Genomic DNA, 45,649 nt, shown 5'->3' with positions numbered 1-45,649 from the left:
GCGCGCGGCGCCGCTGCCATCGCGGGAGCGGGGGTGTTCTGGGCGCTGAGGCCCGCGGGGTTGGCGAGGCTCAGCTGCATCGGGGTGAGGGCGAGCCTGAGGGCGGGACGGTAGTCAGTGCCGTCGGCGTGAATGGTCGGGACGACCGCGACCGTGACTGGGGATGACTGGGTCCCGCTGGCCTGGGCCGCCGCTTGGGCCCGGGCGTCAAGTGCCTGGAGGTCCAACTGAACGGTCCCGCTGTAGACGTTCCCCGCGAAGGCGGTCGCGGGAGTCAGGGGGATGGTGGTGTGCCAGCCCCCGGCGTTGGAGAGCTCGGCGTCCACGGCGACGGTTCCGGCCGGCCCGTGGTACGTGAAGGCGACCGCGACGTTCCCCGCCAGGACGCGGCGGAAGACCGGGTCCGGGGAGGAGGCCGTGGTCCCGTCATAGGCCGGACTCTCACGCACCGGGGCGCTGTAGGAGAAGGCCATGCTCTCTCCTTGGGCCGCTGCGGCAGGGGCGCTCGGGGCCGCGGGGCCGGTCCAGGCCCAGACGCCCACGGCCGCGGAGAGTGCGGCGGCGCCAGCCGCGGCGGCCGTCCAAGGACGGAACGGCTGGCGGAGCAGCCCGGCGAGGGCGCTCGGACGGGGGGTCTTGGCGGGTTCGAGGTGCCTGGACATGGCGGTCTTCCTTCGTGCGCGGCGCCGCTGGCGGCGGGTCAGCGCTGTGGTGCCCCCGCCGAGAAGCGCAAAGGCGCCCACGGCGAGGACGGGCGGGCTGGTGAGGGCCTTCAGCGCGGTCCCTGCCTGGGGGATGTGCAGGAGGGCCTTGCCGATGATCTGGGCGGCGGCAGGATGGTCGATGTCGGTGGACTGGTTGTTGTCGCCCTTGACGGTGAACCCAGCTGCGCTGGCGCCGATGATGCGGTGCAGGGCGATCACCGGGCCGCCGTGGACGTGGTAAGCGACGATGTCCCCGACCGCGTAAGTCTGGGAGCGGGCGACGACGACGAGGTCGCCCTGGTAGTAGACCGGGTTCATGCTCACCCCGTGCGTCACGACGACGCGCGCCTGCCCCGCAGCCAGCAGCAGGCACAGCGCGGTGCCGGCAACGGCGGCGATGGCCATGCACACGACCAGCAGGCGACGCAGCAGGTTCTTCACCCCGGCGCCTCCTCTCCTGAACGGCATGGGAATACGGGTGAGGGGGTCGGTTCGGCCCGCCCGGCTCAGGCGCGGGCCGAACCCGAGGGGCCCGGATTAGCTGACGGTGACCGCGATGCTGCTCAGCCCGGTCTGGTAAGTCCCGCTCGTGCTGGGCGAGCACGTCGACGTGAAGTTGGTGCCGTCGATCGCGGTGCACGTGAAGGCGGTGCCAGAGCCGTTGTTCAGCGAGATCGTGGGTGTCTTCCCGCCGGTGGCATCGCCGAAGGTCAGGGTGACCGAGTTGACCTCGGTGTTCGCGGGGGCATCGGCGAACCCGTAGGAAACGTTCGACAGGGTCGCGCCAGTGACGGACTGGGAGACGGTTCCGCCGAGGAACTGGGTGGCACCGGCGTTGTCGGTCACACCCGTGCCAGTGAAGGCCGTGCCGCCAGCGAGGGCGGCGGCGCCGAGGCCGACAGCGAGCATGATCTTGGAGGACTTGCGCATGGATTCTCTTTCGTTGGCCGGGCGCGGACGTGCCCGGGTGATGTCCAGGGGCTGCCTGGTCTTCAGGGGGTGTCGGACTACGCTCAGCGGCGGCTGGAGGAAAGAAGGATGAGGTTCCCCGAACCGGGGCCGCCGAATTCCGGACTGGCCCCTCTGCTGGAGCGCGAGGCTCCCGAAGAGAGGGATCGTGCCGACAGCTCCACGTTAGGCCCGGTCCCGGTCCGTTCCGCCCGATCTTGGGGGTTCTTGCGGCAACCCTCGGGCCACCTTCCGTCTTGGGTCCTCCTTGAGGGGAACCGGCGCTCCGCAGGCGCGAAGGCGGGGTGGCCCAAACGTCTGGAGACGCCGGCGGGGAAGGACCTGGCACCCAGAGGGTTGACAGAACGGTCTGTCTGCCCCCATTTTGAGAGTTGTGGTCTCGGTAAGAATCGGTCTGGCCGTCGGGCGCTACCCGGGCGGGGTCTCCCTGGGAGGCCGTAGGAGTGCGGGCGGCGGCGAGACGGCCGCCGCCCAGATCAGGCGTCGCCGGTCGCCGTTCGGGGCGGCCGCCGTGCTGCAGGCTGTGGCAGACCCAGCTCGGAGGGCCGGCGCGGCCGTTGCCGGCCGGGCCGCCACCGGCGCCTGGGGTGTCCAGCACCGCCTCTGCTGAGGAGCGCAGGTCCGAGGGTGAGGTCCCGGAGGCGCCCGGTCGTGGGCGTTTCGGACGTCAGAGGGCGGGGCACGATCACCACAGGGAGCTGGAAGAGCAGAGGAGGGTCCGGGATGGCCTTGTGCGACTCGGTCGGGGAGGGCGGCCACGGCCGCACCGAGTATCAGGCCGATTGCCCGGTCGAGCCAGAACAGCTGTGGCTTGAGGTCAGACGTCGTGGAACCACCAACGCCGGCAGCCGCTGGAGGGCCATGGTCGGGCGCCCCGAGGATGCTGCGCTCTTCGCGGGGCGCACCGAAGGAGCAGCGGCCTTGGACTTCGACGATCCGGGGGAACTGTCCCAGTGGCTCGAAGCGGCAGGGGTCAGCCCCGCGGCCGCAGTGCCGTCCGACTGGCATCCAGTCGTCGTCTTCGGATGCCGGCTGGCGCACCCGTCGTGAGCCCAGCAGTGATATGGGCGGCTGCTGCTGTCGGGGCTCCGGCCGTCTACTCGCCGGTGCGCGGCTTGAGCCAGAGCGTGTCGCCTTCGACCCGGTCCAGCTCGTCCGCGGCGACGTATTCGTCGCCCGCGAACAGGCCAGCCTTGTCGACCTTCACATAGCCCACCCGCAGAAGCCTTTCGGCGGTGTGCCGAGGCAGCTTGGAGGTTGCGGCAAAGCCGTCGACGAGAGTGCCGACGAGCCCCCCGGTTTTGGGATCGGTCTGCCCGTCGGCGGTCACAGCTTCGGGGTCGCCCATCTTCAGGTCGTCGACCTTGCCGATCTTCTTCCCGTCCGGCCCGACGACGTGCATTCCTTCGCGTACCTGCTCGATGACGATCATGGCTGATGCCCTTTCCGCCGGTTCCCGCTTTGGATGCCCAAATTCTAGGACCGGCGTCATAGCCACGAGAAGGCGCCGAGAAGCAGCGTCGGCACGGCCACGCGTATATTTGCTCGGCACAGCCACTGCCCTCGCCTCCCGCCCACGGCCCTGCCGTTAGTGGGACTCGCGCGTGACCACGGATCCGCTCGAGCCGACGAGGAAGTCGAGATCGGCGCCCGTCTCCGCTCCTTGCACATGGTCGATGTAGAGCTTCTGCCAGCCGCGCTCCGCGCGTGCGAAAGCCTCGGCCGCGCGCGGTGCGGTCTGCCGAATTGCGAGCTCGGCGTCGTCTACGAGCAAGTCGAGACGACGGTTGGGCACGTCGAGGGAAATGAGGTCACCGTCCCTCACCAGGGCGAGCGGGCCTCCCGCCGCGGCCTCCGGTGCGACATGGAGTACGACGGTTCCATAGGCCGTGCCCGACATGCGTCCGTCGCAGATGCGGACCACATCGCGCACCCCTTGCTTCAACAGCTTCGGCGGCAGGGGCATATTGGCTACCTCTGGCATGCCCGGGTAGCCCTTCGGGCCACATCCGCGGAGAACGAGTACCGAATCGGGGTCGACGTCGAGGTCCGGATCGTCGAGACGCGCGTGTGCGTCCTCGATGGAGTCGAAGACGACCGCTCGCCCGGTGTGAACGAGCAGCTCCGGTGTCGCGGCGGCGGGTTTGATGATGGCCCCCCGCGGTGCGAGATTGCCTCGGAGGACGGCGATGCCGGCGTCGTCCTGCAGGGGGTCGGAACGCAGGGAGATCACGTCGCGGTCCCACACCTCGTGGCCGCCGAGATAGTCGGTGAGGGGTCGGCCCGTGACCGTCTGCGCCGCCGGTTCCAGCAGGTCGACGAGTTGGTCGAGCACCGCGAGAAACCCTCCGGCTCGGAAGAGGTCCTCCATCAGGTAGCGGCCTGCGGGCTGGAGGTTCACGAGCAGGGGCACTTTGCCGCCGATGCGGTCGAAGTCCTCGAGGGTGAGATCGATTCCAAGGCGGCCAGCGATCGCGAGCAGGTGGACGACGGCATTGGTCGAGCCGCCGATGCCGGCGAGGGCGACGATGGCGTTGTAAAACGACTCCTTCGTGATCACCTGGGAGATGCGCCGGTCCTCGAGCGCGAGTTCCACCGCGAGTCGACCTGAAGCGTGCGCAGCCTCGAGCAGCCGGCTGTCGGCTGCGGGCGTTCCGGCCACGCCGGGAATGGTCATTCCGAGCGCTTCCGCAAGAAGCCCCATCGTGGAGGCCGTTCCCATCGTGTTGCAGTGCCCCTTGCTGCGGATCATCTTCTTGTCGCTGGCCTCGAACTCCTCCGGAGCCAGCGTGCCCGCGCGCACCTCTTCCGACAACTGCCACACCCCGGTCCCGCAGCCCATCCGCTCGCCGCGGAAGTAGCCATTGAGCATCGGCCCTCCGGGCAGGACGACGGCGGGCAGGTCAACTGAGGCGGCGCCCATGAGCAGAGCAGGAATGGTCTTGTCGCAGCCGCCGAGCAGGACGACGGCGTCGATTGGGTTGGCGCGCAGCATCTCCTCTACGGCCATCGCAGCCATGTTCCGCCACAGCATCGCCGTCGGCTTCACGAGGGTTTCGCCCAACGAGACGACCGGCAGATTCACCGGCACCCCTCCTGCTTCCCACACTCCCTGCTTGACGTACTCGGCAACCTCGTTGAAGTGCAGGTTGCAGGGCGTGAGATCGCTCGCGGTATTCGCAATGGCGATCTGTGGACGCCCGTCGAACGCATGGTCAGGCGCGCCGCGCCGCATCCACGCACGGTGGATGAAGGGATCGCGACCCTCGCCGCCGTACCAGCCCTGTGAGCGGACCATCTGCTTCTTCCTCCTTCACGTTGGACCGGCCCTAGGGCACGAGGATGCCGCGCCCGACGGCGCCGGCGGTGAGTCGTGCGTAGGCTTCCCCGAACTCCGCGAGCGGCAGCCGGTCGCCTACCAGCTTGTCGAGCGGCAGCTTTCCGGCGAGATAGAGCCCGAAGATGCGGGGCAGGTCGAGCGGTGGATTGCTCGAACCGTAGAGCGAACCGACAACCCGTTTCTGCCGCTGTACGAGCTGGTTCAGCGGAACGGGGAATTCAGCGTCGGATGCCCCGAGGCCGACGGCGACGAGCGTTCCACCCGGCGCCACGCAGGTCAGGGCTTGTTCGAGCGTCTGGGCCCGGCCGATCGCCTCGATCGCCCAGGGCACGCCGGAGCCTCGCGTGATCGCCGCGACGCGCCCGACGACGTCGTCCTCGCGGGCGTTGACCGTATGGGTCGCGCCGAGCTGCTTGGCGAGTTCGAGCTTGGCCTCGTCGACGTCGACGACGATGAGCGGGTGCGCACCGACGAGCGCAGCCCCCATGACGCTCGAGAGCCCGACGCCGCCAGCGCCCAGGACGAGCAGTGGCCGCCCGGCGGCTTCCCGCACCTCGTGGAACACGGCGCCGACGCCGGTGATGACCGCGCACGCCGAGATCGCCGCGACCTCGGGCGGGACGCCGTCAGGAACAACCACGGCCGCGTTCTCATTGACGACGGCCCGTTCCGCGAAGCACGAGACGCCCATCAGATGGTGCAGCTCACCGCCGTCGGCCGTTGAAAGCCTCGAGGTGCCGTCCGGCAGTCCGCCCGCCGCGGCCTGGACCCCGCCCAGCTCGCACAGCACCGGATTGCCGGAGAGGCACGCGGCGCACTGCCCGCAGCGGGGCCGCCAGAGAAGGGCCACCCTGTCCCCCGCCCGGATGCGACCGGACGAGCCCGGCCCGACCTCCTCGACGACCCCCGCGCCCTCGTGCCCGAGCACGAGGGGCAGCGGAGCGCTCAAGTCGCCGACCATGTAGTGGTAGTCGCTGTGGCAGACGCCCGCGGCCTCGATGCGGACGAGCAGCTCGCCGGGGCGAGGCGCAGACAGCTCGACGTCTTCAAGCTGGGGCGGCTCACCCGGGGAGCGAAGGACGACGGCGCGCACAGCCTATGCCTGCCCGGAGGGCGTCGCGGGGATCGGCTTCGGGTCTTGGCCGGACACCAGCTGCTCGCGCAGGCTCTCGCGCACCACGCACTGCTCGAAGGAAAACGAGTCCGCGAGCGCGTCGAGTTGATCGTCGGTGAGCCCGCGGAACCGCTCGGCGTAGTCCTCCGCGAGCGGCTGGGCGAAGAGGAGGTTGTTGAGGACCGTCGAGACGGTATCGAAACGGCCCCATGGGTACGGCGTCCATGCCGGAAACTCGCGGGCCATCAGATCCTGCACCGCTTGGCTGACCTCCCGAACGCCCTCCCCGCCGAGCCGGTCGCTACCCCATTGGTCCGCGGCGAGCCGATTCTTCTTCGCCACGAAGTCATCGAAGCGCTTCCGGTACGGCGAATGCTCCGCTACGTTCACGAGCCCCTGGCGCCCGAGGTCCTTGTACATCCAGCTCGTCCAGCTGACGTCGAACTCGCGGTACAGCTCGAGCTGGTCGGCGAGGATCTGCCGGCGCATGGCGTCTACTCGTTCGTCGCCGGTATAGATGGGTGCGAATTCGCCGACCATGATCGGCGTGCCGGTGCGGCGCGCGTACTCGGAGCGCTGGAGGAACTTCTTCCTCGCATACTCTCTGTCGATGTAGGTTCCGTCGGTATAGCCGGGATAGTCGCCTCCCCGGCCGAGGCCCGACGCGACGTAGTCGTGCAGGGTGTAGACGGTGTTCGGCCAGGGTTCGGCGTCGAACATGTCGAACTCGGTCGAGTAGGTGTTGCCGTCGAGGAAGACCGTGTGGTCCGGATCTATGGCGCGCACCGTCTCGAACAGCCGGCGGTAGAGTGGGCCCACGACGGCGCGGGACTCGTCCGCTGGCTCGTTCATGAGGTTGTACCCCGCGACCCAGGTGTTGTCCTTGTAGTGCTCGGCGATCGCCTTCCAGATGTTCTCCACCCGGTCTTGGAAGTGCGGGTGCCGCCAGAGATGCGGCTCGTGGGTCGAATTGTCGGAGTGCCAGTGGTGGTTCTGGCTCCCGGGCAGGGCGTGCAGGTCGATGATCGAATAGATTCCGTGCCGGCCTGATGCTTCGATGGCGCGGTCGAGGTGGTCGAAGGCGTCCGGCAGGATCGTGAACGGGTCATCGTCCGACTCGAAGTGGTGGTAATTGACGGGGATGCGGATGATCGTCATCCCGAGCGATCCGAGGAAAGCCGCGTCTGCTTCGCTGTAGAAGGACTTCAGAAGCCGTTCGAAGAAGCGCTCGGCGCGATCAGCACCGATGACGCCGGCGACCTTCTCCCGCATCAGGGTCTCGTTGGCCGCATAGCCGGTGATGAAATTCTCCATGTTGAGCCATCCGCCGATGCATACGCCGGTGAAGCGGATGGGCTGGCCCCATCCGTCGAGGAACCGGGATCCCTCGGTGCGGACGAACCCGGGCGGGCGCTCCTCAGTCATGTGCCTACCTCCATATGCGAAAAGTTTCTTTCTATTTACGATCATTTTCGTTGTTGCTCAGGCTAGAGAACGCCCTCCGAGGTGTCAACCACTTCTGTCGGGACCAGCGAAGGGTTCTGCGGGCTAGGCAACGGGCGGATGTGCGCTTCGTGCCTCACCCGGCATAGTCGTGCAGGGCAGCTCCGCGGACACCCGGCTGCAGGACGAACACGGAGCCGGCCGCTGGCTCTGCGCCGACGGGGAGGTGTTGCCGCGAGGACGTGATGTACAGCGTGTCGAGCGCCGGACCGCCGAACGCCGCGGCGCTGGTATGGCTCACCCCCGGGACCTCCACGACTTCCGTGAGGCGGCCGTCGGGATCGTAGCGGTGCACGGCACCGCCACCCCAGAGAGCCACCCATGGGCCGCCCTCGGCGTCAATTGCCATTCCGTCGGGAAGGCCCGCGACGTCGTCGTCCATTTCTGCAAAAGGACGCCTGCCGTGGAACGAGCCGTCCGAGCTGTCGAAGTCGAACACGTCGATTCGCCGCGTGGGAGTGTCGACGTAATACGCGAGAGAGCCGTCACCGCTCCACTGCAGCCCGTTGGAGATGGTGACTCCGCCGAAGGCGACAGAGGCTGAACCGTCTGCCTCGAGCCTGCACACCGATCCCGCGCCCGGAGTCGCGTCGTACGCCATCGAACCGCAGTAGAAGCGCCCCTGGGGGTCGCATCCGCCCTCGTTGAGCCTGACGCCGGCGTCGGCCAGCACGTCGGGCAGCTGGCGTTCGAGGGAAAAAGCCTCGTCGAAAAGGGAGAAGCCGTGCTCGGTTGCCACGATGAAGCCTCCTCCCGCTCGCCGCCGGATCACCGCAGCCACGCGGCTGCCGACGTCGTAGCGCGCGGTGCGCTCAAGCGAGGCGAGGTCGACGACGGCCCCCGCGAGCATGTCGACGACCAGCATGCGCTGCCCGACGCGATCCCAGAACGGCCCTTCGCCGTGCCACGTGACCGGCGCCGTCAGCCGTTCCGCCTTCACTGCCAACCACCGTCCACGACCCAGGTCTGCGCCGTCGCGAGGCGCGAATCGTCTGCGGCGAGCCAGAGCATCAGGCGGGCAACGTCAGCCGGATACAGCAGCTCGGGCAGGCACTGCGCCGCGAGGATCTTCTCGCGCTCCGCCTCGCCGACCCAGTTGTCGAGCTGCCGGGGAGTCATGATCCAGCCCGGGATGATGCAGTTGACCCGGATGCGGTCCGGGCCCAGCTCTCGGGCAAGAGTGCGGGTCAGCCCCTCGATGCCCGCCTTGGCCGTGATGTAGACGGGCAGGTCGACCAGATCGATGTGGGCGCTGATCGAACCGAGGTTGATGACCGAACCTCCACCCGCCGCCTTCATCAGGGGCCAGACGGCCTGCGTGGCGAAGAAGTGGTGGCGGACGTTCACGGCGATGCCGTCGTCCCATGCAGCGGGGTCGATCCCCTTGACCCCGCGACGGGTGTCATTCGCTGCATTGTTGACCAGCACCGTAATGGGGCCGAGGTGATCGGAGGCCCTGAGGATCGACCCCTGCAGCGCCGTGATGTCCCGAACGTCGACGGTTTGGAAGAACGGCTCGGGATCGCCTCGCCCTGCTATTCCTGCCGCCAGCTCCGCTCCGGCCGCCTCGTCGAGATCCACGAAGGCCACCCGGACCCCCTGCGCGGCAAGCTGCGAGACGAACTCGGCCCCGAGCCCTGTCGCGCCGCCGCTGACGAAAGCCGTGCGTCCGGCGAGAGAGGGATAGCGGCCGAACTCGGAAGATGATTCGAGATCTTGCTCTCGGTCGGTCATGGCCCTGATATCCTCTTCTTAGCAAGTTTTCCTAGTTAAAGAGAAAATTATCTGAGAGTCAGGCTATGAGCTCGCCAGCACGTCGTCAACCGCCCGGGCAGACAGGGCGGCCACGGGGTTCGAGCCCCGATACCATGAGGCCCATGGTGAACGACGCGACGGGCGAGACGCAGGCTGCGCGCGCCACCCTCTCGGAGGTCGCCGCCCTGGCGAAGGTCTCCGTCGCAACCGTCTCCAAGGTCCTGAACGGCCGCACCGGCGTCTCGGACGAGACCCGCAGCCGCATCGAGTCCCTCCTCGAGGAACGCAACTACAACCGGCGCCTCAGCGCCCAGAGCACTGCCCCGCTCATCGACGTCCTGTGCTACGAACTGGACAGCCCCTTCGCCGGCGCGGCCATCTCTGGGATCGAGCGGGCCGCCCGGGAACAGGGCGTCGGGATGGTCGTCGCGAGCGCCGAGGACACCCACCTGCCGGCGCCGGACTGGATTGACGGGGTGCTGCGCCGCCAGCCCCTCGGCATCATCCTGGTCGCCGCCCTGCTGCCCGAGAAGGACTTGGCGCGGCTGCGCAGCCGCGCCATCCCGATCGTCATGATGGATCCGTACGGCGCCCCCACGACCGATGCCCCCTCCATCGGTTCCGCCGACTGGAACGGCGGCTTCCTCGCCACTCAGCACCTGATCGCACTGGGCCACGAGCGCATCGCGATCATCACGGGGCCTGAGAGCATGATGGCTTCCACCGCGCGGCTCTCGGGCTACCGGGCGGCGCTCGACTCCGCCGGGATCCCGGTTCGGCGTGATTACATCCGCCCGGGGGGCTTCCACCGCGACGACGGCGTCACCGAGGGGCGCGATCTGCTTTCGGGAGCCGAGCCCCCGACGGCGATCTTCGCCTCGAGCGACCTACAGGCTCTCGGCGTCTACGAGGCGGCCCGCTCACTTGGACTGCGCATCCCGGACGATCTCTCGGTGGTCGGCTACGACGATCTCCCGATCGCCCAGTGGGTCGGGCCGCCGCTCACCACTGTCCGGGTGCCCCTCGCCGAGATGGCAGAGCAGGCCATGCACCTTCTCACGCGATTGCGCGACGAGCCGGAGCTCGCATTCAGCCGGGTCGACATGGCCACCTCCCTCGTCGTGAGGGAGAGCAGCGCCCGCCCACGCGGCTAGGTCTCCCCAGCTGCCACCGCAGTGCTCCGCCAGACTTCCGCATGTCGTCCCAACGAAAAGTTTCGAGTCTTCTTGTAAACCTTGACGGAAATTTTCGTGCTCGTTAGATTCGTCTCATTGGTCCCGAGTGACAAAGGCGAGTCCTACGGACTCGCGAGCAGGACGACGAGGCCTCACCGAGCCTGACGGCCTCACGTAGCCCGGTCCCCCGGCTTGGGCGCTCACCCGGACACAGTGCTGTATCCGCGACAAGAGGACTGACATGCGAATCCATTTCAGATCGAAGACCACGCTCCGGTCGCTCGCTGCCCTGGCGGCAGCAGGCCTGGCAGGCCTGGGCCTCGTCGCCTGCTCAGGCGGCAGCAGCCAGGGCTCAGCCGGCTCAGCGACGAGCGGCACCATCAACTGGTGGGGGTGGACTCCGACCAACACCAACGAGGCGAACGATTTCATCGCCGCGTTCAACAAGGAGTACCCGGACATCAAGGTCAACTACAAGCTCGTCGGCATCTCGGACTACCAGGCCACCATGCGCCCTGCCCTTGCCTCCAACAACGGGCCAGACGTATACGACCTGCAGCCCGGCGCCTACGTGCAGCAGTTCGGGAGCTATGCCGAGGATCTCAGCTCCACGGCACAGGGGGCGCTCGGCAGCGACTGGAAGTCGAAGATCTCCAGCATCGCCGTCGACGGCCTCACCTCGAACGGCAAGCTGACCGCAATGCCCATCGGCTCCTCCTACGCTGGTTCGCTCTGGTACAACGCGGACCTCTTCAAGAAGTACGGGCTCCAGCCGCCGAAGACCCTCGACCAGTGGAAGCAGGTCTGCCAGACCTTCCAGAGCCATGGGGTCGGCTGCTTCGCCCAGGGCGCAGCGCAGGAAGGCTTCGATCAGGACACCCTGCAGGCCATCTCGAACTCGGTCGAGCCCGGCTACTGGACCAAGGCATCCAAGGGCGACGCGAAATGGGATTCGCCCCAAATCGTCCAGACGCTCTCCATCTGGAAGGACCTCTTCGGCAGCGGCATCATGCAGAGCGGCGCTCTCGGTGCACAGCAGTACCCCGACGTCAACAACGCGTTCCTCACCGGCAAGTACGCGATGGTGATGATGGGCAGCTGGTACACCCAGTACGCAACCCAAGCGGCGATGACCCAGTCGATCTCGGCCGCGGGGGTCGCCGGCGCCAAGCCGTTCCCGATTCTGCCGATGCAGTTCCCAGATGTGGCGGCCAAGGGCAACACGAGCGAGATGTTCGGCGACGCTGACTACGGGCTGGCGGTCGCGAGCAAGTCGCAGAACAGAGCAGCCGCCGAGACGTTCGTGAAGTGGATGGCGACCAGCACCAAGGGCCAGCAGGTCGTCGCCGACCGACTCGACACCACCCCGGTGCTGAGCGGCGTGGCCCCGGACTTCAACACCATCAAGTTCGTGGACCCTGCCCAGCAGAGCGCCCCGGTCAACCAGTACCTGAAGAACCTGGCCTCGGTGAACGAGCCGCGCTTCGCCCTGCTCAATTCAGACATCGAGAACGCGTTCCTTGCCGCGGCGCAGTCGGTCGCGAGCGGCAGCGCAACGCCGCAGGCAGCGGCGACGACTCTGCAGCAAGCGGCAGATGCGGCGAAGGCGCAGAACAAGTGATGAAGGCGCAGAAGCAATGACCGTCTCCACCCCAGAGCGGGTGATCCGCGCGGCTGGCTCCCCGAGCCGGCCGCGCGGCCCCCGTCTCCAAGCGTCGGGCCTGCCCTGGATCCTTCCCGCCCTCGTGCTCGGAGTGGGACTGATCTACTACTGCATCGGGTACACGGTGTACATCTCGACCCTCAACTGGGACGGCGCAAGCCCCGAGCCGCTTTCCGTGGGCCTACGCAACTACGCCAACATCTTCAACGATCCGGTGTTCTGGAAGGCCATCGAGCACACGGCGGCCTTCTTCGTGACCACCTTCGTCCTGCAGACCGCGCTCGGGGTGGTCTTCGCGGTCATCATGCACTCGCGCATCAAGCTCGCCACGCTCTACAAGGTCATCATCTTCGTGCCGGTTGTGCTGGCCCCGGCCATCATGGCCCCCGTGTTCCGCCAGATCTTCGCCGCCAACGGCCAGTTCAACGCGGTGCTCGGCCACCTCGGCCTCGGGTTCCTCGCGCAACCGTGGATCGGCCAGACCTCCACCTCGCTGCCGGTGATCATGGCCATCACGATCTGGCAGTGGACGGGCCTCACGTTCGTGCTCTACTACGCGGCGATGAGCCAGATCGACCAGTCCCTCATCGAGGCAGCCCGGATCGACGGAGCGGGCAACATCCGCGTCCTCTGGAGCATCATCTGGCCGAACCTTCGGGGGACCACGGTTTCGCTCGGGATCCTCAGCGCGATCGGCGCCCTGAAGACCTTCGACGTCCCGTGGCTCGTCACCATCGCCGGGCCGAACAACTCGACGCAGTTCCTCGGCACCTACATCTACCAGATGACGATCCAGCTCGCCCACGTCGGCTACGGGGCGGCTCTGTCGATCATCCTGTTGGTCGTCGCCCTCATCATGGCGATCATCCTGCAGGTGGCGGCGCGCGAGAGGACGGGGAGACGCTGATGTTCGAGGTGCGCAAATGGTGGAGCAAGGGGCTCCTTCAGCTGATCGCCACGTTGCTCGTCCTGCCGTACCTGTTCCCTCTCATCGCGATGGTGCAGGGCTCGCTCGCCGGCGACGGCTGGGCCAACTACCGCGACGTCCTCCAAGTGCCGGGCTTCTTCCGGTTCTTCGTGAACAGCGCCCTGATCGCTGGCGGCGTGATCGTGCTCGTCTACGCGGTGACGATGCTCGCGGCCTACGGGTTCGCAAAGCTGCGGATCCGCTTCCGCGAGGTCTACTTCTGGATGCTCTTGGCCTGCCTCACCCTGCCAGAGGTCGTTCTGCTGACCCCGCTCTTCACCACGACCCAGGCCGTCGGCCTGTTCAACACCTATTGGGCCGTCATTCTGCCTCTGGCCGCGCTGCAGGTGCCGTTTGCGGTTCTGCTGACGCGCAACTTCATCCACGGCCTGCCCGACGAGATGTTCGAGGCGGCCCGCGTGGACGGCGCGAATTCATTTCGGGGCTTCATCCACCTTGTCATCCCGCTCACCAGGCCTATCGCCGCGGCCGTGCTGATCTTCACCCTGATCGGAGCGTGGAACGACTACCTGATGCCCCTCGTGTTCCTGCAGTCGCAGGACATGCAGACCATCACCCTCGTCCCCCAGTTCTTCGTCGGCGAGTTCAGCAACGACCAGACGAAGATCCTCGCTTCCGCAGTGCTGACCGCGATCCCTGAGGTGGTCGCCTACCTGTGCCTGCAGGGCCTGTTCGAGCGCGGCCTCTCGGCCGGCGCTATCAAATGATCCGATTCCAAGGAGTTTGAATGCCACTCATTCAGGTCGACCTCGACCGGGGGCTCTACGACAGCTCGTCCGAGGCCATCGGCAGCGCAATCCACGACGCCCAGATCGAGGCGCTGGGCATCCCCGCCGACGACCGTTTCCAGGTCTTCCGACCCCATGACAGTGGTGAGCTGAAGTTCGATGCCGGGTACAACGGCGTCGACCGCCGCACTCTCCTGCTCATCCAGGTGACGGCCGTGCACATGTACCCGGTCGCGGTGAAGCGAAAGTTCTTCGAAACCCTCGTCGCCAAGCTTGCCCCGCTCGGCATCCGCAGCGAGGACGTGCTCATCTCCCTCGTTGAGAACGGCTTCGAAGACTGGTACGCAGGCAAGTGAAGGAAGACGGCAGGCCAGTGAAGGGAGAAGTCTTGTTGCACAAGTACGATGCGGCGCCTCTGAGGGTGCTGTTCATAGGTGGAACGGGCACCATCAGTGCCTCGTGCGTGCGGCTCGCCGCCGCCCACGGCATGGCCGTGACCGTTCTGAATCGGGGAGCCAACCGGGCCGGTCGGTCCCTGCCTCCGGAGGTGGAGCAGCTGACCGGCGATGTCACCGGCGACGGCACCCTCCGCGCTGCCCTCGGGGACCGCGAGTTCGACGCCGTGGTGAACTTCCTCTCGTACGACGAGGACGACGTCGCGCGCTGGGTCGCGCTGTTCGCGGGCCGCACGCGCCAGTACGTGCACATCAGCTCCGGCTCCATCTATGCCAAGCCCGTTCTGCTGACCCCCATCACGGAATCCACCCCCGTGGGCCCCAACCCGCCCCTTCCCTATGCCACGGCCAAATGGCGGGCAGAGCAAGCGCTCGCCCGCGCCTACCGCGAGCAGGGCTTCCCGGTCACCGTGGTCCGCCCATCGCACACGTATGACGACGCCAATCCGCCCTTGCCGGGCGGGTGGACCGTCGTCGACCGCATTGCCCGGGGCGCCGAGATCCCCGTCCACGGCGATGGGACGTCGCTGTGGACGCTCACCCACGCGGAGGACTTCGCCCAAGGCCTGGTCGGGCTGCTCGGCAGCGACCGCGCCATCGGCGAGACGTTCCACATCACGGGCGACGACGTCCTCACCTGGAACCAGATCTACACCCTCTTCGCCGCGGCGTTGGGGGTTCAGCCGCGCCTCGTGCACGTTGCGAGCGAGCTCTACCCCGTGGTGGCCCCCGAGTGGTTCTGGTCCGGAGAGTTCGTCGGCGACCTCGGGCACTCGGCCGTGTTCGACAACTCCAAGATCCGCCGTTTCGTCCCCGGCTTCGCACCCCGGCTCACGTTCGAGCGGGCCGTGAGGCGGATGCTCGACTGGCGTGAATCCCACCCCGAGACTGCCCGCGGCGACGCTGCCACCGAGGAGATCCTCGACCGCATCGTCGATGCCTACCACGCAGCCCACCAGGCATTCGCCGACCGCGCCCCAGTACTGGAGGACGCCTCGTGACTCTCACCACTCGTCCGTTGGGCTCAACCGGGCTCAAGGTCACGGAACTGTGCGTCGGTACGAGCCCGCTGGCGAGCATGGCCAGGCTCTACGGCTACGACGTGAGCGACGAGCGGGCTGTCAGCACCATCGCCGCCGTGCTCGATAGCCCCCTTCGCTTCATCGACACCTCCAACGGGTACGGGGAGCACGGTGAAGCAGAGAAGCGGATCGGCGTGGCCCTCGCGGCCCACGGGGGCCTGCCGGCCGACGTCGTGCTCGCGACGAAGGTCGACCCCGATCCCCTAACGGGCGATTTCTCCGGCGAGCGCGTACTGGCCTCGTACGAGGAAAGCCTCGAGCGCCTCGGCGTCGACCGGGTTCCCCTGCTCTACCTGCACGACCCCGAGCGGATCTCGTTCGAGGAGGGCGTCGCGGCGGGCGGTCCCGTCGAAGCGCTCGTGCGGCTGCGCGAGGACGGCCGCGTCGACCACATCGGCGTCGCGGGGGGACCGGTGGATCTGCTGGCCCGCTACCTGGACACAGGGCAGTTCGACGTCCTGCTCAGCCACAACCGGTACACGCTGCTCGATCGCTCGGCGGAGAAGTTGTTCAGGTCGGCGCACGAGCGGGGCATCGGCGTCGTGAACGCCGCCCCCTACGGCGGTGGCATGCTCGCCAAAGGGCCCGACGTGCAGACCAAGTACGGCTACGGGGAACGCGATGATCGCGTGGCCGAGGCGGCCGGCGCCATGGCCGCGGCCTGCGAGCGATACGGAGTGCCCCTCCCTGCGGCCGCCCTCCAGTTCTCGCTTCGCGCCGAGTTCGTCGACGCAACGGTCGTCGGCATTTCGTCGCCGGAGCGCGTGGCCCAGACCCTCGGGTACGCCGAACTCGAGATTCCCGATGCCCTGTGGACCGAGCTCGAAGCGTTCGTCCCGCCTTCGGAATACTGGTTGGCCTGATGGGGGCGGCAACACTTCGCGTCGGCCTGCTCGGCGCAGCCGGGATCGCCCCCAAGGCCCTGATTGCTCCGGCGCGTCGGCGGGACGACGTCGAGCTTGTCGCTGTCGCTTCACGTCGCGACGGCGCCGACTTCGCGGCTCGTCATCGGATCCCGACGGCCTACTCGCGCTACGAGGACCTCCTCTCCGACGAGTCGGTGGATCTGGTCTACGTAGCGCTGCCTCCTTCAGAGCATGCCAAGTGGACCATCGCCGCCCTCGAGGCGGGGAAGCATGTTCTGTGCGAGAAGCCGATGACGATGAACTCGTCGGAGGCGAAGGCAATTCTGGCTGCGGCCAACCAGACCGGCCGCCGGGCGTTCGAGGCGTTCCACGACTACTACCACCCCCTTCAAGCCTGGATCAGGGATTTCATCCGATCCGAACAGCTCGGCCCGGTCGGCTCTGTGACGGCCGTATTCAACGGCGCAAACCCCTTCAACCCCGCGTCAATCCGGCACGTCCCGGAACTCGGTGGGGGCGCTCTCATGGACCTGGGCTGCTACCCGGTTCACTGGGTCAGGACGCTGTTCGGCGAGCCGACCGTGACCCGGGCGAGTGCCGAGAGGAATCCTCTCGGCGCGGACCTGAGCATCGAGGCGGCTCTCGAGTTCGAGGGTGGCGTGCAGGGGCTGATCAGGGCGAGCATGGAGCCGACGGTCACCCTCGAGTCGAGTCTCACGGTCATCGGCGAGGCGGGAAGGCTCCGGGTCGAGAACATGGTCTTCCCCGCCCGGGGGCACTCGATTCAGATCGAGCGTGGTGGCCTCACCCATGTTTCGACGGTGGCGGGCCTCGACACGTACGACCATCAGCTCGCCGCAGTGGTCGACGGCCTCCGCCTGGAGAGGCCGCTGGCGACGGAAGGCCCGGACTACGTCGACAACATGGCCACGATCGATGCCATCTATGCCGTAGCGGGAATCCGATGACCGCCGATCAGTCGTTCGCGGGGAAGACCGCGGTAGTCACCGGGGCTGCGAGTGGAATCGGCCTCACGGTCGCCCGTCACTTCGCAGAGCGTGGAGCACGGATCGTGGGGGTCGACCTTGCCGAGCAGGTCACGGATATCGTGGCCGGCCTCCCCGGCTCCGGGCACCATGGAATCACCAAGGACCTGACGGCCCCGACCGCAGCCCATGAGGTCTTCGAGTTCGTCCTGGCCGAAGCGGGCACGCCGCACATCCTCGTCAACTCCGCTGGCATTGCCCTGCTTGACCCCGCGACTGAGGTCTCGGCCGAACGATGGCAGGCCACCATCGACGTCAACCTCAGCGCGAGCTTCTACATGGCTCAGGCCGCGGGGCGCCTCATGCTCGACGCCGGATACGGGCGCATCATCAACCTCGCCTCACAGGCTGCCGTCGTCGGACTCGACCAGCATGCGGCCTACTGCGCGAGCAAGGCGGCGATTGTCGGGCTGACGCGGGTTCTCTCCCTCGAGTGGGCACGCCGGGGGATCACGGTCAACGCAGTCTCTCCCACCGTCGTCGAGACGCCTCTTGGCAAGCAGGCGTGGGCCGGAGAGAAAGGGGAGAAGGCCAAGGCCCAGATCCCCGTGGGCCGCTTCGCACAGCCCGAGGAAGTCGCCGCGCTCATCGCGTTCCTCGCGAGCGACGCGGCCGCGATGATCACGGGCGAGAACGTGCTGATCGACGGAGGGTTCACGTCCGTCTGAGGCCGGTCCCACCCCACTTGAGGTGGAAGTACGGGAAGCCGGCGGCGGCACTGGTCCACCGCCGGCTTCCCCGACCGAATGGAAGTTGACCCCGTCGAAATAGCTGACGGTTTCATGGACGACGCGGGGCTGATCACCGATGGCTTACGCCGGGGCCTCGCTGAGGGCTCGTATCCGGAAGGTAAACGTGCTGCCCGCGCCGAGTTCGCTCGTGCAGTCAAGGCTTCCGCCGTGCTGGACGGCGACCTCGTGCGCCAAGGCGAGCCCCAAGCCCGTGCCGGGGGTGCCCGAGCGCTTCGCCTCGGCACTGCGATGGAAGCGGGTGAACGCCCTCTTGACGTCCTCCGGGGACATTCCCATGCCCTGGTCCTCGACGGTCACCACCGCCCATTCCCCGTCCCTTGCGGCAGCCATGGAGACTTCGGTGCCGCCCGAGGAGTACTTGAGGGCGTTGGAGACGAGGTTGTCCAGGACCCGGGTCAGACCCGTCCGATCGCCCAGGACGGGCAGGGGCTCGTCGGCCTTCACGGAAATCCGGAGCCCTGCCTGATCTGCTTCGGGGGCAGCGCTGGCGGCGGCGTCGCGCACCAGCTCCGCCACATCAAGTCTGGTCCAGGCAACGGCTGTCGCAGCGCCCGTGGTAGCAGCTGCCAGAATGTCCTCGACCATCTTCTTCAGGTGGGCTGCGTTGCGCGCGATCACATGCAGGTCTGCCCGGCCGTCCGGCGTCAGGGCCGCTTCGCCTTGGAGCAGTTCTGTGTAGCCGATGATGCTGGTCAGCGGCGTGCGGAACTCGTGCGACATCGCGCCCAGAAAGCTGTCCCGCGCCCGCACCGCCGCAAGGACGTCCGTGATGTCGGCGAAGGCAAGGACGGTCCCGGCGCGCCGTCCGGCGCCGTCACGGAAGGTGCCGGCGGAGACCGAGACGGATCGCGCTCGCGCACCCCGGCCCAGCCGGTAGACCTCGTGGGCGAAGTCCTCCCCTGCCAGCGCCCGCGCCACGGGGCGGTCCCGGGGCTCGGCGGGGACTTCGGCGCCGTCCCGGTAGACCAGGAGCTGTGCCTCCGGCGCGTCGTCGACTCCCGCCGGAAGGGCGGCCTGGTGCAGTGAGCGCTGGCGCGCGTTCATCAGCAGGTCGTGGCCGTCGGCATCGATGACGACCACCCCGACGTCCACTGTCTCCAGCACGGTCTCCAGGAGTCTGTAGCGAGTCTCGCTCCTCTCCAGGAGCTCCGCGGACCTGGCCTTCTCTGCGTCGTTGCTGGCCGTCAGGACGGAGGTGGCAACGCCGATGGCCAGCATCATGAACGGGTACACGAGCTGCGCGGCGAGGGTGCGGAGGGTGGCGCTGCCGGAGGCCAGGATGGGCACCCAGACGATCAGCAACGGCGCGAGGGCGCCCACAGGGACGACAGCCTTCGGCCGGTATCCGGACCCGGCCAGCCACATGATGGGGAAGACGGCGAGCAGCCCCAGCCCCGCGAGCACGTCGGAGGACGACGCCCTCACCAGCCCTACGGGGACGAAGTCCAGCAGGGGAACCGCGAGGAAGGACGGGTAGGGCAGCCGCCCCCACGGCACGGCGGCGGACAGGGCCAGCAGCGCCAGTGCGGTGCCCTGACCCAGGAGGAACAGCGGGTCGGCGAGTGCGCTGGGCGCGGATGCGGCGAGGACCGCTGCGGAGAGGAGCATGGTGAGGTTCAACGGCAGCTGGCTCAGCACGACCCGCCCGCGCAGGCTCAGTTCGTGGAATCTGTAGCGCCCGAGCAATAGGACATCGAGCAGGCGCTCCATGGATCCCCTTCTGTCGAGGGCCGGGCTTCTTGCCGCAGCCTGTGACAAATACTGTAAAGGGAATGCCGCGCAGAAACGTGGGCGTCCCCCGCGATTCCACCTGCTCGGCGAACGCAAGGATCAGCCTTTGGCGGGCGCCCCCGCGCCCGCCAAAAGCCGATCCTTGTGCGGGGGCTAGTTCTGCTCGAACCGCTCCGGCCGGAATGCCGCCAGCATGGGGTGCGGGCGCCCGCTGAGCACCTCGTCCGCGAGGAGCTCGCCCGCGATGAGCGCGAGCGTCGCGCCGGAATGGGTGAACGCCACAAAGCACCCGGGGACCTTCTGGAGCTCGCCGAATACCGGCTCGCCGTCGCCGGGGATCGGCTTGAGGCCGATCTTCCAGGACGCGGCCTTGAGCTCGGGAGCCCCATCGATGAGCCGGCTGGCCTCGGCGAGGAGCTCGCCGACGACGGGCTCCGGAATGGAGTATCCCCCCGCCTCGTCGCGGACGATGTGCTCCTCGTACCAGTCGTGGTCGATGGCGATCGTGTGCCCCGGGTTCGGTCGGATGGCCGCCCGGGGCGTGTTGAGGACCGCCTTGACGTCGTGGTCGAGCGGCTCGGTCACCACGAGCATCGAAACCGGAGAGCCGTTGTCGATCCGCACTCCAAGGGGCGCGACGACGTCAGGCGTGTGGGCACCGCAGGCGACGACGACGGCGTCGGCCTCGAGGGTGCCGAAGGCAGGGGTGACGACGGCGGTGGCCCGCCCGGCGTCGTCGACCTCCACGCGGGCTGGCCCCGCGTTCGTCTTGAGGGCCCCGCCGCGGCGCGTGAACTCCTGTATGAGGTGCTCGATGAGGTCCGGGAGGCTGACCCACCCCTCCCCAGGGTTGTAGACGGACGTGGGCGCGAGCGCGCTCGCATTCAGGCCCGGGGTGAAGGCGGCGACGGTGTCGGGACCGACGAGGTGGGAGTCGTAGCCATGGGACCGCTCGTACGCGTGCCGGGCTGCGGCGGAGCGGTCGTCGTTGTCCCAGTAGACCCCCCCGCCGAACTGAAGCCAGTCCCGCGAAGGATCCGCGGCGAACAGCGTCCGGTACCTGTCGATGCCCGCCATGCGCAGGGCGTGGTACTCGCGGCTCCGGATTCCGGCCGAGTTGAGCCAGGACAGCGACCGCCCTGAGGCGCCGGAAGCGAGTTCGCCCTCCGTGAGGAGCGTGACGTCGGCGCCGGAACGGAGCAGGTGGACGGCGGTGGAGACGCCGATGACGCCCCCGCCGACGACGGCGACGCGACGGCGGTTGGAGGGATAGCGCGGGTTCTCGTGCTCAGACATTCGTGATTCTTCCTCTGGTGTCTTCTTCTCAGGTGTAGGCGAGGGCCCGGATCGGCGTGGTCTCGTGGAGACCGCAGATGATCCTCAGGGTTGCGAGCGCGTCCGCGGGATCGACCGGGAGCGCCCCGTTGCGGTGGATGGCGTCCGCGAGCAGGCGGTAGAAGGCTGGATAGTCCCCCTGGATGAGGCCGACGTCGAGGGTGGAGCTGCCGTCCGCGAGCCGAGCTGGCTCGCGCGACGGGACTGCTCCGTAGCCGGGCTTCGCAGGATCGGCGCCCGCGGCCAAAGCTGGCTCTTGCCCATCGAGGCCCCACGAGGTGAATCCCGCCTGACTGCCGAGCACGTGGAACCGCGGCCCGAGGGCGGGCGCGAGTCCGTTCATCCAGAGCCGGCTCGTGACGCCGGAGGCGTGCCTCAGCTCGGCGAAGCTGTCCTCGTCCCCACCCTGCCCAGGGCTGTACCTCCGGAGGTCGGCCCGCGCCTCCTCGACGGGGCCGAAGAGCTGCACGGCTTGGTCGATCAGATGGCTGCCGAGGTCGATCAGGAGGCCTCCGCCTTGGTCTACGGCCGTGCGGTCGCGCCAGTTCCCGAAGCCTTCGGGACGCCACCACTCGAAGCGGGATTCAAAGGTGCGCACCTCGCCGAGCCGCGCGGAGCGGACGAGCTCGGCGACCGTCAGGAAGTCTCCGTCCCAGCGGCGGTTCTGGAAGACCGTGAGCAGCGTCCCCGCCTGCTGGGCGGCGTCGATCATCGCCTGCGCATCCTCGACCGAGGCCGCGAAGGGCTTGTCGACGACGACGTGCAGGCCGCGGGCGACGGCGGCCAGCGCCTGCTCGCGGTGGAGCGCAGGTGGCGTGCCGAGGATGACGAGCTCGAGCTCGAGCGTTCCGTCGTCGACGAGCGCGAGGAGCGCCGAGTAGTCGGGCACGATCAGGGCGCCGGGGAAGCGGAGGCGGGCCGCTGCGGCGCGCGCCGGGTTGCCTGTCACGACGGCAGCGACCGCATACGACGGGTTCGCTCCGACCAGGGGACCGTGGAAGACGCTTCCCGAGACCCCGAAGCCGACGATGGCCGTGGAGATCGGCAGCCGGGCCATCATCACAGCACCTCCGAGAGGAACCGCTGGAGTCGCGCCGACTGCGGCCGGTCGAAGATGTCCTCGGGAGTGCCTGCCTCGACGACCTGCCCCTCGTCCATGAACACGACCTGATTCGCTGCCCTCCTCGCGAAGCCCATCTCGTGGGTGACGACGAGCATGGTCATGCCGCGGCCGCTGAGGCTGGCCATGAGGTTGAGGACCCCGTTCACGAGCTCCGGGTCGAGGGCGGACGTCGCCTCGTCGAAGAGCATGACCTGGGGTTCCATCGCGAGGGCGCGGGCAATGGCAACGCGCTGCTGCTGGCCGCCGGAGAGGTCCCGGGGCTTGTGGTCCGCACGTTCCCGGAGGCCGACTTCGTCGAGCCGGGCAGAGGCGAGCTCGAAGGCCGCCTTCTTGGAGAGCCCGTTGACCTTCCACGGGGAGAGTGCCACGTTCTCGAGAGCGGTGTGGTCGGGGAAGAGGTTGAAGTGCTGGAAGACCATCCCGATCTTGCGGCGGAGCTGGTCCGGGTGCTGGCCCAGCGTGGAGGTTCCGTCGAGGAGCACGTCTCCGGACTTCGGCTCGTGGAGTCGGTTGATGCCGCGGAGCAGGGTGGACTTGCCCGAGCCGGACGGCCCGATGATGCAGGTGGTGGTTCCGGGCTGCACGCGGAGGCTGATGTTCCGGACCACGTCGATCTCGCCGTAGGCCAGAGTCAGGTCCTTGAGTTCGATGCCGGCGCCGGAGTAGGCGTGCGTGGGGTCTGTCATGGTGCGCCTGCGGGTTTCCGTTGAGAGGGTCATGGTCATCTGCTTTCTGCTGCTCCGGCGGCCTCGAGTTCGACGACCTCGCGAAGACCTGAAACCGGCGGCGCCGGCCTGCGACGCCCGGTGCGGAACCGCTGGTCGATGAAGTTGACCAGATGGGTGAGCGGGACCGTGATGACGAGGTAGAACAGGCCCGCGAGGACGAGCGGCGAGAGATTGCCGCTGACGACGGCGGCATCCTGGCCAACGCGGAAGAGCTCACGCTCCGAGACCAGGAGGCCGAGGAAGTAGACGAGGCTCGAGTCCTTGATGATGGCGATGAACTGGTTGACGAGCGCGGGAAGCACCCGACGAATCCCCTGCGGGACGACGACGAGACGCATCGCGCGCCCGTATCCCATGCCGAGGGCACGGCAGGCCTCGAGCTGGCCCCTGTCCACCGCTTGGATCCCGGCCCTGAAGATCTCCCCGATATAGGCACTCGAGATGAGGCTCAGGGCGATGATGCCGAGCGGGTAGGGGCTCGGGCCGAAGATCTGCTGGCTCAGGCGGGCGAACCCTTGGCCGATTAGGAGGATCGTGAGGATGGCCGGAAGTCCGCGGAACAAGTCGGTGTACACCCGGGCCGGCCATCGCAGCCAGGCGGAGGGAGAGATGCCCATGAGGGCCACGATCATGCCGAGGACGCAGCCGATCACCGTGGCGGAGACCGAGATGACGAGCGTGTTCTTGAGGCCTACCTGCAGCAGTTGGGGCAGGACGTCGGCCATCGCCTGGAAGTCGAAGAAGGTCTTGAGGAGGTTGCTGAGCGGGTCCATGGTGGTGCTTTCCGTCGAGGCGGGCGGAGGCGTCGGGGTGGACGCCTCCGCCCGCTCACTTACTGGTCGGAGGCCGGCAGGTACTGCTTCGGCATGGGTGAGCCCGGGAACCACTTCTGGTAGAGGCGCTTCCACGTTCCGTCGGCCATCGCGGCCTTGAGCGCCTTGTTCAGCGCATCCTTGAGGGCCGGCTTGTTCTTGGCAATCGCGAAGCCAGCCGGCGCATCGAACGACGGGATGTCAACGGCGTCCTTGAGGCCGAACTTGGAGACGTAGTCCTTTGCTGCCTCGTAGTCGAGGAAGTGGGCGTCGATGGTGCCGGAGTTGAGTGCGGCGACGGCGGAATTGTTGTCGGGGAACCGGACGAGGTTGGCGCCTGGGAAGTTCTTCATGGCGTAGGTCTCCTGCAGGGTTCCCTGCACCACGCCCAGACGCTTGCCCGTGAGGCTGTCGGTGTTCGTGACCGATGAGGACTTTGCCGTGAGGACCGTCAGGTACCCGGCGAGGTAGCCGTCGGAGAAGTCGACGGTCTGTTCGCGCTGCGGCGTGATGCCGATCGCGGCCGCACCGACGTCGAACTGCCCATTGGCAACCGCGGGCAGGATGGCGGAGAAGTCCTGGCCGGTGAAGACCACGTTGTTGATGCCCATGCGGTGGGCTACGTCGGTGAAGAGTTCGACGTCGAACCCTGTGAACTTTCCGGAGGAGTCGGTGAAGGTGTAGGGCTTCGAGTCGCCGACGCTGGCGACACGGAATTGGCCGGGCGTGATGAGTCCGTATGGATTGTCGGTGGTGGACGCGGTGCTTGAGCCGCCGCAGGCGGACAGCGAGAGGGCCAGGGCGGCCGCCGCGGCGAGCGCCGCTGCTTTGATGCTTTTCATAGGTCCGTCTTTCGCTTCGGTGAGACCGGTCTCAGTCGGTCAGTTTGAGACCGGTCTCAACTTCGGGGATGATGTGACTGTACTTACATTGCCGAGTGGCGTCAATCTCTTTTTTCAGATGGGATGCAAAGATGACGAAGCGAGAGCAGCCAGTGAAGGAGGCCACGGTCGCCGACGTCGCCCGCGCTGCCGGAGTCTCGAAGGCCCAGGCGGCGAGGGCCCTCGGGGGCTACGGAGCTGTGAGCGAGCAAGTGCTCTCCCTCGTCCTGGCGGCCAGCGAGCAGCTCGGCTACCGTCCCAACCAAGTCGCCAAGAGCATGACCACGGGGCACTCGAACTCGATCGGCGTCGTCGTCGGCGACATCGAGAACGCACACTTCGGCCTCGCACTGCGGGGCATCTCCGACGAGGCGCGGACGGCGGGATACACGGTCGTGCTCATCAACACCGACGAGGATCTGGATGCCGAGGTGGGGGCGGTTCAAGAGCTGCTGCAGCAGCGCGTGGCCGGCCTCGTCGTCGCACCCTGCTCGAGCAACGAGACGGCCCATCTCGAGTCGGCGCAGGCCCGGGGGCGCGCCGTCGTCCTCTTCGACCGCGGAATCCACGGCCTCGGCCTCGACACGGTGCGCGTCGACTTCTCCGACTCCGCCCTCCAGGTCGGGCGCCTCCTCCTCGACGCCGGCCACCGCCGGATCGGCTATGTCTCGAGCCTCCGGGTCGAAGGGCCCTACGAGCCCGGGGCGGACCTCGGGCTGTCCCCTGTGGCCGATCGCGTCCGCGGGATCGAGCGCGCTTTCGCCGAGGCCGGGGACGTATGGGACCCGACGCTCGTGCGGCTCAACGCCTTCTCCGAGGACGCCCTCGCGGCAGCCTGCACCGACTTGCTAGACGGCCCGAGTTCGGCCACCGCCATCGTCTGCTCGGACAGCCTCATCGCCCTCGGAGTCCTCGGGCACATCAAGCGGCGCGGACTCCGAATCCCGGAGGACGTCTCCGTCGTCGCCTACGACGACTTCCCATGGACCGAACTCGTGGATCCGCCGCTGACGGTCGTGTCCCAGCCCGTGTACGACATGGGCCGCGAGGCCGCCCGGGCCCTCCTGCGGCGGCTCGGGCACCGGGTGCCCGCGGAACGCCTTCCGCTCAAGGCCCACCTCGTCGAACGGGCGTCGGTGGGCGCGCCGCCCGCCGGGCGCTAGGCGGCGCGGGATCACGAGCCTATGGCTGGCTGACCCTCCCGGGTTCGTACGAGCCGAAGCTCCACTCCCTGCCCCATGGGTCGACGACGCGGCTCCGGCGCGATCCCCAAGCGGTCTGCTCCGGCTCGATGACGGGGCGCGCCCCGGCTGCCACGGCCCTTCGGAACATCCCGTCGACCTCCTCGGTGACGAGATAGACACCGACCCCCGTCGACTGCCCCAGGAGCCCCGGTATCTCATAGTCCGCGTCGTCGCTGGCGACCATGATCACCGCATCTCCCAGCCGCATCTCGCAGTGCACTACCCTGCCGTGATCCGCGTCCTGCCTCAGCGAGACGCCGAACCCGAGCTCCTGCAGCCAGGCGATAGCGCTCGGCGCATCCGGGTAGCTGAGGTAGGGCACCGCACGTGACACCCCTTCAGGATAGGCACCTGCCGATCGGTCCGGCCACGGACCGGAACGGTCAGTGCGCGGCAGGGTCGATCTGGTCGACGGCCTCGGACATCTTCGCGAGGAAGGCGACGACGGTTTCCGTTTCCTGAGGGGAGAGGCCTGCGGCCACTTCGATCATCCGCTGATGCATCTTTCCGAGCGTCGTCCGGACCTCTTCGTCCGAGCCGGGAGTGGGGCGGAGGATCAGTGCCCGACGGTCGGTGGGGTGGGGTTCCCTCGTCACGTGCCCTCCGCGGACGAGCCGGTCCACGAGCGTCGTCATCGAGGCCGAGGTGATCCCAAGCTTCGCCGCCAGGTCCTTGGGGCTCAGGTCCCGCCCCTGCGCCTGGGCCTCCAACAGGTAGCGCAAGGCGAGCAGGTCGGTCTCCCCCATCGACATGGCGCTCCGGGTGCGCCTGCGCATCGCGCCCTCGGAGGCCCTGTAGTCGCGCAGGGCGTTGAGCACTCGGACAGCCCGTTCCTTCGCGGTGCTGTCCTGCTCGTACCAGTACCCGGCTTTGGCCGGCGGGACCTTCATCTCTCCTCCACCATTCGCTAGATCGCCTAGCAAACGATACTCGGCCCACCCCCGGGAACCTCGCTGGACACCTGAATGTGACCGGGATATAACTAGCTCGTCTAGCTTGTAACTTCGCCATCTAGCAAAAGGGGCCGCAGTGCTGCTCGCATCCGATGAAACCCCCAGCCCGGCACCGTTGGCTTCCGCGGAGGACGAGGCAGAGGCGGGGGAGCCCGTTCCCCGCACTGCTGAGGAGATGGCGACCCGATACCTCGGGGTCGCGGACGCCCTCGCCAACCGGCACCGCTACCCAGGTCACGATCCCGAGGACCTGCGCCAAGTCGCCCGGCTGGGCTTGATGGTGGCCATTCAGCGGTATCGGGAAGGCGCGGGCCATGGCTTCGTCCCCTACGCAGTTCCCACGATCACGGGCATGATCAAGCGCTATGTCCGCGACCAGTCCTGGACCGTGCGCCCGCCCCGCTCCATCCAGGAGCTCCGGCTCGAGGTCAACGCCGCCCGGCGCCAGTTGGCCCAGAAGCTCGGCCGAGAACCGAACAGCGCCGAACTCGCGAGCGAAACAGGGCTCCCGGAGGAGAAGATCCTCGAGGCACAGGTCGCGGCGGCCGCCATGGTCGGCGTCCCCCTTGAGCCGGCGGACGCATCAGACTCCCGGCCCGCCGCGTCCGTCCGTGCGCTCTCGCTCATCGAAGGAGGCTTCGAACAGGTCGAGGACCAGCAGATCCTCACGGCAGCCCTCGATGGGCTCACGGAGGAGGAGCGACGCCTGTTGCAGCTGCGCTTCGTCAAGGAGATGAGCCAGAGCGAGATCGCCCAGGTCCTCGGTGTCAGCCAGATGCAGGTCTCGCGCCTCCTCAAGCGCCTCCTGGACCGCATGCGCCGCAAGGTCGCAGAACCCGCCCAGAGCCTTCCCGCCTAGGGACGCAGACACCAGCGCCGACGGACGCGGTCCATTTCTGAGGTAGGGTTGCTGCTCCTCATTCATTGCCCCCAAGAAAGCGATCCACCACGTGGCCACTGACTACGACGAACTACGCCCAGACCTCAGGGAGTCTCAGGACGACTCCCTCGAGGCCGTGAAATCTGCGAACGCACCCGATCCCCGAAGCGTCGTCCGCGACCTCGACGGCGACGACAGCGGCGACTCGAGCGACCTGCCGGGCGGAGAAATCCTCTCAGGAGAGCTCACCGTCCAGGTCATCCCTCAGGGCGAGGACGAGTTCGTCTGCCAGTCCTGCTTCCTCGTCCGCCACCGCTCGCAGCTGGCCAGGGAGAAGGACGGGCGCGCCTACTGCAAGGACTGCGAAGACTGATCCCGGCCGTGGGCGGCCTCATCCCAGCTCGAGGACGGGTCACCCAAGCCAAGCAAGTGCCGCAACCACCAGCGCCGCCGTCCCGGTCTCGAGCGTGGGCTGGATGACGGGGGCGAAGCGCGGGGAGTGGTTCGCTGGGATGTCCGCGCTCACGGTTCCTCGCTCCTCGGCCGCGCGATAGGCGCCCGGCTCCGTGCCGCCGAAGCCCCAGTACGTGTACGGAACGCCGAAGGCATCCGGGACGGCGCTGAAATCCTCGCTTGCGGTCTGCCTCCCATAGTCGGCGAGATGGTCCCCGAAATGATCCCGGAAGGCCTTCTCGACCCGAGCGGTCGCCTCAGTGGAGTTGTCGGTGAGGGGATAGCTGTCGTAGACCTCGATGTCCGGCTCCTTCGACGACCCCGACGCCGCGCTCTCGGCTCGCGCGATGCGTTCGATGGCTGCCAGGACCTGGTCTCGGATCGATCTGTCGTACGTGCGGATGTTCAGCTCGAGGACGGCGTGGTCGTCGATGATGTTGCTCTTCGCGCCGACCGCAATCCGCCCGACCGTGACCACGGCGAACTCCCCCGGCGGGACCTCGCGCGAGACGATCCCCTGAAGCCGCACGACCACCATCGACGCGAGGACCGCTGGATCGATCGAGAGGTGCGGCATCGAGCCGTGGCTGCCGCGGCCGTAGAGGGTGATGCGGACACTGTCCGCCATGGACAGGAAGGCGCCGGCGTGAGGGCTGACGGTGCCCGCGGGCCACGCCAGGACGTGCTGCCCGAGGGCGACGTCGGGCCGCGGGATCCGGCGGGCGAGGCCGTCGTCGACCATCCCCTGAGCGCCGTCCGACGTCTCCTCGGCCGGTTGGAACAGCGCCACGAGTGTTCCCGACCACGAGTCCCGGCTTCCGGCCAGGAGCCGTCCCGCCCCCAGGAGGCACGAGACGTGGATGTCATGGCCGCAGCCGTGCATGACTGGAACTTCGCGACCGCTTCCGTCTGCCGCATGGACCGTGCTCGCGTAGTCGAGCCCCGTGGCCTCGGCGATCGGCAGCGCGTCCATGTCGGCCCGGAGCAAGACGGTCGGGCCCGGACCGTTCTCGAGGACACCGACCACCCCCGTCCCGCCGATCCCCTCCTGCACGGCGAAGCCATCTCGGCGCAGTTCCTCGGCCACGACCCCGGCAGTCCGCCGTTCCTGATGGCTCAGTTCGGGGTGAGCATGGAGGTCCTTGTAGAGGGATTCCTGCCAGTCCTTGATGGAGGACTGGGCGGAAAGGACGCTGCTCGCTGACGATGCCATCTCTGCTCCCTACACCCGCCGGTGGATCGACTTGAAGCTCAGGTACGCCCCCAGGCCCTCGACGCCGTACTCCGTCCCGAGCCCTGAATCGTGCCGTCCGCCGAAGGGCGCCGCGTGGTTCGAGGCGAAGAAGTTGATGCCCACGGATCCGCTGTCCATTCGGTCGGCAACGGCCAGGGCCGCGTCGGTGTCCTGGGAGAACACTAGCCCTCCGAGGCCGAACTCGGTGTTGTTCGCGAGCGCCACGGCTTCGTCCACGTCGGAGTATCTGAGCACCGTCAGAACGGGTCCGAAGATCTCCTCCCGCGCGACGCGCATCGACGGGGTGACGTCGGCGAACACCGTGGGCTCGACGAAGAAACCGCCCTCGAGTCCGCCGCCGAGCGACGCCGCCCGGCCGCCCGTCGTCGCCCGCGCGCCCTCGGCGAGCCCCGACTCGACGTACCCCATCACCGTCTCGAACTGCGAGCGCGTGGCGCTCGGCCCGAACACCGTGGCTGGATCGAGTGGGTCGCCCTGGCGGGCTCCCCCGATCACCGACGTGGCCATGTCCACGACCTCGTCGTAGCGGGAGGCGGGGGCAAGGATGCGGGTGGAGATGTAGCAGGTCTGGCCGGTGTTGCGCATCGAGGAGCGGATGAGGACCTTGGCCATCGCGCCGAGGTCGGCGTCGGGCAGCACGATCGCACTCGACTTCCCTCCGAGCTCGAGGGTCACGGGCCTCAGCAGCTCGCCGCACGCGGCCGCGATCCGGCGGCCGACCGGCGTCGAGCCCGTGAACGCGACCTTGTCCACGCCCGGGTGCCGCACCAGCGAGTCGCCCATGCGTCCCGACCCGGTTACCAGGTTCACGACGCCAGCCGGCACGCCGGCCGCCGAGACGGCGTCGACGATGAAGCGGATCGAGAGCGGCGTGGGCGACGCCGGCTTGATGACCACCGTGCATCCGGCCAGGAGGGCGGGGGCCAGCTTGATGACGACGAGGTTGATGGGGAAGTTCCACGGTGCGATGAGCGCACAGACGCCGAGCGGGTCGCGCCGCACGACGGATTCCTGGCCCGGTGCGAACGGGAACGGTCGGACGTCCTCGCCCTCGAGGTACTCGGCGAGGGTGGCGAAGTAGCGGAAGATCCCCGCCGCATTCGCGGCGGCTCCGCGCGTCTCCGTGATCGGCGAGCCGTTCTCACGGGTGTTCGTCAGCGCGAGGACCTCCGCGCGTGCTTCGATCTCGTCGGCGATCCGCAGCAGGTACGCGGCGCGCTCGGAGGGACGGAGCCGGGGCCACGGGCCGTGGTCGAACGCTCTGCGGGCGGCCTCCACGGCGGAGTCGACGTCCTCGCGGGTCCCGTCGGGGACTTCGCCCCAGACCTCACCTGTCGCAGGGTCGGTCACCGGATTGCGGCCGACGCCGCGGGCTGGCACCCATGCGCCGTCGATGAACACGTCGTCCACGCGGGCGTAGGGCAGCTCGAGGGCCGCACGGCGGCTCGCGGAGGCCGGAGCGGTGTCCATCGAAGGTGCGGTCATCGGAGGACTCCCGTCTTGAGCAGGGCATTGGAGCGGGCGAGATCAGCGGTCGCCATCTCCACCGCCGCCGCGGTGATGAGCTCGGGCACGATCTCGGCCGCGAGCCTGTCGGTGTAGGTGGCCGGGTCCATGCCGAACCAGGACGAGGCGAGGGCGATCCCGGCGCGGTCGAAGCGCCAGAGCCGGTCGGCGTCGCGCATGAGGGCGTCCTCGAGCGAATACGCGACGTGCCGCGTATCGTGGCCGTCGATGATGGCGGCGACCCGGTCGACGAACTCGTCCGAGTACCCGAGCCTCGGCAGCACCTCGCGGGCCACGACGCAGCCCTGGTGCTCGTGCTCGTAGCGGATGGAGGCCCGGCGCCAGTCTCCGGCGAATCCTTCCGAGATGATCCGCGACTCGTCGACGCGGGCCCATCCGGTGTCGTGGAGGAGGGTCGTGGCGAGCACGAGCTCTCGGTCGGCGGCGGGGTACGCGGCACACAGCCGCTCCGCGTAGGCGACGGAAATCGGCAGGTGGATGTCGTTGCCGCGCGCACGGGTTTCGGCCACCACCGCCTTCCAGAGCGGATCGAGCCCGGCGAAGGAACTCGGGGTCAGGCAGATCGGCGAGGTCTCGACTGGCCCAGAGGCTGGGATCGGCCGCACGGGGTAGGCTCCAGCGAACGCCTCGGCCCGCGTGGCATCGACGGCCACGGTCTTCTCGGTCATGGGTTCCCTCCCGTTGCCAGGGTCTTGAGCTGGACGGCGGGGTCGGCCGCTGCGGCGGCGGGGATGTTCTGCCCCTTCGCGAGGGCGTTCTTGACCGCCATGAAGTCCAGCGGGGCGTTGACGCAGTCTGCGGCGATGATCCGTCCCGCCCGGTAGTAGAGGACCGTGAACTTGCCGCGCTCGTCGTCGCGCCTCACCACAGTCTGGTCGAACCCGACGGAGAGGCCCGCGATCTGGAGCTTGAGATCGGCCTGGTTCGACCAGAACCAGGGGACGCCGGCGTAGTCCTCACGCCGCCCCATGAGCGAATACGCGGCGACCTTCGCGTGCTCGATGGCGTTGTTGACGCTCTCGAGCCGGATCCGCTCGCCCGCCGGGGAGCCTGGTACCGGGTTGGGGAGGTTCGCGCAGTCCCCCACGGCCACGGTGGTCCCATCCGAGGCGAGCGCGTACCGGTCCACGACGATCCCGTTCTCCACCTCGAGGCCCATCTGCCCGGCGAGCTCGGTGTTCGGAATGACGCCGATGCCGACGAGCACCACCTGCGCTGGCAGCACCGTCCCGTCGCCGAGCTCGACGCCGGCGACTGCCTTGCCGCCGTCAGCCGTCGGGCCGGGCACCAGCCGCGAGATCCGCGCCTCGAGCCTGATGTCGAGGCCCCGGCCGCGGTGCGCGTCGAGGAAGTACTGCGACGTCTCCTCGCCGACTGCGCGGCCGACGAGCCGCGGGCCGCGCTCGAGGAGGACGACGTTCTTGCCCATCTTCTTCAGGCTCGATGCGGCCTCGAGCCCGATGAAGCCGCCGCCGATGACGACGACGTCGCTCACCTCGGGCACGCGGGCCTTGAGCGAGAGCGCATCGTCGGCGTTGCGGAGGTAGACGACGCCGGTGAGGTCCGCGCCGTCGACCGCCAGCTTCCGGGCGCGCGCACCGACGGTGAGCGCGAGGCGCTTGAACGGGAACTCCCGCCCCGACGCCGCCCGGGCGACGCCGGAGCCATCAGGCGACTTCGTGACCTCGACGATCCGCTCGTCCTTCACGAGCGTGACGTTGTGCTCGTCCCAGTACTCGCCCGAGCGGAAGATGAGCGATTCGTTCCCGACCACGCCCTGGAGCCACTCCTTCGAGAGCGCCGGGCGCTGGTAGGGCCGATGGTTCTCCTCGCCGAGGAGGGTGATCGGCTCGTCGAAGCCGAGGGCGCGCAGCGAGATCGCGAGCTGGACGCCCGACTGGCTCGCGCCGATGATCAGCAGTCCGGTGGGCTGTGAGTTCGAGGCAGCCATGTCAGAGCTGCGTTTCTGGGGTGGTCACGTAGAGGTCCATCCCGTCCACCAGCCGGAGCTGGCAGGAGAGGCGCGAGTTCTCCTCGCGCTCCACCGCGGTTCCGTAGAGCATCTCGTCCTCCATCGGCTCCATCGGAGGAAGCTCGGCGAGGCAGTCCTCGCGGACGAAGACGTGGCAGGTTGCGCAGGAGAGGGAGCCGCCGCACTCGGCGACGATCCCCGGGACGCCGTTGCGCACGGCGGTCTCCATGACGGAGTCGCCAGGCCGGCCCTCGACGTCGCGGACGCTGCCCTCGGCGTCGGTGTAGTGGACGGTGGTGGTCATGATGGGTGCTCCCGGTGCTTTCAGGATGGTCTAGATGAACTGGCGGCCGCCGTCGACCACGAGGGTCTGGCCGGTCAGGTAGGCGGAGTCGGGGCTCGCGAGGAAGAGCGCGGCGCCGACGATGTCTTCGGGCTTGCTCGCCCGCTTGATCGCGCCGCGGTCCACGCCATAGGTCTCGGCGTTCTCCATGAGGCCGTAGCTGGCCTCGGTGAGCGTGAACCCGGGGGCGATCGCGTTGACGGTGATCCCTCGGCGCCCCAGCTCCTTGGCCAGCACGCGGGTCAGCGAGATGACGCCGCCCTTGCTCGCCACGTAGTGGGCCCATTGCTCGGATCCCGAGTACACGGTCGCGCTCGAGAGGTTGATGACCCGGCCGCCGTCGCCCAGATACGGGCTGGCCGCCCGCGTCACGAGCCACGGGCCCTTGAGGTTCACGCCCATCACGAGGTCCCATTCATCGGGGTCGATCTCCTCGAAGGGGCTGCGGGTCACGGTTGCGTAGATTGCGGCGTTGTTGACGACGACGTCGATCCGGCCGCCGCCGAACTCGGCGGCTTCGGCGGCCATCGCCTCGGTGGACGCGACGTCGGTGACGTCGACCTTGAGGGCGATGGCCTCGGCTCCCGCCTCGCGCACCAGACGCGCCGTCTCCTCGGCCCCGGCCGCGTTGACATCGGCCACCGCGACCCGGTAGCCGCGGGAGGCGAAACCGAGGGCGAAGGCCCGGCCCAGGCCGCCCGCCGCGCCCGTGATGAGCGCGAGCCGGGCGGACTGGCTGGCCGCATTCTGCTCAGGCATGGGCGGGCTCATGTCCGTGCTCGTGGGTGTGGACGTCAGGCCCGGAGAGGGCGGGCGCCTCGAGGATCTCGACCGTGCCCTTCGTCCCGTCCACACGCAGGCGCTGGCCGGTGCGGATGGTCGTGGACGCGGAGCCCGTGCCGGTCACGGCGGGCAGGCCATACTCCCGGCACACGATGGCGGCGTGGCTCATCATGCCGCCGATGTCCGTGACGGTCGCTGCGATCTTGCCGAAGATCGGCCCCCACGACGGCGCGGTGACGGGCGCGACGAGGATCTCCCCCTGCTTGACCTCGGAGAGCTGATCCGCATCGGTGATGACGCGCGCGGGTCCTTCGACGACGCCCGGCGAGGCGGCCATGCCGCGGAGGCCCCCGCCGTCGACCGCTTCGCCGTCGCCGAGCCACTGCCGGACCTGTTCCGTGGTGATGCCCCAGAGCATGCGGGTGAACGGCTCGGTGATGGAGGCCGGCGGGGTGTTCAGCGCCGGTGCCGGGCGGGCGGTCTTGAGCGCATCCACGATCTTGCGGCGGCGCTCGATCTCCTCGGGCCAGTAGCTCGGCCCAATCGGCTCCGCGGCCCCGACGCCCCACCAGGTCACGAGGTCGAAGAGCGCATCGCGGACCTCGTTCCGGCCCAGGTAGAGCAGGTCGTCGGGCTCGTTCCAGAAGCCCTCGGCGTGGAACAGGCGGGAGAGCTCGCGGACCTTCCGCCAGAACACGCCCATCGTCCAGTGCTCGATGTAGAAGTTGTGGTTCTCCACGTACGGGTAGCACTGGGCGGCGAGGCCCCGCTTGGCGTCGAACAGGGCGAGGTTCTCGCCGTCGAGCAGTTCACGGTATTCCTCGACGATCCGCTCCTTCTCGGCCACGAGCTCCTCGACGGGGCGCAGGATCTCCTGACCGGCGTCGAGCCGGTCGATGTAGTCCTTGATGTAGCCGAGCGGGATCTCGGGGTGCTCGTTCCAGTACTTGTCGTGGCCGTAGAAGCCGTTGCCGACGGTGAAGTTGAACCACGGATCGTGCGCTTCGTCCCACCGCGTCATCCAGTGCTCGCCCCCCGCCGAGGCCTGGATCGCGGCAAGGGTGCCTTCGGCGTCGTCCGTGTCCGCGAAGGCGGGCTGGAGGCCGAGCTCGACGGCGAGGGCGGCGAGGCCCTTGAGCTCGTCGTCCGGGCGGAACAGCTCCATGTCCACGCCCTGGACCATGGTCGCGATCGACTGGTCGGGGATGTTCGGGAAGACCTGCTTGCAGAAGTTGAAGAAGTCCAGGTAGGCGATGTAGCCGAGGTTGAGGAACTCGAAGTGGTACTGCCAGTTCTGGTAGGCGAGCTGGATGAGGCGGTCATAGCTGTCGAGCAGCACCTCGGAGCCGTCCATGGCCTTGCCTGAGCGGATGTCCTCGATCGGGACGACCGCGGGCGGCTTGGCGAAGGTGATCTTCTCCATCTCGTCGATCGTCCCGCGGACCTTGGCGTGCCACTGCTCGAGCAGGCGCGGCCAGTTCTGGAAGTAGTAGCCCACGCGCTCCTCGAAGAGCGGCACGCGCGCGGCGATCTGGTCCTCGGGGACGGGGATCGGGCTCATGTAGAGGTAGCCGAGGTGGATGCGGAACTCGATCCCGTTCGCGTTGGGGATCATGAGGTGCCGCGCGTTGTACTGGCCGAGGCACTTGACCGCGAATTCGCCGCCGATCGTCTCGAACGGCTTGAAGACGGTGGGCCAGTGCTGGCTGTCGCAGAACCAGAACTTGGCGTCCTCCTGTTCCCTGAGCTTGTCCTGGAACACGAGGTAGTAGGGGTAGAGCTTCTCCCAGCCCTCGGCGCCGGCGGGGACCGGGAGCTCGGAAGGCTTCGGGAAGGACTTCATCGACATTGGCGTGTCCTTTTCTAGTGGTTTCTTGTCAGGCAGTGAGCTTGATGGAGCCCCAGCTGAAGCCGGTGGAGGCGGTGTTAGTCCGCGGAGCGGCCGCACCCGCCGCGGTCGCGGGCTTGGCAGAGTGGACGGTTTCGGGGCGGGCCTGCAGGAGCAGGAGGTTCTCGCCGTCGGGAAGGTCTGCGTCGAGGGCCCACTCGATGTCCTGGGGGCACTTGTAGTGCTTCTCCGCCCGCTTGGCGAGGGTGGCCACGGCGGTGAGCTGGGCCTCGGTGAGGCAGCGGCGGCCACGGCGATCGGCGTCGACCTCGCGTTCCACGAGCCGCCGCGCCTCGGGATCGGGGACGAGCTCGGCGTGCTTGTCGCCGAGGTGCTCCGCGACGAGGGCGAGCGTGACCTTGTCCAGGACGATGTTGTCCGGAGTGACCTGGCCCGAGACGACCATCTCGCCGACGCCGTAGCTCGCGTCGATCGTGATCTTCGAGCGGTCTCCGTTGGTGGGGTCCAAAGTCATCGCGACGCCCGAGGCCTTTGCGTTGACCATCTTCTGCACGACGACGGCCATCGAGAGGCCCTCGTTCGGGATGCCGTTCCTGAGGCGGTAGGTGATGGCCCGCGACGTGTAGAGGGAGGCCCAGCACTTTCGGATGTGCTCCCCCACGGCGTCGAAGCCCTCGAGCCAGAGGTACGTGTCCTGCTGCCCCGCGAAGGACGCCTCGGGGAGGTCTTCCGCCGTCGCGCTCGAGCGGACCGCGACCGGGACGGGGCTGTCGAAGCGGGATTGGAGCGCCGCGAACGCTGCCACGGTCTGGGCCCGGGCCTCGGCCGGGACGGGGCAGGACTCGATGTCCGCGCGGATCTTCGCCGAGACCGCATCGACCTCGGCGACGTCCTCGGGGTCGAGGCTGGCGAGGAGCGCGTGGACCCGGCCCGTGATGCCGGATTCGGCCATGAACGAGTCGAACTGCGCCGTCGTCACAACAAAGCCCGGAGGGACCGGCATGCCCGCGGCCGTCATCGTCACGAGCGACGCTCCCTTGCCGCCCAGCGCCGCAAGCCTGGGCTCGATGCCGCCGTCGAAGAACTGCACGTAGTCGGTGCTTTCCATGGTGCTCACTCCTCAGTCCTCCCAGCTCACGGGAACCGCGAGCGGGACGCGGAACGAGAGGTTCTCGCGGAACTCGATGCTCTCCGGATCGTCCACGCGCAGGTGCGGGATCTTCGCCGTGGCCTCCTCGACCGCGATCTTCGCCTGGAGCTTGGCGAGCATGTTCCCGAGGCAGTAGTGGATCCCGAAACCGAACGAGAGGTGCTCGCGCGCGTTCGGCCTCGTGATGTCGAAGGTCTCCGGATCCTCGAACTTGCTCTCGTCCCGATTCGCGGAGCCCATGACGAGCAGGACGCCTGCGCCGGCGGGGATGCTCACTCCCCCGATCTCGGCGTCCTTGAGGGCCTTCCGCCGCCACGCGACGATCGAGCCGGAATAGCGGAGCACCTCGTCGATCGCGGCCGGGATCCTCTTCGGGTCCTCGACGAGCTGCTGCCACGTCGAGGCGTCCGCGGCGAGGAGGCGCAGCGCATTGGAGATGAGCGTGGTCGTGGTCTCGTGCCCCGCGAACAGGAGGCTGTAGCAGACCGAGGCGATCTCGTGGTCGGAGATCTCGGCGCCGTCCTGCTGGGCCCTGACGAGGTCGGCGACGAGGTTGTCTCCGCCCTCCCGATGCGCCTTCTCGACCAGAGCGAGGCACGCCTGCCAGTACTCGACGAGGTGATGGGCGTGGGGGATCTGCTCCTCGTCGGTGAGGTCGCCCCACGTCATGGCGGCACGGGAGTCGGACCAGCGCTTGTAGTCGTCGATCCTGGCGAGATCCTCGCCGATGAGCGTCAGGATCGTGATGGTCGGAACCTCGTACGCGAGGTCCCTGACGATCTCGCCATGGTCGGTGCCGGTGTCGCGGCCCCGCGCCAGCATGGCGTCGAGGCGCTCGGCGACGTTGGCGCGGATGAACGGCTCGAGCACCTTGAACCGGCGCGGGGTGAACGCCTTCTGCACGATCCCGCGGATGCGGGTGTGTTCCGGGGGGATCCGAGCCGAGAGCCCCGAGTAGGCGGTGAACCCACCGTCGTCCATGATCTGGGTGGCCTGCGGGCCGCGCTTGCGGACCGGCGCCTGGGCGTTCTCCGAGGAGAAGGTCTCCCAGTCGTCGAAGACGGCCTTGACGTCGTCGTAGCGGGTGACGACCCAGTAGCCGATCCGCTCGTCGTACATCACGGGCTCTTCCGCTCGCAGTGCGGCGTAGGCCGGGAAGGGGTCCTTCATCTGGAACGGCTCGTAGCCATGGTGGCCGCGGGCCCGCAATTCCCCGGGAGGGGAGGCCGGTGAGCCGCCGGCAGCGGTGCCGGTCGCGGTGTCCGCCGAGCCGAAGCCGAACGGGCACCCGCCGCCCTGAGTCGACAGTGACATCAGTACTCCTTGGATTCGAGATCCTCGCGGCCCCCTTGTCAGGGCCCCGAGCGGTTCGCCTGCAATCAGTGTGTGCGGCGTCACCCCGCAGCCCGAGGGCCGCCTTCCACTCAGCGGAAGTGTCCTCTGGCGCCCCCGGCAGGCCGGACCGTCCACTGGACCTGTGTCCTCCAAGCTCGCCCCGCACGCAAACCACTTGGGCCGCGATCTCGCGGCCCACATCCCGCCGGAAGCCGAAGGCGTGCTGTCCCTCGGCGACGAACTGGACGGCGAGCTCTCCCGGATCTGGCCCCGCGCCGTCGTCCATCTGAAGGTCCGAAGCAACGATGCGCATACCCTGTACGCCGTCGCCATCGCACGGTCGCTGCTCGAAGCGCACCCGGAGGCCGACGCCGGGGTGGTGCTTCCGGCGATCATGCTGCATGACGTCGGCTGGTCACGGGTCCCTCCGGGCGAGGTGCTCGAAGCGATCGCGCCCGGCAGCCACCGCCCGGACCTGGTCCTGCTCCACGAGAGGGAGGGCGCGGAGCTCGCCGCGAGCATCCTGGCCGACGTAGGGGTCCCCCCGGCGCGCGCGGCCCGGATCGTCGAGATCATCGACGGCCACGACTCGCGCAGGGACGCGCTCTCTGTCGAGGACGCCATCGTGAAGGACGCGGACAAGACGTGGCGGCTCACCCCGCACGGGCTCGACACGGTCATGGACTGGTTCGGCCTGAGCCGCGAGGCCGCGCTCAGGCTGTGCAGCGCTCGGGTCCACGCACACCTGTTCACGGACGCCGCCAGGGCCCTTGCCCGCGGCCTCGCGGCCATCGAGTCAGCGAACCTCTGGGACGAGCGGACGGCGCTAGAGTTGCCGTAGCCGGAGCGGCCTACTCCGGCGCGCGCGAGGAGGGGCCATGGCGGGCGGGAGCAGGGAACCGGGCCGCACCGTCACGTCCAAGCTCCTGGCGATCCTGTTCGCCTTCGAGTCGGGGCGCCGGTCGATGAGCCTGTCGGAGCTGGCCGAAGCCGCGCAGCTGCCGCTGAGCACGACCCACCGGCTCGTCGGCGAGCTGGTCGAGTCGGGCGCCCTCGCCCGCGATCCCCAAGGCCGCATCCAGCTGGGCATCCGCCTGTGGGAGCTCGGGCAGAACGCCGGCCGCGCGCTCCGCGACGCCGCGCGCCCGTACCTCCAGGACCTCTTCTCGCTCACGGGCGAGACCGCGCACCTCGCCATCCGGGAGGGCCACGAGGTGCTGTACATCGACCGGATCTACGGCACCAAGCGCGTACCCCGCTCCTCCCGGGTAGGGGGGCGCCTGCCGATGCACGCCACCGCCGTCGGGAAGGTGATCCTCGCCTTCGAGGAGGACTGGGTTCGTGAGGCGTACTTCAACCGCCACCTCGAGCAGCCCACGGCGTATACCCATGTGAACCGAGCCCGGCTCGCCGAAGAGCTCGTCCAGATCCGGGAGCAGGGCTACGCGACCACGGCGGAAGAGGTGCGCCTCGGCTCCGCGTCGATCGCGGTCCCGGTCTTCCACACCGGCCGCATCGGCGCCGGCCTCGGCCTCGTCGTGCTCTCGTCCCAGGCGGGCACGATGATCCGGCATCTGTCCACCCTCCGCGGCATCTCCGCGCAGATCGAGCGAGCGACGGCGCGCATCCCCCTCGAGACGCTGCGCGCCAATGCAGGGCTCGGGGGCGACGGGCGGACCTGAGCGCTGAAACGCGCCGGTGAGCGGGACCTCGTAGGGGTCGTCCTGTCTGGCAACAAGTGGCAAGCGGTTGCCAATTGAGGCTTCAACTAATTAGCGTCGATGTGGACCGCAACGATGCGAAGGAAGCCGAGATGTTGAAACCACAGGCCAGTGCGACCCGCGAACTCGTCAATCTGGACGGCCTCTACCGGTTCAAGGTAGACACGGGCCGAGGGCTCGCCGACGGGTGGCAGGACGTGATCCTCGACACCCAGCTCGAGATGGCGGTCCCGGCGAGCTACAACGACATCTTCCCCGACCCCGCCGTGCGGGACCACGTCGGCTGGGTCTGGTACCAGCGCGAGGTCAGAGTCCCCAGAGGCTGGGACGGCCAGCGGGTGTGGCTTCGGCTGGAATCGGCAACCCACGGGGCCAAGGTCTTCGTGGGAGATGCGCTCGTGGCAGAGCACCAGGGCGGATACACGCCGTTCGAGGCGGAGATCACCGACCACGTCGCACCGGGCGCGACGTTCCGCCTGAGCATCGCGGTGAACAACGAGCTCAGCCAAGCGACGATTCCGCCGGGCAGCGTCTCCGAGGCCCCGAGCGGGCGCAGGGTGCAGCACTACATGCACGATTTCTACAACTACGCCGGCCTGCACCGGAGCGTGTGGCTCTACAGCACACCCCGCGTCCGGGTGCGGGACGTCACCGTCGTGACGGATTTCGAGGGCACGACAGGGCGGGTGGACTACCGGATCGCGCTCGACGGCGTCGAATCCGCCGCCGCTGGCACAGACGTCCGTGTGCGCGTGCTCGACGCGACGGGCGCCGAGGTCGCCACGGCTCAGGGCGCGGAAGGCACCGTGGAGATTCCCGGCGTCGTCCTCTGGCGCCCTGGGCGCGGCTACCTCTACAGCCTGCTCATCGAGGTCACGGACGACGCCGGTGCCCTCCTCGACGAATATGCCCAGCCTTTCGGAGTGCGCACCGTCGAGGTGCGCGGCAAGCAGCTGCTGATCAACGGCGAGCCGTTCTACTTCCAGGGCTTCGGGATGCACGAGGACCACGTGACGATCGGCAAGGGGCACAGCGGCGCCCAGATGGTCCATGACTTCGCACTCCTCGACTGGGTGGGTGCCAACTCGTTCCGGACCTCCCACTATCCGTACTCCGAAGAGGTCATGGACTTCGCGGACCGGCACGGCATCGTCGTGATCGACGAGACCCCCGCCGTCGGACTCAACGCCGCCTTCGCGGGCTTCTTCGGGACGGGCCCCACGAGCACCTATGGGGACGAATTCGTCAACGGCAGCACCGCCGCGGCCCACCGGGAGGCGATCCGCGAGCTTGTCGCCCGCGACAAGAACCACCCCTCCGTCGTGATCTGGTCCATTGCGAACGAACCCAATTCGTCGGAAGAGGGCGCCCGCCCCTATTTCGAACCGCTCGCGGAACTCACCCGCGAACTAGACCCCACGCGCCCCGTGGGTTTCGTCAACGTCATGTTCGACGGCCCGGGCAAGGACTCCATCACCGACCTGTTCGACGTCATCATGCTCAACCGCTATTACGGGTGGTACGCCAACACCGGCGACTTGGCCTCCGCGGAGATCGAACTCGAAAAGGAACTGCTCGAATGGGACGAGCGGTATGCCAAGCCGATCATCATGACCGAATACGGCGCCGATACGATTCCGGGACTCCATTCGTTCGACGAGCAGCCGTGGAGCGAGGAATACCAAGGCGCCCTCCTGGACATGTACCACCGGGTGTTCGACCGCGTCGAGGCAATGGTCGGCGAGCATGTCTGGAACTTCGCCGACTTCCAGACATCGAAGGGCATCATGCGCGTCGATGGGAACAAGAAGGGCGTCTTCACGCGGGATCGGAGGCCGAAAGCCGCGGCCCATCGCCTCCGCAGCCGGTGGACCCAGCTGGGCGGGACCAAGCCCGAAATCGGCTAGATACGCAATTCCTCGAGCGCAGTTCAGAGAAGAAGGATCGGACGATGACGTCTTCATCAGGCATGCCCGCGAGCGCGGGCGGAGCGAAGCTCAGCCTTCGCACCATCGTCGGCTATGGCGCCGGCGACGCAGCAAACAATCTCGCCTTCACCACCACAACAATGTTCCTGCTGATCTATTACACGGATGTCGCGGGGATCTCGGCCGCTGCGGCCGGAACACTCTTCCTTGTGGTGCGCGTGTTCGACGCGTTCTCCGATCTGGTCGCCGGGCGGCTTGTCGACCGGACGAATACGAAGCGGTTTGGCAAGTTCCGCCCCTTCGTGCTGTTCGGCGCGCTGCCGCTCATGATCCTGACGTTCCTGAATTTCCACGTTCCCGGATTCGGCTCGGGAGGGAAGCTCGCGTACGCGTACATCGTCTACGCGGCAATGGGTCTCGCCTATTCCCTGGTCAATATTCCCTATGGCTCGATGGCGGCCTCAATGACCCAACTCCCGAAGGAACGGGCGAAGCTCGCCTCCGCCCGGACCATCGGCGCCCTCACCGTGGGCTCGGCCCTCAGCATCTTCGTCGCTCCGCTCCTCAAGACCGGAACGGACCTCCAGCCCATCTTCACCGTACTGACCCTGGTCTTCATGGTCGTCGGTGTCGCCCTCTACCTCTTCACCTTCTTCACGGCACGGGAGAAGGTTGCGCGCGACGTACCGAGAGTCTCGTTCAGGCAGAGCATGGCCACGCTCAAGGGCAACAAGCCGCTCCTCATGCTGTGCATCTCGTCGCTGCTGTTCCTCAGCGGCCAGCTCTCCCTCACCACCGTCCAGGTCTTCTATTTCCGGGATGCGCTCCACGCGCTCGGCCTCGTTCCCGTGCTGGCTGTCGTCCAACTGCTCATGACCCTTGCCCTGAGCGCGGTCCTGCCCTCCCTTGTGCCGAAGTTCGGCAAACGGCGTCTCTACATCGCGTTCGCCGCCGTGCTGTTCTTGGGCGGCGTCGTCGTCATGCTCGCTCCGCCCGCACTGGTCTGGCTCGGTTTCGCCGGTTTCACCGTCGCCATTCTCGGCATCACGGGAGTGAACATCGTCGTCTGGGCCCTCGAAGCCGACACGGTGGAATACGGCGAATGGAAGACCGGCGTCCGCTCGGAAGGAATCATCTACTCCCTCTTCTCCTTCACCAGGAAATCCGGCCAAGCCGTGGGCGGGGCGCTGGCGGGCTACGCCCTCGCGTGGGGCGGCTACGACGGGCATGCGTCCGTGCAGACCGCGAGCGCCGTCGCCGGCGTCCAAGCTGCGGCGGGGCTCATTCCGGCAGCCCTCGGCGCGGCCGCGGGACTCATCATGGTGCTCTACCCGCTCACCGACGAGCGCTTCGCCGGCCTCGTGGCCGAGATCCGGCAGCGCCGTGAACCATCGTCGGAGGACGTGCGGCCCGCCGTCACCGAGGCGGGATAGGCCCCCGGCGGGAACCGGAGTGCCCGAGTTCGAAGCGGAGGTCGCACAGTGCCATCAGGGTCTCGTCATGGGTGGCGATGACGACGGCGGCACCGCGGGCGGCTTCCTGCAGGAGGAAGTCGGTCACGAGGCGCCGATTCTCCCGATCGAGCGAGGCAGTGGGTTCGTCGGCGAAGATGACGTCCGCCGAGCGGAACATGGCGCGGGCCAGGCCCACACGCTGCTTTTCGCCCCCGCTCAGCGTCGAGACCGTGTCCTCCCCGCGACCAGCGAGCCCCACCCGTTCGAGGATGCCCTCCACCCTGGGCATCCGATTCGCTCGATGAGGCAGCAGGGGAAGCTTCGACAGGGCGACGTTGTAGGCGACGGATTCCTCGTCGATGAGCCCATAGTCCTGAAACACGAAGGCCGTGTGCTGCTGCCAGAACTTCCGACGACGGCGGTCGTCCCACCGGGTCGCGTCCTGATCGCCCAGCTGAACCCTTCCCGCGTTCACGCGGCGGAGGAGGGCAAGCACGTTGAGCAACGTCGTCTTGCCGCATCCGCTCGGGCCGACGAGGGCGAGAGTACGCCCTGGGATGGCGGACACTGTCTCGTCCACGAGAACGTCATGGCCATCAATAGTGACGCTGACATTGCTGGCGTTGATTTCCACCCTGTCTTCTTCCTCCCACGTCAGGCTCTGCTTCCTCCGATGTCAGGCTCTGCGGGCCAAGGTCTTGGCAAAGACGTTTCTCGCAGACACAAGGTGCAAGGCGACCGCCACCGTGAGATAGAGCGGTATCCCCGCCAGCGTCCAGAAGACTTCCGGCTTGCTGGCTCCGCCCAGAGCGAAGAACATCGCTGTCGCTAAGGCCGTGGCGATCATGGCCTCCCACGCTATTCTGCGAGCGAGGGCTCTCAACCAGCTCCAACCGGCGGTCCGCTGCACGAAGAGGCGCTTCGCTCGGGAAATCGCGTAGACCATCGCCGAGACAGCGACGCCCATCGTCAGGGCCAAGAGCACGAGAGCGAAGGAAAGGGTCTTGAGCCCGGCTGACTGATTCTGGAGCTGGCTGTTGTAGAGCGCAGCGTCAGCGAGCCGATCGACAGACAGCACCGCCGTGGCGAGCGGTGAGGCGTCCAGGGACCTCTTGAGCCATGCGGAATCGCTGAAGGTGAGGTTCCCGGAGGAGAGGAAGGCTGCGATCGTGAAGTCGTTGAAGGCGTCGGCTGGACGGTCGACCACGATGATCAGCGGATGCTGCAGCTGGACCATTTCCCCGGGCACAGGAGGAAGCGCCGGGAAGTCGCCATTTCCGGTGTACCGGTAGTACCGGAGGTTCTCTTTGAGCCCCTCCAAGCTGTTGCGGGCCCGGTTGAGCAGCGGAAACTGATTGCTCCAGAATTCTCTGGCCGCTTCGGGAAGCTCGTCGTAGGCGACCGGTTCCGCGACTCTTTCCAGCACCTGCTGGGAGCCAGCCGCTTCATGGACGACGAGGGGGGAGATGGCCCGAAGGTAGTCCGGGTTGGCGAGCACGATCCCGTCGAACTCTGCTCCGCCCGGCTGGACTTCCTGGCCCGGGCGGTCCCTGCTTCGAGGGGAGAACGCATAGGAGAGGGTGAGCTTCCCCGCCTCCGAAGCCGAGGCCGCAAGATCGCGAATGGCGCTCTTGTAACTGGAGAATTCTTCATCGGACTGGACCGAGAATCGAAGCGCGACGCGGTCCTTGAGAACCTGCCATTTGGCGTTCTCAGTGGAAAGGTTCGTGGCTTGGGCGATGGACGTTCCCATGACCGGGAGCATCATGGTCACCAGACCGAGAGAGGCGACCTTCAGCACTTCGCTGACGGCGCGGAAACGGGCTTCGGGAGGTCGCCGAGAGGCCATCCCATCGACGGTGGGCCACGTTGCAGAGCCAACGACGAGGGCGCAGGCGGCCGTTCCCGTCATGGTGGAAACGATGAAGGAGCTGGCCGTGAGGATGAACTCGGGCAGGTGGGAGGCTTTGCCCTGAAGGGCAACCGCGGCACCGGAGACTAGGAGACCAAGGACGGTCGGTGGCCCGACCGCCGCGAGAAGCGAAGTGAGAT

General features: G+C 68.0%; 43 protein-coding genes and 1 pseudogene. 17 read left to right on the top strand and 27 right to left on the bottom strand.

The features are described from left to right. Positions 1 to 1,145, bottom strand: a 1,145-nt coding sequence (locus V7053_RS04005; protein ID WP_334170981.1) for a signal peptidase I, incomplete at its 3' end; no start/stop codon positions are given. A gap of 96 nt (positions 1,146 to 1,241) precedes the next feature. Next, on the bottom strand, positions 1,242 to 1,634 hold the full coding sequence (locus V7053_RS04000; RefSeq protein WP_334170980.1) for a hypothetical protein: 393 nt from the start codon (positions 1,632 to 1,634) through the stop codon (positions 1,242 to 1,244). 762 nt (positions 1,635 to 2,396) lie between these two features. On the opposite strand from V7053_RS04000, the gene V7053_RS03995 reads away from it, so the two are divergent. Beyond that, positions 2,397 to 2,723, top strand: coding sequence for a hypothetical protein (locus V7053_RS03995; protein WP_334170979.1), 327 nt, complete (start codon positions 2,397 to 2,399; stop codon positions 2,721 to 2,723). A gap of 46 nt (positions 2,724 to 2,769) precedes the next feature. Here the strand turns inward: V7053_RS03995 and V7053_RS03990 are convergent, their stop codons facing one another. From V7053_RS03990 to V7053_RS03965, 6 genes are all read right to left on the bottom strand, one after another. After that, complete coding sequence (locus V7053_RS03990) at positions 2,770 to 3,105, bottom strand: hypothetical protein (protein WP_334170978.1); 336 nt, start codon at positions 3,103 to 3,105, stop codon at positions 2,770 to 2,772. Between the two features lie 156 nt (positions 3,106 to 3,261). After that, a complete protein-coding gene (locus tag V7053_RS03985; RefSeq protein WP_334170977.1) occupies positions 3,262 to 4,971 on the bottom strand; it encodes an IlvD/Edd family dehydratase in 1,710 nt (569 codons plus the stop codon). 31 nt (positions 4,972 to 5,002) lie between these two features. Then, positions 5,003 to 6,106, bottom strand: a complete 1,104-nt coding sequence (locus V7053_RS03980; RefSeq protein WP_334170976.1) for a zinc-binding dehydrogenase — start codon at positions 6,104 to 6,106, stop codon at positions 5,003 to 5,005. A gap of 3 nt (positions 6,107 to 6,109) precedes the next feature. Then, positions 6,110 to 7,552: a glycoside hydrolase family 5 protein gene (locus V7053_RS03975; RefSeq protein ID WP_334170975.1), complete on the bottom strand. Its 1,443-nt coding sequence runs from the start codon at positions 7,550 to 7,552 to the stop codon at positions 6,110 to 6,112. 154 nt (positions 7,553 to 7,706) lie between these two features. Beyond that, positions 7,707 to 8,570 (bottom strand): SMP-30/gluconolactonase/LRE family protein, encoded by an 864-nt coding sequence (locus V7053_RS03970; protein WP_334170974.1) that lies wholly within the window; start codon positions 8,568 to 8,570, stop codon positions 7,707 to 7,709. Continuing rightward, positions 8,567 to 9,364 carry an SDR family NAD(P)-dependent oxidoreductase gene (locus V7053_RS03965; protein ID WP_334170973.1) on the bottom strand — a complete coding sequence of 266 codons (798 nt, stop codon included), beginning with the start codon at positions 9,362 to 9,364 and terminating at the stop codon, positions 8,567 to 8,569. The genes V7053_RS03970 and V7053_RS03965 overlap by 4 nt, the downstream gene beginning before the upstream one ends. Before the next feature lie 143 nt (positions 9,365 to 9,507). Between V7053_RS03965 and V7053_RS03960 the strand changes: the two genes are divergently transcribed. The 9 genes from V7053_RS03960 to V7053_RS03920 all read left to right on the top strand — a co-directional run bounded on the left by V7053_RS03960 (position 9,508) and on the right by V7053_RS03920 (position 18,056). Continuing rightward, complete coding sequence (locus V7053_RS03960) at positions 9,508 to 10,539, top strand: LacI family DNA-binding transcriptional regulator (RefSeq protein WP_334170972.1); 1,032 nt, start codon at positions 9,508 to 9,510, stop codon at positions 10,537 to 10,539. 262 nt (positions 10,540 to 10,801) lie between these two features. Next, entirely contained in the window at positions 10,802 to 12,181 is a 1,380-nt protein-coding gene (locus V7053_RS03955; protein ID WP_334170971.1) for an extracellular solute-binding protein, read from the top strand. A 16-nt stretch (positions 12,182 to 12,197) separates the two neighbouring features. Then, positions 12,198 to 13,130: a carbohydrate ABC transporter permease gene (locus V7053_RS03950; RefSeq protein ID WP_334170970.1), complete on the top strand. Its 933-nt coding sequence runs from the start codon at positions 12,198 to 12,200 to the stop codon at positions 13,128 to 13,130. Then, positions 13,130 to 13,918 carry a carbohydrate ABC transporter permease gene (locus tag V7053_RS03945; protein ID WP_334170969.1) on the top strand — a complete coding sequence of 263 codons (789 nt, stop codon included), beginning with the start codon at positions 13,130 to 13,132 and terminating at the stop codon, positions 13,916 to 13,918. Before V7053_RS03950 ends, V7053_RS03945 begins: the two co-directional genes overlap by 1 nt. A gap of 20 nt (positions 13,919 to 13,938) precedes the next feature. Beyond that, on the top strand, positions 13,939 to 14,295 hold the full coding sequence (locus V7053_RS03940) for a tautomerase family protein (RefSeq protein ID WP_334170968.1): 357 nt from the start codon (positions 13,939 to 13,941) through the stop codon (positions 14,293 to 14,295). 32 nt (positions 14,296 to 14,327) lie between these two features. Further along, the gene (locus tag V7053_RS03935) at positions 14,328 to 15,395 is read left to right on the top strand and encodes an NAD-dependent epimerase/dehydratase family protein (RefSeq protein ID WP_334170967.1); all 1,068 of its coding nucleotides are present in this window, start codon (positions 14,328 to 14,330) and stop codon (positions 15,393 to 15,395) included. Beyond that, on the top strand, positions 15,392 to 16,339 hold the full coding sequence (locus V7053_RS03930) for an aldo/keto reductase (RefSeq protein WP_334170966.1): 948 nt from the start codon (positions 15,392 to 15,394) through the stop codon (positions 16,337 to 16,339). Before V7053_RS03935 ends, V7053_RS03930 begins: the two co-directional genes overlap by 4 nt. Beyond that, positions 16,339 to 17,310, top strand: a complete 972-nt coding sequence (locus V7053_RS03925) for a Gfo/Idh/MocA family protein (protein WP_334170965.1) — start codon at positions 16,339 to 16,341, stop codon at positions 17,308 to 17,310. Before V7053_RS03930 ends, V7053_RS03925 begins: the two co-directional genes overlap by 1 nt. Continuing rightward, positions 17,307 to 18,056, top strand: a complete 750-nt coding sequence (locus V7053_RS03920) for a GolD/DthD family dehydrogenase (RefSeq protein ID WP_334170964.1) — start codon at positions 17,307 to 17,309, stop codon at positions 18,054 to 18,056. The genes V7053_RS03925 and V7053_RS03920 overlap by 4 nt, the downstream gene beginning before the upstream one ends. Positions 18,057 to 18,200: 144 nt before the next feature. On the opposite strand, the gene V7053_RS03915 is transcribed toward V7053_RS03920, so the two are convergent. The 6 genes and pseudogenes from V7053_RS03915 to V7053_RS03890 form a co-directional block, all read right to left on the bottom strand. Next, positions 18,201 to 19,850 carry a sensor histidine kinase gene (locus V7053_RS03915; protein WP_334170963.1) on the bottom strand — a complete coding sequence of 550 codons (1,650 nt, stop codon included), beginning with the start codon at positions 19,848 to 19,850 and terminating at the stop codon, positions 18,201 to 18,203. Positions 19,851 to 20,024: 174 nt separating this feature from the next. Next, a pseudogene (locus V7053_RS03910) lies at positions 20,025 to 21,176 on the bottom strand (NAD(P)/FAD-dependent oxidoreductase); the annotation flags it as partial. Between the two features lie 19 nt (positions 21,177 to 21,195). After that, positions 21,196 to 22,266, bottom strand: coding sequence for a Gfo/Idh/MocA family protein (locus V7053_RS03905; RefSeq protein ID WP_334170962.1), 1,071 nt, complete (start codon positions 22,264 to 22,266; stop codon positions 21,196 to 21,198). Next, entirely contained in the window at positions 22,266 to 23,015 is a 750-nt protein-coding gene (locus tag V7053_RS03900) for an amino acid ABC transporter ATP-binding protein (protein WP_443022502.1), read from the bottom strand. The genes V7053_RS03905 and V7053_RS03900 overlap by 1 nt, the downstream gene beginning before the upstream one ends. A gap of 35 nt (positions 23,016 to 23,050) precedes the next feature. After that, positions 23,051 to 23,830 carry an amino acid ABC transporter permease gene (locus V7053_RS03895; RefSeq protein WP_334170960.1) on the bottom strand — a complete coding sequence of 260 codons (780 nt, stop codon included), beginning with the start codon at positions 23,828 to 23,830 and terminating at the stop codon, positions 23,051 to 23,053. Positions 23,831 to 23,889: 59 nt separating this feature from the next. Further along, positions 23,890 to 24,711 carry an ABC transporter substrate-binding protein gene (locus V7053_RS03890; protein ID WP_334170959.1) on the bottom strand — a complete coding sequence of 274 codons (822 nt, stop codon included), beginning with the start codon at positions 24,709 to 24,711 and terminating at the stop codon, positions 23,890 to 23,892. Positions 24,712 to 24,842: 131 nt separating this feature from the next. Here V7053_RS03890 and V7053_RS03885 point away from each other — a divergent pair, with 131 nt between their 5' ends. Next, positions 24,843 to 25,913, top strand: a complete 1,071-nt coding sequence (locus tag V7053_RS03885; protein ID WP_334170958.1) for a LacI family DNA-binding transcriptional regulator — start codon at positions 24,843 to 24,845, stop codon at positions 25,911 to 25,913. Positions 25,914 to 25,932: 19 nt separating this feature from the next. Here V7053_RS03885 and V7053_RS03880 read toward each other — a convergent pair whose 3' ends face one another. Next, positions 25,933 to 26,328 (bottom strand): VOC family protein, encoded by a 396-nt coding sequence (locus V7053_RS03880; RefSeq protein ID WP_334170957.1) that lies wholly within the window; start codon positions 26,326 to 26,328, stop codon positions 25,933 to 25,935. 49 nt (positions 26,329 to 26,377) lie between these two features. Continuing rightward, the gene (locus V7053_RS03875; RefSeq protein WP_334170956.1) at positions 26,378 to 26,884 is read right to left on the bottom strand and encodes a MarR family winged helix-turn-helix transcriptional regulator; all 507 of its coding nucleotides are present in this window, start codon (positions 26,882 to 26,884) and stop codon (positions 26,378 to 26,380) included. A gap of 139 nt (positions 26,885 to 27,023) precedes the next feature. Here V7053_RS03875 and V7053_RS03870 point away from each other — a divergent pair, with 139 nt between their 5' ends. After that, positions 27,024 to 27,806 (top strand): sigma-70 family RNA polymerase sigma factor, encoded by a 783-nt coding sequence (locus V7053_RS03870; RefSeq protein WP_334170955.1) that lies wholly within the window; start codon positions 27,024 to 27,026, stop codon positions 27,804 to 27,806. A gap of 91 nt (positions 27,807 to 27,897) precedes the next feature. After that, positions 27,898 to 28,200: a DUF4193 family protein gene (locus tag V7053_RS03865; protein ID WP_334170954.1), complete on the top strand. Its 303-nt coding sequence runs from the start codon at positions 27,898 to 27,900 to the stop codon at positions 28,198 to 28,200. A 39-nt stretch (positions 28,201 to 28,239) separates the two neighbouring features. On the opposite strand, the gene V7053_RS03860 is transcribed toward V7053_RS03865, so the two are convergent. From V7053_RS03860 to V7053_RS03820, 9 genes are read right to left on the bottom strand one after another with little or no spacing between them, the layout of a single operon-like run. Continuing rightward, positions 28,240 to 29,493 carry an amidohydrolase gene (locus V7053_RS03860; RefSeq protein ID WP_334170953.1) on the bottom strand — a complete coding sequence of 418 codons (1,254 nt, stop codon included), beginning with the start codon at positions 29,491 to 29,493 and terminating at the stop codon, positions 28,240 to 28,242. Positions 29,494 to 29,502: 9 nt separating this feature from the next. After that, entirely contained in the window at positions 29,503 to 31,020 is a 1,518-nt protein-coding gene (locus V7053_RS03855; RefSeq protein ID WP_334170952.1) for an aldehyde dehydrogenase family protein, read from the bottom strand. Further along, the gene (locus tag V7053_RS03850) at positions 31,017 to 31,730 is read right to left on the bottom strand and encodes an HD domain-containing protein (RefSeq protein WP_334170951.1); all 714 of its coding nucleotides are present in this window, start codon (positions 31,728 to 31,730) and stop codon (positions 31,017 to 31,019) included. The genes V7053_RS03855 and V7053_RS03850 overlap by 4 nt, the downstream gene beginning before the upstream one ends. Next, positions 31,727 to 33,013 (bottom strand): NAD(P)/FAD-dependent oxidoreductase, encoded by a 1,287-nt coding sequence (locus tag V7053_RS03845; RefSeq protein ID WP_334170950.1) that lies wholly within the window; start codon positions 33,011 to 33,013, stop codon positions 31,727 to 31,729. The genes V7053_RS03850 and V7053_RS03845 overlap by 4 nt, the downstream gene beginning before the upstream one ends. Before the next feature lies 1 nt (position 33,014). Then, a complete protein-coding gene (locus V7053_RS03840; protein ID WP_334170949.1) occupies positions 33,015 to 33,338 on the bottom strand; it encodes a 2Fe-2S iron-sulfur cluster-binding protein in 324 nt (107 codons plus the stop codon). Between the two features lie 30 nt (positions 33,339 to 33,368). Beyond that, entirely contained in the window at positions 33,369 to 34,136 is a 768-nt protein-coding gene (locus V7053_RS03835; RefSeq protein ID WP_334170948.1) for an SDR family NAD(P)-dependent oxidoreductase, read from the bottom strand. Then, positions 34,129 to 36,009 (bottom strand): PEP-utilizing enzyme, encoded by a 1,881-nt coding sequence (locus V7053_RS03830; RefSeq protein ID WP_334170947.1) that lies wholly within the window; start codon positions 36,007 to 36,009, stop codon positions 34,129 to 34,131. The genes V7053_RS03835 and V7053_RS03830 overlap by 8 nt, the downstream gene beginning before the upstream one ends. A 28-nt stretch (positions 36,010 to 36,037) precedes the next feature. Beyond that, on the bottom strand, positions 36,038 to 37,117 hold the full coding sequence (locus V7053_RS03825; protein ID WP_334170946.1) for a PEP/pyruvate-binding domain-containing protein: 1,080 nt from the start codon (positions 37,115 to 37,117) through the stop codon (positions 36,038 to 36,040). Positions 37,118 to 37,129: 12 nt separating this feature from the next. Beyond that, entirely contained in the window at positions 37,130 to 38,473 is a 1,344-nt protein-coding gene (locus V7053_RS03820; RefSeq protein ID WP_334170945.1) for a cytochrome P450, read from the bottom strand. Between the two features lie 163 nt (positions 38,474 to 38,636). Here V7053_RS03820 and V7053_RS03815 point away from each other — a divergent pair, with 163 nt between their 5' ends. From V7053_RS03815 to uidB, 4 genes are all read left to right on the top strand, one after another. Further along, positions 38,637 to 39,335 carry an HD domain-containing protein gene (locus V7053_RS03815; protein WP_334170944.1) on the top strand — a complete coding sequence of 233 codons (699 nt, stop codon included), beginning with the start codon at positions 38,637 to 38,639 and terminating at the stop codon, positions 39,333 to 39,335. Between the two features lie 37 nt (positions 39,336 to 39,372). Then, positions 39,373 to 40,176, top strand: coding sequence for an IclR family transcriptional regulator (locus V7053_RS03810; protein WP_334170943.1), 804 nt, complete (start codon positions 39,373 to 39,375; stop codon positions 40,174 to 40,176). 131 nt (positions 40,177 to 40,307) lie between these two features. Next, the gene (gene uidA, locus V7053_RS03805) at positions 40,308 to 42,122 is read left to right on the top strand and encodes a beta-glucuronidase (RefSeq protein WP_334170942.1); all 1,815 of its coding nucleotides are present in this window, start codon (positions 40,308 to 40,310) and stop codon (positions 42,120 to 42,122) included. Positions 42,123 to 42,166: 44 nt separating this feature from the next. Continuing rightward, a complete protein-coding gene (uidB, locus tag V7053_RS03800) occupies positions 42,167 to 43,576 on the top strand; it encodes a glucuronide transporter (protein ID WP_334170941.1) in 1,410 nt (469 codons plus the stop codon). On the opposite strand, the gene V7053_RS03795 is transcribed toward uidB, so the two are convergent. Both V7053_RS03795 and V7053_RS03790 read right to left on the bottom strand, forming a co-directional pair. Beyond that, complete coding sequence (locus tag V7053_RS03795; protein ID WP_334170940.1) at positions 43,560 to 44,231, bottom strand: ABC transporter ATP-binding protein; 672 nt, start codon at positions 44,229 to 44,231, stop codon at positions 43,560 to 43,562. The genes uidB and V7053_RS03795 overlap by 17 nt on opposite strands. 42 nt (positions 44,232 to 44,273) lie before the next feature. After that, positions 44,274 to 45,649: hypothetical protein (locus V7053_RS03790; protein ID WP_334170939.1), on the bottom strand; the 1,376-nt coding region annotated here is incomplete at its 5' end.

The organism is Sinomonas sp., from assembly GCF_036848755.1.
Lineage (GTDB): Bacteria > Actinomycetota > Actinomycetes > Actinomycetales > Micrococcaceae > Sinomonas.
Note: the sequence above shows the minus strand (reverse complement) of the source record. Positions and strands in the feature narration are given on the sequence as shown.

What these genes read in the sequence shown, in the direction of transcription:
- V7053_RS03830 (WP_334170947.1), bottom strand. Translation starts at nt 36,009, where the DNA reads ATGTCGATGAAGTCCTTCCCGAAGCCTTCCGAGCTCCCGGTCCCCGCC.
- V7053_RS03985 (WP_334170977.1), bottom strand. Translation starts at nt 4,971, where the DNA reads ATGGTCCGCTCACAGGGCTGGTACGGCGGCGAGGGTCGCGATCCCTTC.
- V7053_RS03995 (WP_334170979.1), top strand. Translation starts at nt 2,397, where the DNA reads ATGGCCTTGTGCGACTCGGTCGGGGAGGGCGGCCACGGCCGCACCGAG.
- V7053_RS03925 (WP_334170965.1), top strand. Translation starts at nt 16,339, where the DNA reads ATGGGGGCGGCAACACTTCGCGTCGGCCTGCTCGGCGCAGCCGGGATC.
- V7053_RS03875 (WP_334170956.1), bottom strand. Translation starts at nt 26,884, where the DNA reads ATGAAGGTCCCGCCGGCCAAAGCCGGGTACTGGTACGAGCAGGACAGC.
- V7053_RS03945 (WP_334170969.1), top strand. Translation starts at nt 13,130, where the DNA reads ATGTTCGAGGTGCGCAAATGGTGGAGCAAGGGGCTCCTTCAGCTGATC.
- V7053_RS03915 (WP_334170963.1), bottom strand. Translation starts at nt 19,850, where the DNA reads ATGGAGCGCCTGCTCGATGTCCTATTGCTCGGGCGCTACAGATTCCAC.
- V7053_RS03835 (WP_334170948.1), bottom strand. Translation starts at nt 34,136, where the DNA reads ATGCCTGAGCAGAATGCGGCCAGCCAGTCCGCCCGGCTCGCGCTCATC.
- V7053_RS03845 (WP_334170950.1), bottom strand. Translation starts at nt 33,013, where the DNA reads ATGGCTGCCTCGAACTCACAGCCCACCGGACTGCTGATCATCGGCGCG.
- V7053_RS03950 (WP_334170970.1), top strand. Translation starts at nt 12,198, where the DNA reads ATGACCGTCTCCACCCCAGAGCGGGTGATCCGCGCGGCTGGCTCCCCG.
- V7053_RS03965 (WP_334170973.1), bottom strand. Translation starts at nt 9,364, where the DNA reads ATGACCGACCGAGAGCAAGATCTCGAATCATCTTCCGAGTTCGGCCGC.
- V7053_RS03955 (WP_334170971.1), top strand. Translation starts at nt 10,802, where the DNA reads ATGCGAATCCATTTCAGATCGAAGACCACGCTCCGGTCGCTCGCTGCC.
- V7053_RS04000 (WP_334170980.1), bottom strand. Translation starts at nt 1,634, where the DNA reads ATGCGCAAGTCCTCCAAGATCATGCTCGCTGTCGGCCTCGGCGCCGCC.
- V7053_RS03890 (WP_334170959.1), bottom strand. Translation starts at nt 24,711, where the DNA reads ATGAAAAGCATCAAAGCAGCGGCGCTCGCCGCGGCGGCCGCCCTGGCC.
- V7053_RS03900 (WP_443022502.1), bottom strand. Translation starts at nt 23,015, where the DNA reads ATGACAGACCCCACGCACGCCTACTCCGGCGCCGGCATCGAACTCAAG.
- V7053_RS03975 (WP_334170975.1), bottom strand. Translation starts at nt 7,552, where the DNA reads ATGACTGAGGAGCGCCCGCCCGGGTTCGTCCGCACCGAGGGATCCCGG.
- V7053_RS03855 (WP_334170952.1), bottom strand. Translation starts at nt 31,020, where the DNA reads ATGACCGCACCTTCGATGGACACCGCTCCGGCCTCCGCGAGCCGCCGT.
- V7053_RS03940 (WP_334170968.1), top strand. Translation starts at nt 13,939, where the DNA reads ATGCCACTCATTCAGGTCGACCTCGACCGGGGGCTCTACGACAGCTCG.
- V7053_RS03820 (WP_334170945.1), bottom strand. Translation starts at nt 38,473, where the DNA reads ATGTCACTGTCGACTCAGGGCGGCGGGTGCCCGTTCGGCTTCGGCTCG.
- V7053_RS03810 (WP_334170943.1), top strand. Translation starts at nt 39,373, where the DNA reads ATGGCGGGCGGGAGCAGGGAACCGGGCCGCACCGTCACGTCCAAGCTC.
- V7053_RS03825 (WP_334170946.1), bottom strand. Translation starts at nt 37,117, where the DNA reads ATGGAAAGCACCGACTACGTGCAGTTCTTCGACGGCGGCATCGAGCCC.
- V7053_RS03850 (WP_334170951.1), bottom strand. Translation starts at nt 31,730, where the DNA reads ATGACCGAGAAGACCGTGGCCGTCGATGCCACGCGGGCCGAGGCGTTC.
- uidB (WP_334170941.1), top strand. Translation starts at nt 42,167, where the DNA reads ATGACGTCTTCATCAGGCATGCCCGCGAGCGCGGGCGGAGCGAAGCTC.
- V7053_RS03885 (WP_334170958.1), top strand. Translation starts at nt 24,843, where the DNA reads ATGACGAAGCGAGAGCAGCCAGTGAAGGAGGCCACGGTCGCCGACGTC.
- V7053_RS03905 (WP_334170962.1), bottom strand. Translation starts at nt 22,266, where the DNA reads ATGATGGCCCGGCTGCCGATCTCCACGGCCATCGTCGGCTTCGGGGTC.
- V7053_RS03990 (WP_334170978.1), bottom strand. Translation starts at nt 3,105, where the DNA reads ATGATCGTCATCGAGCAGGTACGCGAAGGAATGCACGTCGTCGGGCCG.
- V7053_RS03920 (WP_334170964.1), top strand. Translation starts at nt 17,307, where the DNA reads ATGACCGCCGATCAGTCGTTCGCGGGGAAGACCGCGGTAGTCACCGGG.
- V7053_RS03895 (WP_334170960.1), bottom strand. Translation starts at nt 23,830, where the DNA reads ATGGACCCGCTCAGCAACCTCCTCAAGACCTTCTTCGACTTCCAGGCG.
- uidA (WP_334170942.1), top strand. Translation starts at nt 40,308, where the DNA reads ATGTTGAAACCACAGGCCAGTGCGACCCGCGAACTCGTCAATCTGGAC.
- V7053_RS03840 (WP_334170949.1), bottom strand. Translation starts at nt 33,338, where the DNA reads ATGACCACCACCGTCCACTACACCGACGCCGAGGGCAGCGTCCGCGAC.
- V7053_RS03960 (WP_334170972.1), top strand. Translation starts at nt 9,508, where the DNA reads ATGGTGAACGACGCGACGGGCGAGACGCAGGCTGCGCGCGCCACCCTC.
- V7053_RS03860 (WP_334170953.1), bottom strand. Translation starts at nt 29,493, where the DNA reads ATGGCATCGTCAGCGAGCAGCGTCCTTTCCGCCCAGTCCTCCATCAAG.